This window comes from Neotamlana sedimentorum, from assembly GCF_000943565.1.
Taxonomy (GTDB): domain Bacteria; phylum Bacteroidota; class Bacteroidia; order Flavobacteriales; family Flavobacteriaceae; genus Neotamlana; species Neotamlana sedimentorum.
In genome coordinates this window covers 57,672-102,564 of record NZ_JTDW01000014.1, presented here as the reverse complement: position 1 = coordinate 102,564, position 44,893 = coordinate 57,672, and the positions used below count along the sequence as shown (strand labels likewise).

44 protein-coding genes and 1 riboswitch (1 of these 45 running past the window's edge) are annotated in these 44,893 nt (G+C 32.8%); of the genes, 20 read left to right on the top strand and 24 right to left on the bottom strand.

Annotated features, from left to right (window positions below):
- Positions 1-72: 72 nt before the first annotated feature.
- Positions 73-867, bottom strand: a complete 795-nt coding sequence (locus PW52_RS14685; RefSeq protein WP_044633731.1) for a DUF6503 family protein — start codon at positions 865-867, stop codon at positions 73-75.
- Positions 868-949: 82 nt separating this feature from the next.
- Here PW52_RS14685 and PW52_RS14680 point away from each other — a divergent pair, with 82 nt between their 5' ends.
- The 5 genes from PW52_RS14680 to PW52_RS14660 all read left to right on the top strand — a co-directional run bounded on the left by PW52_RS14680 (position 950) and on the right by PW52_RS14660 (position 7,161).
- Positions 950-1,747, top strand: coding sequence for a TrmH family RNA methyltransferase (locus PW52_RS14680; protein ID WP_044633730.1), 798 nt, complete (start codon positions 950-952; stop codon positions 1,745-1,747).
- A gap of 147 nt (positions 1,748-1,894) precedes the next feature.
- A complete protein-coding gene (locus PW52_RS14675; protein WP_044633729.1) occupies positions 1,895-3,127 on the top strand; it encodes a M48 family metallopeptidase in 1,233 nt (410 codons plus the stop codon).
- A gap of 12 nt (positions 3,128-3,139) precedes the next feature.
- Positions 3,140-4,090: an alpha/beta fold hydrolase gene (locus PW52_RS14670; RefSeq protein WP_044633728.1), complete on the top strand. Its 951-nt coding sequence runs from the start codon at positions 3,140-3,142 to the stop codon at positions 4,088-4,090.
- A gap of 298 nt (positions 4,091-4,388) precedes the next feature.
- Positions 4,389-6,149 (top strand): DEAD/DEAH box helicase, encoded by a 1,761-nt coding sequence (locus PW52_RS14665; protein ID WP_044633727.1) that lies wholly within the window; start codon positions 4,389-4,391, stop codon positions 6,147-6,149.
- Positions 6,150-6,393: 244 nt separating this feature from the next.
- Positions 6,394-7,161 (top strand): carboxypeptidase-like regulatory domain-containing protein, encoded by a 768-nt coding sequence (locus tag PW52_RS14660; protein WP_044633726.1) that lies wholly within the window; start codon positions 6,394-6,396, stop codon positions 7,159-7,161.
- Here the strand turns inward: PW52_RS14660 and PW52_RS14655 are convergent.
- On the bottom strand, positions 7,158-7,691 hold the full coding sequence (locus PW52_RS14655) for an SRPBCC family protein (RefSeq protein ID WP_044633725.1): 534 nt from the start codon (positions 7,689-7,691) through the stop codon (positions 7,158-7,160). The two genes, PW52_RS14660 and PW52_RS14655, sit on opposite strands and share 4 nt — an antisense overlap.
- Positions 7,692-7,733: 42 nt before the next feature.
- Positions 7,734-8,387 carry a TrmH family RNA methyltransferase gene (locus PW52_RS14650; RefSeq protein WP_044633724.1) on the bottom strand — a complete coding sequence of 218 codons (654 nt, stop codon included), beginning with the start codon at positions 8,385-8,387 and terminating at the stop codon, positions 7,734-7,736.
- A gap of 78 nt (positions 8,388-8,465) precedes the next feature.
- Between PW52_RS14650 and PW52_RS14645 the strand changes: the two genes are divergently transcribed.
- Positions 8,466-9,143, top strand: coding sequence for an SIR2 family NAD-dependent protein deacylase (locus PW52_RS14645; RefSeq protein ID WP_044633738.1), 678 nt, complete (start codon positions 8,466-8,468; stop codon positions 9,141-9,143).
- Here the strand turns inward: PW52_RS14645 and PW52_RS14640 are convergent.
- From PW52_RS14640 to PW52_RS14625, 4 genes are all read right to left on the bottom strand, one after another.
- Positions 9,140-9,466: a DMT family transporter gene (locus PW52_RS14640; protein ID WP_044633723.1), complete on the bottom strand. Its 327-nt coding sequence runs from the start codon at positions 9,464-9,466 to the stop codon at positions 9,140-9,142. The genes PW52_RS14645 and PW52_RS14640 overlap by 4 nt on opposite strands.
- A gap of 39 nt (positions 9,467-9,505) precedes the next feature.
- Positions 9,506-11,071 carry a serine hydrolase gene (locus PW52_RS14635; protein ID WP_044633722.1) on the bottom strand — a complete coding sequence of 522 codons (1,566 nt, stop codon included), beginning with the start codon at positions 11,069-11,071 and terminating at the stop codon, positions 9,506-9,508.
- A 66-nt stretch (positions 11,072-11,137) separates the two neighbouring features.
- Positions 11,138-12,370, bottom strand: a complete 1,233-nt coding sequence (locus PW52_RS14630; RefSeq protein WP_044633721.1) for a glycosyltransferase — start codon at positions 12,368-12,370, stop codon at positions 11,138-11,140.
- Positions 12,370-12,837 carry a heme-binding domain-containing protein gene (locus tag PW52_RS14625; RefSeq protein ID WP_316930151.1) on the bottom strand — a complete coding sequence of 156 codons (468 nt, stop codon included), beginning with the start codon at positions 12,835-12,837 and terminating at the stop codon, positions 12,370-12,372. Before PW52_RS14625 ends, PW52_RS14630 begins: the two co-directional genes overlap by 1 nt.
- Positions 12,838-12,883: 46 nt before the next feature.
- Here PW52_RS14625 and PW52_RS14620 point away from each other — a divergent pair, with 46 nt between their 5' ends.
- From PW52_RS14620 to PW52_RS14610, 3 genes are all read left to right on the top strand, one after another.
- A complete protein-coding gene (locus tag PW52_RS14620) occupies positions 12,884-13,444 on the top strand; it encodes a hypothetical protein (RefSeq protein ID WP_044633719.1) in 561 nt (186 codons plus the stop codon).
- Between the two features lie 127 nt (positions 13,445-13,571).
- Positions 13,572-14,915, top strand: coding sequence for an adenylosuccinate lyase (gene purB, locus PW52_RS14615; RefSeq protein WP_044633718.1), 1,344 nt, complete (start codon positions 13,572-13,574; stop codon positions 14,913-14,915).
- A gap of 4 nt (positions 14,916-14,919) precedes the next feature.
- Positions 14,920-15,108 carry a hypothetical protein gene (locus PW52_RS14610; protein WP_044633717.1) on the top strand — a complete coding sequence of 63 codons (189 nt, stop codon included), beginning with the start codon at positions 14,920-14,922 and terminating at the stop codon, positions 15,106-15,108.
- Positions 15,109-15,181: 73 nt separating this feature from the next.
- Here the strand turns inward: PW52_RS14610 and PW52_RS14605 are convergent, their stop codons facing one another.
- Genes PW52_RS14605 through PW52_RS14590 form a run of 4 tightly spaced genes read right to left on the bottom strand, consistent with a single transcriptional unit; the run spans position 15,182 to position 17,311 of the window.
- Positions 15,182-15,724 (bottom strand): DUF4252 domain-containing protein, encoded by a 543-nt coding sequence (locus PW52_RS14605; protein ID WP_044633716.1) that lies wholly within the window; start codon positions 15,722-15,724, stop codon positions 15,182-15,184.
- Between the two features lie 18 nt (positions 15,725-15,742).
- Complete coding sequence (locus PW52_RS14600) at positions 15,743-16,300, bottom strand: DUF4252 domain-containing protein (protein ID WP_044633715.1); 558 nt, start codon at positions 16,298-16,300, stop codon at positions 15,743-15,745.
- A 44-nt stretch (positions 16,301-16,344) separates the two neighbouring features.
- Entirely contained in the window at positions 16,345-16,815 is a 471-nt protein-coding gene (locus PW52_RS14595; protein WP_044633714.1) for a hypothetical protein, read from the bottom strand.
- Positions 16,802-17,311 (bottom strand): RNA polymerase sigma factor, encoded by a 510-nt coding sequence (locus tag PW52_RS14590; protein ID WP_044633713.1) that lies wholly within the window; start codon positions 17,309-17,311, stop codon positions 16,802-16,804. Before PW52_RS14590 ends, PW52_RS14595 begins: the two co-directional genes overlap by 14 nt.
- Positions 17,312-17,414: 103 nt before the next feature.
- Between PW52_RS14590 and PW52_RS17570 the strand changes: the two genes are divergently transcribed.
- Genes PW52_RS17570 through PW52_RS14580 form a run of 3 tightly spaced genes read left to right on the top strand, consistent with a single transcriptional unit; the run spans position 17,415 to position 19,806 of the window.
- Positions 17,415-17,591 (top strand): hypothetical protein, encoded by a 177-nt coding sequence (locus PW52_RS17570; RefSeq protein WP_165586782.1) that lies wholly within the window; start codon positions 17,415-17,417, stop codon positions 17,589-17,591.
- Between the two features lie 57 nt (positions 17,592-17,648).
- Positions 17,649-19,091 (top strand): S41 family peptidase, encoded by a 1,443-nt coding sequence (locus PW52_RS14585; protein ID WP_044633712.1) that lies wholly within the window; start codon positions 17,649-17,651, stop codon positions 19,089-19,091.
- Positions 19,092-19,098: 7 nt separating this feature from the next.
- Positions 19,099-19,806: a Dph6-related ATP pyrophosphatase gene (locus tag PW52_RS14580; RefSeq protein ID WP_044633711.1), complete on the top strand. Its 708-nt coding sequence runs from the start codon at positions 19,099-19,101 to the stop codon at positions 19,804-19,806.
- A 174-nt stretch (positions 19,807-19,980) separates the two neighbouring features.
- Here PW52_RS14580 and PW52_RS14575 read toward each other — a convergent pair whose 3' ends face one another.
- The 3 genes from PW52_RS14575 to PW52_RS14565 all read right to left on the bottom strand — a co-directional run bounded on the left by PW52_RS14575 (position 19,981) and on the right by PW52_RS14565 (position 24,175).
- A complete protein-coding gene (locus PW52_RS14575) occupies positions 19,981-21,051 on the bottom strand; it encodes a YncE family protein (protein ID WP_044633710.1) in 1,071 nt (356 codons plus the stop codon).
- A 3-nt stretch (positions 21,052-21,054) separates the two neighbouring features.
- Positions 21,055-22,926 (bottom strand): TonB-dependent receptor plug domain-containing protein, encoded by a 1,872-nt coding sequence (locus PW52_RS14570; protein WP_044633709.1) that lies wholly within the window; start codon positions 22,924-22,926, stop codon positions 21,055-21,057.
- 34 nt (positions 22,927-22,960) lie between these two features.
- Positions 22,961-23,226, bottom strand: a riboswitch (cobalamin riboswitch).
- Positions 23,227-23,239: 13 nt separating this feature from the next.
- Positions 23,240-24,175, bottom strand: a complete 936-nt coding sequence (locus tag PW52_RS14565; RefSeq protein ID WP_044633708.1) for an ABC transporter substrate-binding protein — start codon at positions 24,173-24,175, stop codon at positions 23,240-23,242.
- 86 nt (positions 24,176-24,261) lie between these two features.
- Here PW52_RS14565 and PW52_RS14560 point away from each other — a divergent pair, with 86 nt between their 5' ends.
- Genes PW52_RS14560 through PW52_RS14540 form a run of 5 tightly spaced genes read left to right on the top strand, consistent with a single transcriptional unit; the run spans position 24,262 to position 29,275 of the window.
- The gene (locus PW52_RS14560; protein ID WP_044633707.1) at positions 24,262-25,401 is read left to right on the top strand and encodes an ABC transporter substrate-binding protein; all 1,140 of its coding nucleotides are present in this window, start codon (positions 24,262-24,264) and stop codon (positions 25,399-25,401) included.
- Positions 25,402-26,433, top strand: coding sequence for a FecCD family ABC transporter permease (locus PW52_RS14555; protein ID WP_044633706.1), 1,032 nt, complete (start codon positions 25,402-25,404; stop codon positions 26,431-26,433).
- A 51-nt stretch (positions 26,434-26,484) separates the two neighbouring features.
- Positions 26,485-27,279 (top strand): ABC transporter ATP-binding protein, encoded by a 795-nt coding sequence (locus PW52_RS14550; RefSeq protein WP_044633705.1) that lies wholly within the window; start codon positions 26,485-26,487, stop codon positions 27,277-27,279.
- A gap of 59 nt (positions 27,280-27,338) precedes the next feature.
- Positions 27,339-28,724: a DNA recombination protein RmuC gene (rmuC, locus tag PW52_RS14545; RefSeq protein WP_044633704.1), complete on the top strand. Its 1,386-nt coding sequence runs from the start codon at positions 27,339-27,341 to the stop codon at positions 28,722-28,724.
- 14 nt (positions 28,725-28,738) lie between these two features.
- On the top strand, positions 28,739-29,275 hold the full coding sequence (locus tag PW52_RS14540) for an acyl-CoA thioesterase (protein WP_044633703.1): 537 nt from the start codon (positions 28,739-28,741) through the stop codon (positions 29,273-29,275).
- A gap of 112 nt (positions 29,276-29,387) precedes the next feature.
- Here the strand turns inward: PW52_RS14540 and PW52_RS14535 are convergent, their stop codons facing one another.
- From PW52_RS14535 to rpmH, 3 genes are all read right to left on the bottom strand, one after another.
- Positions 29,388-32,486, bottom strand: a complete 3,099-nt coding sequence (locus PW52_RS14535; RefSeq protein ID WP_044633702.1) for a GEVED domain-containing protein — start codon at positions 32,484-32,486, stop codon at positions 29,388-29,390.
- A 141-nt stretch (positions 32,487-32,627) separates the two neighbouring features.
- Entirely contained in the window at positions 32,628-35,480 is a 2,853-nt protein-coding gene (gene carB, locus PW52_RS14530) for a carbamoyl-phosphate synthase large subunit (protein WP_044633701.1), read from the bottom strand.
- Positions 35,481-35,594: 114 nt separating this feature from the next.
- Complete coding sequence (rpmH, locus tag PW52_RS14525) at positions 35,595-35,756, bottom strand: 50S ribosomal protein L34 (protein WP_042244185.1); 162 nt, start codon at positions 35,754-35,756, stop codon at positions 35,595-35,597.
- Positions 35,757-36,049: 293 nt separating this feature from the next.
- On the opposite strand from rpmH, the gene PW52_RS14520 reads away from it, so the two are divergent.
- Positions 36,050-36,628, top strand: a complete 579-nt coding sequence (locus PW52_RS14520) for a tetratricopeptide repeat protein (protein WP_044633700.1) — start codon at positions 36,050-36,052, stop codon at positions 36,626-36,628.
- A 54-nt stretch (positions 36,629-36,682) separates the two neighbouring features.
- On the opposite strand, the gene cls is transcribed toward PW52_RS14520, so the two are convergent.
- The 3 genes from cls to PW52_RS14505 are packed head-to-tail and all read right to left on the bottom strand — an operon-like array spanning position 36,683 to position 39,782.
- Complete coding sequence (gene cls / locus PW52_RS14515; protein WP_044633699.1) at positions 36,683-38,137, bottom strand: cardiolipin synthase; 1,455 nt, start codon at positions 38,135-38,137, stop codon at positions 36,683-36,685.
- 8 nt (positions 38,138-38,145) lie between these two features.
- Positions 38,146-39,066: a lytic transglycosylase domain-containing protein gene (locus tag PW52_RS14510; protein ID WP_044633698.1), complete on the bottom strand. Its 921-nt coding sequence runs from the start codon at positions 39,064-39,066 to the stop codon at positions 38,146-38,148.
- A 47-nt stretch (positions 39,067-39,113) separates the two neighbouring features.
- A complete protein-coding gene (locus PW52_RS14505; protein ID WP_044633697.1) occupies positions 39,114-39,782 on the bottom strand; it encodes an alpha/beta hydrolase in 669 nt (222 codons plus the stop codon).
- Positions 39,783-39,951: 169 nt separating this feature from the next.
- Between PW52_RS14505 and PW52_RS14500 the strand changes: the two genes are divergently transcribed.
- On the top strand, positions 39,952-40,248 hold the full coding sequence (locus PW52_RS14500; RefSeq protein WP_044633696.1) for a GNAT family N-acetyltransferase: 297 nt from the start codon (positions 39,952-39,954) through the stop codon (positions 40,246-40,248).
- 71 nt (positions 40,249-40,319) lie between these two features.
- On the opposite strand, the gene PW52_RS14495 is transcribed toward PW52_RS14500, so the two are convergent.
- A complete protein-coding gene (locus PW52_RS14495) occupies positions 40,320-40,721 on the bottom strand; it encodes a hypothetical protein (protein WP_044633695.1) in 402 nt (133 codons plus the stop codon).
- A gap of 91 nt (positions 40,722-40,812) precedes the next feature.
- Positions 40,813-42,141, bottom strand: coding sequence for a tRNA (N(6)-L-threonylcarbamoyladenosine(37)-C(2))-methylthiotransferase MtaB (mtaB, locus tag PW52_RS14490; protein WP_044633694.1), 1,329 nt, complete (start codon positions 42,139-42,141; stop codon positions 40,813-40,815).
- A gap of 85 nt (positions 42,142-42,226) precedes the next feature.
- Between mtaB and PW52_RS14485 the strand changes: the two genes are divergently transcribed.
- On the top strand, positions 42,227-43,849 hold the full coding sequence (locus tag PW52_RS14485) for an ABC transporter substrate-binding protein (RefSeq protein ID WP_044633693.1): 1,623 nt from the start codon (positions 42,227-42,229) through the stop codon (positions 43,847-43,849).
- Between the two features lie 2 nt (positions 43,850-43,851).
- On the opposite strand, the gene PW52_RS14480 is transcribed toward PW52_RS14485, so the two are convergent.
- A complete protein-coding gene (locus tag PW52_RS14480; RefSeq protein WP_131454010.1) occupies positions 43,852-44,550 on the bottom strand; it encodes a lysoplasmalogenase in 699 nt (232 codons plus the stop codon).
- Positions 44,551-44,567: 17 nt separating this feature from the next.
- A protein-coding gene (locus tag PW52_RS14475; protein ID WP_044633691.1) for a lysoplasmalogenase family protein crosses the window boundary here: on the bottom strand, positions 44,568-44,893 show its 3' portion. 394 nt of this gene lie beyond the right edge of the window; the window shows 326 of its 720 coding nt (coding positions 395-720); its start codon lies off the right edge, out of view; it ends in the stop codon at positions 44,568-44,570.

Here is a 44,893-nt window from a genome sequence, read left to right as displayed (position 1 = left end):
TTCTGAAACAAGTTCAGAATGACAAGGATACTTTTTAAACTGCTTCTTTTTTTATAAATTTTTAAAGAACCTCTACTCTATTATTTTGCTTCCTTCTGGAGCTTCAAAAACAGAAGCATCTAGTTTAGCTTCATCAACTTTAGTGTTGTTAAAAGTTAAGGTTTTACGTAATTCGGTTGGCTTATTGTCTTCAACTTTATACCAAGAAATGGTTTTAGGTAATTTTAATCCGTTTAGATCTTCCCAAACGCCATATTTTATAAAACTAAACTTTTCACTTTTCGTTTTAGAACGAAATGTAACCGTGTAAGCTAACCATTCCATTTGATAAGTTTCGGCGTTGTAATATAAAATATATTCGTCGTCTGGCGACTCGCCAACACCCGCCTCATACGATATTTTAATCCCCGGATATGTAACACCTTCAAAAGTTAACGGTTCCGCTTCTTCGTAGTTAATACCGTCATCAGCCAAAACAAAAGGCATTGCGTAAAAGTAAAACATAAGGTTGTAATAAAATTTTGGATTGCCTTTATATTCATCTTCAAATTTATTTTTTAACCAAACATTTTCGCCATTAAATCCAATAGTATGTTTCTGCATGTCTATTATAGATTTTCTAGTTTTTAAGTCGGTTGTATGCTTTTCTTCTCCAGCCGGTTTAGTTATTAAAAACTCTAGTGTATTCATTTTATTCCAAGTATCAATTCCACCATGAGCATCAAAAACTTTGGTAATAGTTTCAGGATAAATACTTGTAGTTACATTTAAAGTTTCTTCCTTGTAATTTGGAGTTTCTTCCGATGTTTTTTGTTTACAGGAAATAAACAATGTTACCGTTAAAGCTAATAAGAATAAATTTTTCATTAAATATTATATTGGTTAATTTTTGTTTGTCGATTTAATATAATTGAAATTACATTAATTACAGTATTTTTGCATGTATTCTATGAAAACAATTTTAAGCACCCAAAACAAATACATTAAAGAGTTAGTTTCTTTAAAAGACAAATCGCGACAGCGCAAAAAAAGCGGATTATTTTTAATTGAAGGTGTTCGCGAAGTATCTCTTGCTTTAAAGGGGAATTACACCATTAGATCTATTCTGTTTTATCCTGAACTTTTTTCGGTTGAAGCCTTAACAAACTTAATTAATAACACCAAAATAGAAGTTATAGAAATATCGAAAGAGGTTTACGAAAAACTAGCCTACAGAAGTACAACCGAAGGTATTATTGCAGTTGCAGAAACTAAAAACCATGACATTTCCAACTTAACTTTAACCACCAAAACACCATTAATTTTAGTTGCTGAAGCTCCTGAAAAACCAGGAAACATTGGCGCAATTTTACGAACCGCCGATGCTGCTAATATTGATGCTGTAATTATTGCAAACCCCAAAACCGATTTATACAACCCAAATATTATTCGCTCGAGTGTTGGCTGCGTTTTTACTAATAATATAGCCACAGGAAGCACAGAAGCTATAATTGCTTTTTTAAAGGCAAACAACATTAATATTTATTCGGCAATTTTACAAGAATCGGTCCCTTATCACACCCAAGATTTCACAAAACCAACAGCTATTGTTGTTGGCACTGAAGCCACAGGGTTAAGTGAAGATTGGCGGGTAAACGCTACTCAAAACATTATTATACCTATGCAAGGCGAAATAGATTCTATGAATGTTTCGGTTGCAGCTGGAATTCTTATTTTTGAAGCTAAAAGACAGCGACAATTTAAGTAAACCCAATGTCAGTCTGAGCGGAGTCAAAGACCTTGAAAATCTAGGTTTTTTGTTTTTAAATTTCAAATCTAAATAATATAATAAATATACACTTCAACTGCGCTCAGTGTGACTAATAATTATATTTTAGCCTTATAAATAACACCAATGACAGCAAACACCCTATTCTACATAATAATAGCCATTATAAATATTAATTTTTTAGTTGATAAAATTTTAGATGCCCTAAATGCCAAACATTTTAACGACGCCCTACCTAGTGACTTACAAGATGTTTATGATGATGCCGAATACCAAAATTCGCAAAACTACAAAGCCACTAAATATAAGTTTGGGATTTTAACCTCAACCTTTTCAGTGGTTTTAACTTTAGCTTTTCTATTTTTTGATGGGTTCGAATTTGTTGATAATCTGGCTAGAAATTATAGTGAAAATCCCATAATAATTGCTTTAATTTTCTTTGGAATTATTATGATTGGAAGCGACATTTTAACAACACCGTTTTCGTATTATAGCACTTTTATTATTGAAGAAAAATTCGGATTTAACAAAACCACAAAAAAAACATTTGTATTAGATAAACTTAAAGGTTGGTTAATGAGTGCCATTTTAGGCGGTGGTATTTTAGCCTTAATTATTTGGTTCTACCAAATTACTGGCTCCTATTTTTGGTTGTACGCTTGGGGTTTAGTGACACTATTCACGGTTTTTATGAATATGTTTTACTCCAAACTTATTGTACCTCTTTTTAACAAGCAAACACCGCTAGAAGCTGGAGAATTACGCGATAAAATTTCGGCTTACGCAAAAACAGTTGGTTTTAAATTAGATAAAATTTTTGTGATAGATGGCTCCAAACGCAGCACAAAAGCCAACGCCTATTTTTCGGGTTTTGGTAGCGAAAAACGGGTTACGCTTTACGACACTTTAATTAACGATTTAAACGATGACGAAATTGTTGCTGTTTTAGCCCACGAAGTTAGTCATTATAAAAAGAAACATATTATTTTTAACCTTGTGGCCTCGGTTTTACTTACTGGCTTAACGTTATTTATACTATCGTTATTTATATCAAACCCTGTATTATCGAACGCTTTAGGGGTTGAAAAACACAGCTTTCATATTGCCTTAATTGCTTTCGGGATGCTTTACGCTCCTATATCGGAAATTACGGGTTTAATTATGAATGTGTTTTCCAGAAAATTTGAATATCAAGCGGACGATTATGCCAAAAACACTTACAAAGGAGAACCTTTAATTACATCACTTAAAAAGCTAAATAAAAATAGCCTCAGTAATTTAACACCACATCCAGCTTATGTATTTATGCATTACTCGCATCCTACGTTGTTACAGCGCATTCAAAATTTAAAAAAGTAAACACCCCAAACTATGCTAGTTAAACTTAATAAATTAACCTTAATTTTCACGCTTATTTTAATTACCAGCTGTTCCAATAAATACGATAAATTTAAAACCACCCCCGATTATATAAATAATGCTTCAGCTACAAAATTGGCTTATTACGAAGCTTATAACAACACTTTAAAATTATGGCAAGTTCCGTACGAAGAACTTTATGTACCAACATCGTTTGGAATAGCTCACGTTATTGTTTCTGGCAAAAATAATGGTGACCCAATTGTACTTCTTCACGGTATGAACGCTAGCTCTACAATGTGGTTTCCAAATGTTGAAATGCTCTCGAAAAACCATAAAGTATTTGCTATTGATTTTATTTTAGAACCAGGAAAATCCCAACTGCTAAAGGATATCGATGCTGTTGAAAGCGTAGTTGCATGGTACAACGAAATATTTAAGGCTCTAGAAATTGGTAGGTTTCACTTAATTGGAGCTTCACGAGGTGGTTGGCTGGCTGTTAATTTAGCATTAAATAACCAGGAGCAAATTAAAAGCTTAGCACTATTGAGTCCTGCACAAACGTTTTCATGGATTAAACCCAGTACAGATTTGCTTAAAAACATAGTCTCGCTTTTTTCATCAAAAGAAAAACAACTCAATCAAATGCTAGAAAGCATGTCTAACAATCCGGCTAACATCGATAAAACATACATAAACCAATATAAATTAGGCACTCAACTAGATAACCCAAATAAATTAATTACGGCAATGACACCGTTTTCTAAAAACGAGTTAAAATCCTTAAATATGCCAGTTTTAGTTTTAATTGGCGATAACGATGTTATTAACTCTACAAAAACCATAGAAATAGCGAACTCTCTTCCTAAAGGAAAAGGTGAAATTATTAAAAATGCAGGACACTTTTTATCGATAGATCAAGCCGAAGTTGTAAACAGTAAATTGATTAATTTTTTAGATTAAGATTTGTTCGTTTTGCAACTTCATAAAAAGGCATAACCATAAAGCATGTTAAAACGCTTAAATAAAAACGAATACAACTTTAGTTTTAAAGATTATTTTAGTCTTAATCTATCAATTCAAATAAAAGTGTATCTTTGCGCCTTGAAACTCAACATTATTAGACGCCGAATAATACTTCGGAATGAGTTTCGCTAAATTCCTCAGGGTGAGGATGTGTTACTAGAAGTTTGGTTTTAAGTATGTCGATTCGCTTCTTATGTAACACTACATAACAAATCGCATACATATTTAAAACAGAATGAGCACATTCCAAGATTTAGGTCTTAATGACGACCTATTACAAGGCATTACAGATTTAGGATTCGAAAAACCTAGTGAAGTACAAGAAAAAGCAATCCCTTTATTATTAAATTCAGAAGAAGATTTAGTGGCATTAGCTCAAACAGGAACTGGTAAAACAGCTGCTTTTGGTTTCCCAATGCTACAAAAAATTAACATAGATAGCCGTACTACTCAAGGCTTAATTTTATCGCCAACCCGAGAACTTTGTTTACAAATAGCTAGCGAAATGAAGCTTTACGGTAAACACTGTAAAGGTTTAAACGTCGTGGCTGTTTACGGTGGTTCTAGCATTACCGAGCAAGCACGCGAAATAAAACGTGGCGCACAGGTTATTGTTGCTACACCGGGTAGAATGAAAGACATGATTAGTCGCCGTTTGGTTGATATTACTAAAATAGAATATGCTGTTTTAGATGAAGCCGACGAAATGCTAAACATGGGCTTTAAGGAAGATATTACAGCTATTTTATCGCATACTCCAAACGAAAAAAACACCTGGTTATTTTCTGCAACCATGCCTAAAGAAGTAGCAGCTATTGCTAAAAACTTTATGCATAACCCACAAGAAATTACTGTGGGTCGTAAAAACGAAAGTACTACAAACGTATCGCACGAGTATTATTTAGTTAATGCCAGAGACCGCTACCAAGCTTTAAAACGTTTGGCAGATGCAAACCCAGATATTTTCTCGGTTATTTTCTGTAGAACCAAGCGCGACACCCAAAAAGTAGCCGAAAAGCTTATCGAGGATGGATACAACGCAGGTGCTTTACATGGCGATTTAAGCCAAAACCAACGTGATTTGGTAATGAACGCCTTTAGAAAAAACCAAATACAAATGCTAGTTGCTACAGACGTAGCGGCGCGTGGTATTGATGTAGATGATGTTACACACGTAATTAACTACCAATTACCAGACGAAATTGAAACGTACACACACCGTTCTGGCCGTACTGGTCGTGCCGGAAAAACCGGGGTTTCAATGGTTATTGTTAGCAAAAGTGAGGTTAGAAAAATTAAAAGTATTGAGCGTATTATAAAACGACAGTTCGACAAAAAAGAAGTACCAGATGGTATGGAAATTTGTGAAGTACAACTTATGTCGCTTGCCAACAAAATACACAACACCGAAATAAACCACGAAATTGATAAATACTTAACTAGTATTAACGAACTTTTTGAAGATACAAGTAAAGATGAATTAATTAAAAAATTCTTCTCGGTTGAGTTTACACGTTTTTATAACTATTACAAAAAAGCGCAAAATTTAAATATTGCAGAAGGTAGTAGCGATAGAGACGAAGGACGCTCTTACGGTGGTAGTAAAAACTCGACACGTTACTTTATTAATGTAGGTAGTAAAGATGGATTCGATTGGATGTCGTTAAAAGATTTTTTACGTGAGCAATTAGATTTAGGTAGAGACGATTTATTTAAAGTTGAAACTAAAGATAGTTTTTCATTTTTTAATACTGAAAAAGAATTACAAGAGAAAGTTTTAGCACATTTTACAGACTTTAAGCATAACGGACGTTTTGTAAACGTAGAAGTTTCAGAAAACCGAGGTGGCGGAAGACGCGACAGAAACCGTGGAAGAAAAAAAGATTCTCGTGGTGGCGGAAGACGCAGCGAAGGAAGATCATCGGGAGGTAACAACAAGCGCGCTAAATCTGGAGCAGGTTTTGGTGCTTCACGCCCAAGACGTTCTCGTAGATAATTAAATATAAGGAAAGGCTGTTTAAAATTTATTTGTGTGTTTCATATAGCACCACAAAACACCGGAAACCATTTCAATCTAAACTAGCTTTTATGGCTAAAAAACTTTAGGTTATAAATTAGTCCGAATTTTAAACAGCCTCTTTCGATAAGATTAAACTTTTTTGTTAATTTTAAGTCAAATTAATAACTTGAACCAAACAACTCTGTTTTTCTTTAGTATTTTTACCCTATAATTAACTAAAATGAAGTCTTACTTATTACTTTTTACCTTACTATTCACATCAGTTTTTTGTTATGCTCAAGATGCTGAAAAAGTAATAGGTGTGGTTATAAATTCGGCCGATGGCACACCGCTTGAAAGTGTAAACATTGTTAACCTTAACCAAGTAAAAGGAACAACTACAAACAAAGAAGGTGAATTTACAATTTCGGCAGTAGCCAATGACACGCTCCATTTTTCTTATTTAGGTTTTAAATCCATTAAAGTTAGAGTTACTAACGACTGGTTAAAGTTTGGAAGTTCTGAAATTGCCTTAACCGAACTTGCCTTAGCTTTAGAAGAAGTGGTTGTAAACCAACTTACCTTAACAGGTTATTTGGAGGTTGATATAAAACAAGTACCTGCACCAAACGACAATTATCGATATAGTATTTCTGGCTTGTCTGGTACTGGCTATGAGTCTGGTAAAAAATCGGCAGTTTCAAAAGTGCTAGGTTCTATTTTTAATCCTGCAGACTTTTTACACCGTATGTTTGGTAAAAAACCTAATGAGCTTAGAAAGTTAAAGCAAATGAAGGAAGACGACCAAATTAGAAACCTTTTAGCCTCTCGATTCGATCGTGAAATGCTTACTGCTTTACTACAAGTTGACAAGGTAGATTTAGATGAAATTGTAAACCAATGTAACTACTCGCAAGGGTTTATACAATCGGCTAACGATTTACAAATTCTTGATGCTATAAGTGAATGCTACGAAGAGTATAAGCTTTTAAGTAGAAACCGCGGTTAATATTCGTTTTCTAATATAGCTTTTAAATCGGATAAACCTTCTTCAAAATCCTTTCCAACGGCTTTTTCAAAATTAAAAAACAACATAAAAATATTAGTAGGTGCTGGATTGCTTCCAGAAAAACCCCAAGTAACTTTAGTGTTATTATCATCAATAGCATCAACCATTAAAAAGGCATTCGATAAAGATTTCCAAGGTTTAAAAAAGCGTAGTTCGGTTTCAATTTTATAATTGTTTTCAACCTTTTTTATTTCCTGTTCTCCAATTCCAACGGCTTTATTGCCTTCCCATTTCGAAATAAAACCTACTTCACCATCGGTTCCAATAAATTTTTGTTTCATTTCGGGGTCTTTCTTTTTCCAAGGCGACCAATTATCTTGATTCTTTATCAATTTTAAATAAGCAAAAACCTCCGTTAAAGGTTTTTCTATATCAATACTTCGGCTAACGCTATACGACCTTGGCGCAATTAAGGCTAATAAAACGAAAATAATAGCAATGGTTAAAACAACATAAAGAACTAAGAACATGGTGGTTAATTTTTAGTTTAGTTCTTAAATTTAGCGAAATAGTTACGACTTATAAAAATTTTCTACGATTTGTTCGTAGCTTTTAATTGTTTTCTTACACCAATCTAAACGTTTTTCAAGCATCTCATTTTCTGTTAATTGCCAATTTACAGTGGTTTGCTTCAGTTTAGTTGTAACATGCTGTAAAATTATGGCTGCCGAAACCGATATATTTAAACTTTCGGTAAAACCAACCATGGGAATTTTTAAATAGCAATCGGCTTCATTTAAAACCTCATCTGATAAACCTTCGGTTTCTCTTCCAAAGAAAAAACACGACTTTTTAGTTACATCAAATTCATGCAAAACCGTATCGTTAGTATGTGGCGTAGTAGCTACAATTTGGTAACCGTTTTGTTTTAAACTTTTAATACAATCTTTCACCGTGTTAAATCGGTTTAAATCTACCCATTTTTGTGCACCCATAGCAATTTCACGATCAATACGTTTTGTATTTACTTCCTCTACTATATTCACCTCTTGTATACCAAACACATCGCAACTGCGTATTACAGCGCTTGTATTGTGTAATTGATACACATCTTCGGTTGCAACTGTAAAATGCTTAGTGCGCTCTGGCAAAACTTTATTAAAGCGCTCTAACCTATTCTCGGTTAAAAAAGTTTCGAAATGTTCTAGTAGTTTTATGTCTGTCATGTTAGTTAAAAACTATTTTAGTTGTTAAATTTGATGAGATTCCTATACGGTAGGAATAGCAAATATAACATGATAAACATGAAACACATAGTCGTTTTAACGGGAGCTGGAATAAGTGCCGAAAGTAGTATAAAAACCTTTAGAGATGCCGATGGTTTATGGGAAGGCCACGATGTTATGGAAGTTGCTTCGCCAGAAGGTTTTAGAGCAAATCCTGAATTAGTTTTAGATTTTTACAACCAACGCCGTCGCCAACTTTTAACCGTAAAACCTAACCAAGCTCATATAGATTTAGCCGAGCTTGAAAAAAACTTTAAGGTGTCAATTATTACCCAAAACGTTGACGATTTGCACGAACGTGCTGGCAGCACAAACGTTATTCATTTACATGGTGAGTTATTAAAAGCACGAAGCACAAAAAATATAAATGATGTTTTTGAATGTAAAACGGATATTGTTTTAGGTGATTTATGCCAAAACGGCCACCAAATACGTCCGCATATTGTTTGGTTTGGTGAAGATGTACCTATGATTGAAAAAGCGATGGAAGTTTGCCAAACGACCGATATTTTAATAATTATTGGCACTTCAATGCAAGTGTATCCTGCGGCAGGATTAATGCATTATGCTCCAGACGGTATTCCGGTGTATTTTATAGATCCAAAACCTAGTGTTGATTCTAATAAAAACCTAACTGTTATTGCCGAAAATGCGACCATTGGCGTTAAAAAAGTTATTGACCATTATTTGGTTTAATGACTCACCATTTTTAATCCGATAATTGATGTGATTAGTGTGACTAGAAAAAACAAACGCCAAAATGTTGCTGGTTCTTTAAATATAAAAATGCCAACCAAAACAGTTCCTACAGCGCCAACACCTGTCCAAACCGCATAAGCCGTTCCAATAGGTAAAACTTTGGTTACTTTAACCAATAAAATCATACTAATTGCTAAGCAAACTAAAAACCCAACAAACCAATATTTAGATTCCATACCGGTGGTAGATTTTACTTTGCCTAAACATGACGCAAAAGCAACCTCGAATAAACCTGCTATAATTAAAATTATCCAATTCATTATTTTGTTTTTAATTCTTGCAAAATTAGGTTACAAAAACTATTCTTCTACTCTTTTTAAATCTAAATCATGAAAATCGAAACTAAAATCTATGTTTGGCGAAATACCTTTCATCTTAATTTCCTGTGCTTTTCCTTCTTCATCTAAAAAAAACATTGCAAAAGCATCGGCATTCATATCTTGATATTCCCATTTTATGGCAAAGGTATTGGCTTTATAAAAAAACATTTCTCCATTTAACTTAGGAGATTTTTCACTTTTAAACCATAGCTTTTTTCCTTTTAAAAACACTTCAATTTCACCAAACCAATCATCTTTATAAATACCAGTGTATTTTTTTAAATCAACTTTTATTTTACTGTTATTACTCACGGTTTCCCATACGGCTTCAGTTACTTTATCGCCGTTTTCTTTTCTTTTATTAAAGTAATCGGCATATTTATCAATCCAACCAAAATCGTCCAACCCTAAATAACTATCTAAAATCGTATTGCCAACGGAGGAGAAAAACGCACCACCATCGTCACTCGTATTAGTTAGAATTACGAAACCAAGATTAATATCGGGAATCATTACTGTTAAAGACAGCATACCGGGCAAACCTCCAGTGTGATCAACTTTCATATTTCCTTTGACATCAGATAAAAACCATCCCAAACCGTAACCTGAAAAATGAGAGTTATATCTCGGGTTTTTATTTGTTTCCATTATAGTATGAAGTTTCCACATATTATCTTGCTGCTTTACGGAAAACAATTCGTTTTGTAAACTATCTCCATATTTACCATGATTTAAATGCACTTTTAACCATTGTGTTAAATCGTTAACATTGGAATAAATACCCCCAGCGGCACCATTAATCATCTCTTTAAAATCGGGTATTATTTTAAGCGTTCCAGAATTAGAATCGTGAGGTGACGCTAAATTACTTTTATCATCTATATTATCTAAACTAGCGTAAGATTGGTTCATACCAATAGGCTTAAAAATACGCGTAGCAATGAAATCTTCCCATGTCATTCCCGAAACTCTGGCTATAACTTCGCCCGCAATGATATACAATAAATTGTCGTAATCGAACTTTGTACGAAATGCTGAAACGGGTTCGAAATATTGGAAACTCGCTAATAAATCATCTAAAGTAAAATGACTTCCGTCTGGAAAAAACATTAAATCTCCAATACCCAAACCCAAACCGCTTCGGTGAGTTAGTAAATCTTCGATATTAAAATTTTCTGTAACATAAGGATCGTACATTTTAAATTCAGGAATATAATCCTTAACCTTATCTGTCCATTTTAGTTTTCCTTCATCTACTAAAAGTGATAGCGCTGTTGTTGTAAATGCTTTACTATTTGATGCTATAGCAAAATTTGTATTTACATTTACCGGTATGTTACTTTTTACTGAAGTTACCCCAAATCCTTTTTGGTAAACAGTTTCTCCATCTTTTACAATAGCAATAGCTGTACCCGCAACATTAAATTTGGACAATGCATAATTCACTATGGAATCGATTTGTTTCTCTGAATATTGTGCAGAAACACTTTTAAAACTTAATGACAGCAAAAAGAATAAAATTAAAGACTTTGAGTAAAGTTTCATAACATTGAGGGTTTTAAATGACAATTTAAATATAAGACTTAAAGGGACTTATAAACGCTCCCATTTTTAATTTTTATTTTTCTCTTCAATCCATCTACTCATAAATTTGGTGCTTTGCATGGTATGATGCATGAGCATTTGTCCCGTAAAATTGTGAAGTCGGTTTTCGTGAAGCTGTTCTATTGAAACTTTAATCTTCTCTAAAAAATTATTTTGAAATTGAGTTTTATTAAATCGTGTATTTATAACCTCAAATCCACTATGTTGTTTTTGGTTCCAAAGAGCTTCATTTTTGTATAACTCTATGGCTTTTTTTGCGAAATTTTCAGGGTTGTCTTCAATAAACCCGTTTGGTTCTAGGTTTTCAAACATACCTTCTGCCGCAATATGTGTCATTACACAAGGTGTTCCGTTTTGCATGGCGTCAACTAGTTTTCCTTTTAAACCAGCACCAAATCGTAAAGCTGCTAAACACACTCTGGACTTTTGCATAACCTCATGAACATCTTCAGCAAAACCTTTTATTAAAAAACCTTGTTTTTCGTTGTGTAACTGATTTACTTTTTGTGATGCATAAGCACCATAAATATGCATTTCTGCCTTTGGCAATTCCTTTTTTATAAGTGGCCAAATGCTTTCTTTTAAATATAAAGCGCCATTGTAATTGGGTTCGTGTAAAAAATTACCAATGGTTATAAAATGCTGTCTGTTGCTAAACTTGGGCAATTTTTCTAAAGCATCTGCTTCAATAGGATTCAATAAAAATGGTAGATAACATAATATAGCTTCTGGAACTTTAAATTGCGTTTTTAAAATTTCCATCTCTAATTCAGAAATAATTAAACTTAAATCGCAACGGTAAATACTGGCTATTTCACGTTTAGCAACATCGTTAAATAAATAAGTTTCATTAAATATTGCATTTGCTTTTAAGGCTTGCTGTCTTCCTTTTCGCAAAGCATGTAAATCTTCGGTATCTAAAATCCGTAATGCATTTGGACAATTTTCTGCAACACGCCAACCAAATTGTTCTTCGGTTACAAACCTATCGAACATAACCACATCGGGTTTCAGGTTCAATATAAAATCGTCAAAACTAGAATCGTTAAGTTTTATTTGCTGTTCTGTAACTCCTAATTCTTCTAAAGCAAATGCATTATCTGTTTTTGAGGTTGTAGTTGCAAACGTAATGTTATAATTGGCTTGTAAAAAGACATCAACCAACTGCATCATTCGGCTACCTGCCGCAGAACTTTTAGGCTCAGGCCAAACAGAACCAATTATTAATAAATTTGGCATTAATATTCGGGTAAAGCTTCAATACCATACGATACGCGAACCATTTTTGCCCACGTTGTAACCGCTTCTATTTGGCTTTCGCTTAATTTGGCATCTTTATGAATTAAAGTATAAGATTCTAAAGGCATTTTGTGTTCTTCAATTTCCTCAATCAATTCATCCATTTTATGGTCTTTTCGTTTTACTGAGTTACCAACCCAATTCGAGAAATTTAAGTGCTTTTTTCCGTCTTCAATATGTTCGGCTAACCAATAATTTACTGGTGTTATTTTGCTATACCAAGGGTAATTTGTCGTATCGCTATGACAATCAAAACAAGCTGTTTTTAAAATGGTTTTTACTTCTTCCGATGGTTTTGTTTCATTATAAAATGGCTCAACCGAAGCTAAACTACCCTCGTTTTTTTCTGGTTGAAAAAATTGTGCAACGATTAAAGCTATAACAATTAGGTAAAATATTTTTTTCATCGTTTTTATTATTGGTTAAATTAGATTCCTAAAATATAAAAAAAGAATGACCACCCCACAACTTTACGAAGAATTAAACTATGTGAACCATTCTCGCGAAAAACGATTGTATTACGCCAATTTAGTTTTAGCAAACCCAAATTTATTTACTAATTTGCTGGATATTCTTTTTAAAACAGACGATAAAATATCGTGTAAAGCTGCTTGGGTATTAGAGTTTACTTGTAAAGAAAATTTATATTTAATTATTCCGCATCTCGACTATTTTACAAAAAACATGCACAAAGTTCACCTTGATCCGGCCGTGAGACCTGTTGCTAAAATATGTGAATACTTAGCGAACGCCTTTTACAGCAAAGAAAATAACGAAGTAAAACATGCCTTAACCTTAACGCATAGAGAAAAAATTATTGAGTTGTGTTTTGATTATATGATTAGCGACCAAAAAGTAGCAGCTAAAGCATACAGCATGCACACTTTATTTTTATTTGGTAAAGATTCCGATTGGATTTACCCGGAATTAAAAACCATTTTACAACGCGATTTTCATCACCAAAGTGCCGCTTTTAAAGCCCGTGCAAAACGCATTCTAAAAAAACTAAAATAGAATTGCCTTTTACACAATTTATATTCAGTTTTAAACGCTTATTTTTTTTAAAAAATTTGGAAATCAAGCCCTAACGTTTATCGCTTAAAAAAACTATATTTGCCCTTTTAAAACAACACACATAAATATGTCACTTTCAACATTAAATGCCATCTCACCAATTGATGGTCGTTATAGAAATAAAGCAAACGCTTTAGCCCCTTATTTTTCTGAAGAAGCCTTAATTAAATACCGCGTTTTAGTAGAAATAGAATACTTTATCGCACTTTGTGAAATTCCGTTACCGCAATTAGATAATGTGGATTCGGCTATTTTTGAAGATTTAAGAGCTATTTACAAAAATTTTACAGCTGAAGACGCTACAGCAATTAAAGACATAGAAAAAGTAACCAACCACGATGTTAAAGCGGTTGAATATTTTATTAAAGAAAAATTTGACGCTTTAGGTTTATCTGAATTTAAAGAATTTATTCACTTCGGATTAACTTCTCAAGACATTAATAACACAGCAATTCCATTAAGTATTAAAGAAGCCATGAACGATGTTTATGTGCCAGAATACTTAACTGTTTTAAATAGACTAAAAGAATTAGTAACCGAGTGGGCTAGCGTTTCTATGTTAGCACGTACACACGGGCAACCAGCATCGCCAACACGTTTAGGTAAAGAAATTGACGTTTTTGTAGTACGCTTACAAGAGCAATTTAATTTACTTAACGATATACCAAGTGCTGCTAAATTTGGTGGTGCAACAGGTAACTTTAATGCGCACCACGTCGCTTACCCAAATATTGACTGGAAAGCCTTCGGATCTAAATTTGTACAAGAAAAATTAGGATTACAACACTCCTTCCCTACTACGCAAATTGAGCATTACGACCACATGGCAGCTTTATTTGATACTTTAAAACGTATTAACACCATTATTATCGATTTAGATCGTGATGTTTGGACATACGTTGCCATGGATTACTTTAAACAAAAAATTAAAAAAGGTGAAGTTGGTAGTAGCGCCATGCCACACAAAGTAAACCCAATAGATTTTGAAAACTCTGAAGGAAATTTAGGCATTGCCAACGCTATTTTCGAGCATTTAGCTGCTAAATTACCTATTTCTCGTTTACAACGCGATTTAACAGACAGTACCGTTTTACGTAATGTTGGTGTACCTTTTGGGCATACATTAATTGGTTTTAAATCCACTTTAAAAGGATTAAACAAACTACTTTTAAACGAAAGTAAATTTGCCGAAGATTTAGAAAACAATTGGGCTGTTGTTGCCGAAGCCATACAAACTATTTTACGTCGCGAAGGTTACCCAAACCCGTACGAAGCCTTAAAAGGTTTAACCAGAACAAACGAAAAAATAAACCAAAATTCTATTTCAAATTTTATTGATACCTTAGAGGTTTCAAACGAAATTAAAACAGAATTAAAAGCAATTACACCAAGTAATTATACTGGTATTTAAAATTATGATGTTAAACAACCAACAAACTTTAGTCGTTTCAGGAATTTTAGCCTGCGGTTTTTTCGTTTGTGGTTTATTAGATATACTTGATAATTTTATAGTTTTAACCGTGTTAACCTTATTATTTTTTGCAATAGTAATTAACGTTTTTCGCTCCGGATTTAAAAACCAAAATGAAAATTTAGAAGAATAATTTTCAGAATTTATTATAATTAAAAAAGCTTCCTTTTTAGGAAGCTTTTTTAATATCAACATTTAACTATAAATTATTTAAAGAAACTTATAATATTTTCAATTTGTTTTTCATCAATATTAGCCTTCTGAAACGCATTTATTAAGGTCATCATTTTTTCTGGGCTCATATCGTTTCCTAAAACTCGTACGAGTCCAAAACCTGTTTCCTTCGAACTCCCAAAAACAATTACCTCATCGGCTTCATCTTCTTTACCTAAATATTTCACAACAACTTTATTACCTCGATCGCTAAACTCCATTAAATCGTTGTATTTTTCGTTTGCTAAAATGGTTTTCACTTTCGCAATTTCTTCGTTATACATTTCTGCATTTGTTGCATTGGATTTAAATCCTAAAAAATTCAACTTTTTAACCGACTCGTAAGCTTCCATCTGTTCTTCGGTAAAATCGGTTTTATCAATTTCTATCATCGATAATGGAAAATCTTGACTTATAAAATTTACCGATTCTTGATGGTTTACATAATACTGCTGTAAGCTCGGTTCGTTACCGCAACTTGTTAAAAAAACGGCGGTAATTACAACTAATAAAAGGTTTCTGATTGTTCGTTTCATGATTGATGGTTTGTTTTCTTATTTTTTATCTAAATGCTCGCCTCCAGGAATATTCATTTTAGAAGTAAGTTTCGATATTTCGTTTAAATCGATATCGCCAGTTAAAGACACAACAACAGTTTCAATTTTGCGTTGCTTACCATTAATTTCAATTTTGTCTTCCATAACCTTATCAATGCCATTAACAAAAATTAAAAGTTCCTTAACGTGGTCGGCATCTTTTCCTTCTTTTACATAAAAATTTACTGTTGTACCATCGTCTTTAACTTCCATAAGTTCTTCTAGAGCACTAGCGCGCGAACCTACCCATTTCGATACATCGGCAGCAATTGTGGCATTATCGGTTACAATGGTTTTAAAACTGGTAATGCTTTTAACCATATCCATATAAGCCTGAGCTTCCGGATCGTCTACATCAATATTAATTTTTGCTAACATCTGAAACATTTTAGGCTTAATGTTTACATAGGTTACATTCGCGTTATCGCTATACTTCTCAAAAATATCTTTTTGCGCCATACCTGTTAATGGTAATAACATTACGGCTAATACAAATACTATTAATTTATTTTTCATTGTTCTTGTTTTTTACTGTTTTTAATGTTTTTTTATACTTATTATTATTTAAAAATAATGCTGGTTGAATTTTCAATTTCATTCAAGTAATTTAAGGTAGAAGCACCTTTATTTACCTCATTTAAATATCCAACCGTTGCTGTGCCTTTATTAAAGCTTTTACTAATCATTTCTAACGATTTTGCCACCTCATTATAGGCCAATTGTGGGTCTTGGTAAGTACCCAACTCATCTTTACTCGCTGTTGTACCAAAATAAAACCCTAACATAAGAACCGCTACCGCTGCGACCGAAATCCATTTATAATTAAATTTTCTAGTAGTTTTTAATGGAACGTCTTTAGTAAATTGTTCTTGTTGGTTTACCAAAAAATACGCAAACATAGGTTTATACATTTCTAAATGCGGAGCCACATTGTCGCTTGTAAAATAGTTTTTTAACAATTGCTCTTCCTTTAAGCTAGTTTCGCCGTTATCGTACTTTTCTAGTAATTTTTCTATATTATTTAATACCATAATTATGTGTATTAGTTAATTTTTCTCGTATTGTTTTTCGCGCTCTCGATAAGTTTACACGCACTGCCGTATTATTCATTTCCAGCATTTTTGCAATCTCATCCAAATCGTATTCTTCTATATCTCTTAGTTGCACAATTAAACGTTGTTGTTCTGGCAATTCTTCAATAATTTTAGCCACCCAATTAACGCTATCGTTAAGTTCAACCTGTTTTTGCAAAGGCGTATTCCCATCTTCGTAATTGCTGTGTACAATTTTAAGATTCTGTGCCTGTTTCGATTTTAATTTGTCGAAACAAAAATTCTTTGTCATCGTCATAGAAAAAGCCTCAATATTTTTATACTCCTGCATTTTCTTTTTGTTTTTCCACAACTTTAACAGAATCTCTTGGGTTGCATCTTCAGCCTCTTCCGTACTTATAAGTAAGCGTTTCGCCACCCTAAACACTTTATCCTTAAAAGGCATTACAATATTTAAAAACTCTGTTTGAGTCATTTTTGGTTTGGTTTCATTAAAAGCAGCTGGTTTATTTCTGCTATTTGTAATTACGACGACGCAGTATTTATTTTGTTACATCCAATCTAAAAAAAAATAAAATATGGGCGTAACCACGCATTTGGGCGTGGTCAGGCTTTACGCTAAATCTTTTTCTTGTACCTCAAAAAAGGATGCCGCTTCAATCCCTTACGCAGTTGCTAGCCAAAGTTTTCGTTTAAATGGTTTATATTTTAACATTCCAAAGTCCGGTGCTTCATTTTCATTAAATAAATTTTAAATTACACAATATTGTAAATACTTTTAAAGTTTACAGACTAATACGAAAAATAATAGCATGAAACACTTAAAATCTACCCTACTTTTATTTGCCATCTTAATTTTAGCAACAAGCTGTTTCGAAGATGGAGACGATATCACAAATCCTGAAGCCGTTTCTGTAGAAGTAAAAGATTTTGTTTGGAGTGGCATGAATATATTTTATCTGTATAAAGAAAATATTCCAGACCTTGCAGACGATCGTTTCGCAAGTAATACAGAATACAGCGATTATTTAAGCAGCTACAACTCGCCAGAAGCTTTATTTGAAAGTTTAATTTACGATTCCGAAAACACCGATCGTTTTAGCTGGATAACCGACGATTATATTGCCTTAGAAGCACAATTTAGTGGCGTTTATACAACAAATGGTGTAGAGTACAGCTTATATTTAGCTCCTAACAGCACCAGTAATCTTGTTGGTGTGGTACGCTTAATTTTACCAAATACCGATGCTAGTGTAAGCGGTGTAAAACGAGGCGATATATTTTATGCCATAGACGATGAAACATTAACCGTAAATAATTACACCCAACTACTAAGCCAATCAACTTACACCCTAAGTTTTGCAGATTATAATGATAATGGCACAACCGATACTACCGACGACACCATAGTTGCAAACGGAACAACAGCGAGTTTAACAAAATCAACGTATACCGAAAATCCTGTACACACAACTAACATACTAACCGTTGGTGGGCAAAATGTAGGCTACATACTTTACAACAGTTTTACATCAGGATCTGAAAACGAACTAAATAGCATTTTTGCAAATTTTAAAGCAAACAACGTCAACCATTTAGTTCTAGATTTACGTTACAACCCAGGAGGAAGCGTATCTACAGAAACCTATTTAGCAAGTATGATAACCGGACAACATACAGGACAAATTTTCACAAAACTGGTTAGAAACGATAACTTCGAAGAAAGCGACTATCTTTTTACCAACCAAATAGAAGAAGGTGGCAGTATAAACAGTTTAAACCTAGAAAAGGTTTACGTTTTAGCAACCGATAAATCGGCATCGGCAAGCGAAGGTCTAATTAACGGATTACGTCCATATATTAACGTCGTGCATATTGGCGAAAATACCATTGGAAAAACCCAAGCTTCTGTAACGCTTTACGATTCTCCTAATTTTGGCAGAACAGGTGCAAACCAAAATCATACTTACGCTATGCAACCGCTTGTTGCAAATGGTGTAAATAAAAATAACGAGCAAGTACCAAGTACAGGGTTAACACCAAGCGTTGGTTTCGAGTATACAGAAAGCCCAACCAATCTAGGTGTTTTAGGCGACGAGAACGAACCTATGCTTGCATTAGCTTTGGAAGACATTGAAAATTCTACAGGAAAATCGGCTGCAACAAAACCGGAAACCAACTTTAATTCATCTTTAATTTTTATTAAAGATAGTAATGACTTTAATCCGTTAGATGGCGGCATGAGAATAGACTAACACACTAATGCATAAAACATACTTTAACTGGAGTTCTGGTAAAGACTCTGCTTTGGCTTTATATTATTTATTACAAGACAAAAATTACAGTGTCGAGAAATTAATAACCACAGTAAACAGCCATTTCAACCGTGTTTCTATGCATGGCCTTAGAACCGAACTTTTAATACAGCAAACCAAAGCCTTAGGTATTCCTTTAAATTTAATTGAACTACCCGAAATGCCTAGTATGGAAATTTATGAGCAAAAAATTACAGCATCTTTAAACACATTAAAGAATAATGGTTTTACTCATAGCGCTTTTGGTGATATTTTTTTAGAAGATTTAAGAGATTACCGCGAAAACCAATTAGCAAAACTAAATTTTAAGGCCGTTTTTCCAATTTGGAAACGGGATACTAAAACACTTTTAAACAAATTTTTAGATTTAGGTTTTAAAACCATTATAGTTTGTGCTAACTCTAAGTTTTTTAATGAGGATTTTGTAGGCACGGTTATAGATAAACATTTTATAGATAATTTACCCAACGGTGTAGATCCTTGTGGAGAAAATGGTGAATTTCACACGTTTTGTTTCGATGGACCTATTTTTAAAAATCCGGTACATTTTACTATTGGAGAAAAAGTATACCGAGAATACAAACAACCAAAAACCAACGATGCCATTTGTAACACCGAAAATTATGGTGTTTGGTATTGCGATTTAATACCATAAAAAAAAGGCCACCCTCGGGCGGCCTTTGGAGTTTAACTTTGTCTCTCACCTAAAGTTAAACACATACTGATTTTTGTACAAAACAACTTAGCATAGTAATATTATTAGTTACCACAGTATTTATTTTAAAAAGAATGTTTCATCATTTTAAAACAAAATTTCGTGATTCTAATTTTAATTAAAATAAATTTTTGAAGCCCCTAGTGCAACAGATTGTGTTGAAACTTGCTCAGACGTTTCTAAACTGTAAACATTTAAAGTACTTAAATCTGAAAAGTTTGCATTTAGCAAATAAATATTATCATCTTCTACTTCCATTCCATACAAATATCCTTCTGCCGTAAAAATTGAGGTGCTTGATAACGCTGTGTCAGTTACACCTATTTCGTAAATACTTCCGCTTAAAGCGTAGTAAATAGTTTCATTATCAATAACCATTAATGATGGATGATCGCCTTCTGCAAAAACCACTTCTTGATCTACCGCTAAACTACTAGTATCGATTGTAGAAATACTTGCCAAAGTATGGCCTATAACATTCCAATTAGCATCATAAATTGTTCTTCCTTCAGACAGAACAACTAAATCTCCCGAACTGTTAAAAGCAAGTTCGTCTGGGTTGTCTTTTACTTCTATTTCGGTAACACTATCATCTTCAATATTAATAACCGAAATAATATTATTAGTAGTATAAGCACCTTTATGAGAAACGTATAGCTTACCGTTACTTTCAACAATTCGTTCTGGCCCGTTACCCACGCTAATTGTTTTTTCAACGGTATACGTAGCTAAATCTATTACAGCTACAAAATCATCTGTATCATCCGAAGTACTTCCCCAGTTGGTTATATAACCTTTATTATCTGCAACTACCATAAATCTTGGTAATTCTAAATCGGTAGATATTTCACCTTTATATTCAAAAGTATATCTATCTACAACAGTAACTGTATTGGCGTTATCTACAACTAAATAAGCATTGTCATCATCAAAAGCCATCGATTGTAAAAAGGTACCAAGTTCTACATTATTAACGGTTTTATAAATTAAGTTTTCGGCAACCGTAAAATCGTTAGACACGAAAGACACAGAACCTGTTCCTGTACTAGGGCTTCCTTCGCCGCTAATTAAAATACCGTTTTCGTAATCGCCTCTTGGCTCAGAATCTGTATCGTCTTCACTACAAGACGTGAAGCATAAAATGCTTAAAATAAAAATTGAAGTTAGTAATTTATTAATTTTCATAATTTAAAATGTATAGTTAACGTTTATATTAAAATTTCTGTTTGGCATTGGTCGCCTGGGTTGTATTACGTAATATTTGTTAAACAGGTTATTTACTTTAACTCCCAACTGTAATGTGTTTACTTTGGTGTGTAATACTTTAAAATTTATTCCTGCATTGGCTATAGCATAATCTGGAACAATAAAATCTTCGGAATTACTCGCGGTAGTGTAAACTTTACCATTATATAACTGCTGATAAAAACCTGAAAAACGTTTGTAATTGTAGGATAAATTAAAATTCAACAAGTGTTTTGGTGTGTAAATAGTTTGCTTATCTGTTGAAGCATCTATAGCTTCGGTATAACTGTAATTAAAGTTAAATTGAAGCTTATGATTGTGAAATGTTTCGTTATAACTTAAAGCTAATTCTGCGCCTTTATTATTTACTTCAGATAGATTTATGGGCACCCAAACACCTGGCCTGTCTTCATCGCCATTTGGTGTCCAAACTATTTTATCTTTTGTAGCAATATAAAACACTCCTAAATCGGCAGAAAATTTATTGTTTTTAAAACCTAAGCCTAATTCACCTTGTGCAGCGGTTTCGGGAATTAAATCTAGATTACCTTGTCCTGGCCAATACAAATCGTTATAAGTTGGCACCCTGTAATTCTTTGATCCATTAACTCTTAAATACCATGATGAATGGACTTTGTAATTTATTCCCAAAGCATAAGTAAATGGCACTGAATAATCGGTATTAAAATCTTTTCTAATTTTAGCTTCAAAAGCTATTTTTTGTTGAAGATTTTGATTGTAAACTACAGATTGTGAAAACTGCCTACGGTTTTGTACGGAAATTAAATCGGTACTTCCATAAATATTTTCAAACTCTGAAAACGACGTTATACTTGCTCTTATTTTATTAAAACTATACTTTAAATTATAGTTTACCAACATGCGTTTAGACTTACCAAAATTAAAGTTACTGGAGTTTTTATCGTCAAAATAGCGATACTCTTGTGTTAAGTAAGCTAGTTTTGCTTCATGATTAAATGCAACACCTTTGTTGGTGTAAACTAGTAAATTTCTATTACTAAAATCTTGATACTTGTCGTTTGCCGCAGTTGGATTGGGTAATTCGCTAGAAAAAAAACGTTCGCCATTATAATTTGCTGTATAAAAATTAAGTTGCGATTGTTTATTTAAATAAAATGAACCACTAAAATTTAAAGCTAAATTACTATAAGCACCGTTTGTATTTTTATAATCGGTGTTTAACCAAGGATAATCGTTATTTGAACTATTGTACGATACTCCTGCGTTTATTGCTATTTTTTTATTAGAAAACTTTAGTTTGTGTAACCCTTGGTAAGTATTGTAACTTCCAACCGAAAATAAGGTGTGGTTTTTAAACCTTGTATTTTGGGTAAACTTTAAATTATCGTTTAAGTGAATAGTGCCACCAATAGCTCCCGAGCCGTACTCAATGCTTCCGCCACCGCTTCTTACATCTACACCATCAAACAAAGTAACCGTTAAACTGTTAAAACCTGTTTGCCCACTATTTACAGAATTTATATTTATACCATTCCAAATTACAGCAGTGTTTGATGAACTTGTGCCCCTAAAACTTGCCGAACTAGTGCCTCCCGAACCGTATTCACGCAAATAAATTGGCATATTAAACCTAAGTAAATTGGTAAACGACTCAGTATTTTTTAAAATTACAGAATCGTTTAAGCGCTCTACTTTGTAACCAACAGAGTGAACCTGCAATTTTGTATCGGCAGTAACCACAACTTCCTCCAAACGATTAACCAAACTATCGTTTTGAGCAAAACTTAGGGTGCTAAAAATACTTGCAACTAAAAAGAGTGCTTTGTGTTTCATAAAATTACTAAACTTTTATCCCGAAAGTTTTATTAATTAATTATGAAATTTGGCAGGTCTCCTGACTTATTTTATGCTATTTGACCTTCCCAGTAAAAAAACCAGTGGTTTGAAGTAAATAACACCCTCTTGGTGAGGCACCAACACTCCCCTTCGACTGGGCTCAGGGTGACATTGGCATAAACTTACAGTTGCGGGAACAGCTCTGGATTTTCACCAGATTCCCTTTTAATCGACGTAGTCGTCCCAAACTTGTTTTGGGATCTCATACTATGTCGAACCAAAATTCGGCACAAATGTATTGTATTTTTTATTATTTATAAGATTTTAATGCATTATAATTACAAAATTTCGAAGCTAAATGTTGTGGTGCTTCAAAATGTTCTGGATGAATCATAGCTGCTAAACATTCTATACCATTTACCAATGTTCCTGCTGAAGACTGCGTAAACATATCGAAATCGGCAATATAAACTTGTTTATTTTTAACAGCTCTTAAGTTTTCCCATTCCGGATGTTTTTCTAAAAAGTGCATATCTTGTAAAGTACGCGCTGTAGTGTAACCACAAGGCGCTATTACTATAACTTCTGGATTGTATTTTACAATTTTATCAAAAGGAATAACAATACTATCGCCCGACGGATGCGATAACAAATCTATACCGCCTGCGTAACCAATTTGGTGCGGAATCCAATGCCCGCAATTAAAAATAGGATCTATCCATTCTAATAAAGCCACACTTTTAGATTGTATTTTGAGCGCTCTTTGCTTATCAACTATATTGTAAATACGCTGTTTTAAACCTTCTACATATTTTAACCCAACAGCTTCGTTATTCATGGCTTTGGCAATGGTTAAAGCATTATCAAAAACATCATTTAAACTATTTGGAGTAATAGAAATTAGCTCAGGAATTTTAGGTAATTTGTATGCCGAAGCCGCCACACATGCGGTGTCTATTTGGCAAACATCACAAACATCTTGTGTAAAAATAATGTCTGGCGATATGGTTTCTAATACAGCTTCATCAACATAGTATAAAGTTTCTCCAGCTGCTTTAGTTTCAGAAAAAATGATATTTATTTCTTCGCTTGTTAATGTTTTTCCTTCTAATTTATATCGTACAGCCACTTGCTTTTCTTGCAATGCTTCTGCAGGACACTCAAAAGTAACACCTTGTAAATCATCTTGTAAACCCATATCATAAATCATTTGGGTAACCGCAGGCATAAACGAAGACACTTTCATATTCTATAGTTTTAATAGCGAAAATACGCAGTTTTAAAGTAGTAATTAAAAAAAATTAAAGACCTTTGATTTTCGAAACGAGAGTTATGCGATTATATTTTTTAACGCTTTTAAGCACATTTATGTTATTTTCCTGTAAAGAAAACAGCACAAAAACGAATGCGCAAAAAGTAAAATTAGAACAAACCCAAAACGTAACTTACGCCAAAGGTTTTACTATTGAAAATCACGACACTTATAAAACGCTTACTGTTACATCGCCTTGGCCAAATAGCAATAAAACATTTACTTATTATTTGGTAAATAAAAATAAAACCATTCCTGAAGCTTTAAAAAACAAAACGGTTATAAAAACACCTATTAACAAACTAGTTGTAACATCTACCACTAATGTTCCTGCTTTAGAATTTCTGGAAGTTGAAGACAAATTAGTAGGTTTCCCGAACACTAATTTTATTTCTTCAAAAAAAACCAGAACCCGCATTGAACAGGGCCTTGTAAAAGATTTAAACAGTGAAGCAGACATTAACACGGAATTGCTTCTAGCCTTACAACCCGATTTAGTTATTGGGCACTCCGTTAACGGAAACAATAAAAGTTTAAACCAAATTGAGCGCTTTAATATTCCGGTTGTAATTGATGGCGCTTGGACCGAAAATCATCCTCTTGGCAGAGCAGAATGGATAAAATTTATCGCAGCATTTTTTAATAAAGACGACGAAGCACAAACTATATTTGAAGCTATTGAAGCCAATTATTTAAAGGTGAAACAACTCGCTGCTAAAACCATGAAACAACCAACAGTTTTCTCTGGGTCGATGTTTAAAGACATTTGGAATGTTCCTGGAGGACAAAGTTTTATGGCTAAATTTTTAGAAGATGCCAACACAAATTATATTTGGAAAAACAACACCTCTACTGGTAGTTTACAACTTAACTTAGAAAACGTACTTGAAAAAGCAAAAACGGCTAATTTATGGATTGGAGCTGGCCTTTTTAACAATAAAACAGAAATGGAAAGCCAATACAATGGTTATACTTTTTTTAATGCTTACAAAAACAATAACATTTATAGCTACACAAAACAAATAAGTGAAACCGGTGGCTTAATATATTTTGAACTTGGACCACTTCGTCCAGATTTAGTTTTAAAAGATATTATTAAAATTGCACACCCAGAAGTTTTACCAAACTACGAACTTTACTTTTTTAAACCGTTAAATTAATTGCAACAGCACGCAGCATATAAAACCCCATTTTTAGTACTTACGCTAGTACTTATTCTTTGCTTTATTATAAATATTAGTTTGGGTTCGGTTTTAATTCCTTTAAAATCCATTTTTGGTATTGTAATGGAGCAAGTTCCAGAAAATTCTTCTTGGAATTTTATCGTAATCAACTACCGTCTACCTAAAGCACTAACAGCTATAATAGTTGGTTCAGGTTTAGGTATTTCGGGCTTACTTATGCAGACCTTATTTAAAAATCCTTTAGCTGGCCCATTTGTATTAGGCATAACTTCTGGAGCAAGTTTAGGCGTAGCTCTAGCTATAATGGGCGCTTCGTTTTTTGGAGGTGTTATGGCAGGTGTTTTAATATCGAAATGGAGCATTGTTATTGCTGCTAGTTTGGGTAGTTTTTTAGTATTGCTTACCGTTTTAATTGTTTCAACTAAAGTAAGAGACACTATGGCTTTATTAATTATCGGGCTTATGTTTGGAAGTATAACTGCCGCTATAATTAGTGTACTCACCTATTTCTCTAGCGCCGAAGAACTGCAACAATTTGTGTTTTGGCGATTTGGCTCACTAGGTAATTTGTCGTGGCATGAATTAGTGATTTTTTCAATAATATATAGTATTGGGTTACTTTTAAGTTTGGCTTCAATTAAAGCTTTAAACACTTTATTATTAGGTGATAATTATGCAAAAAGCTTAGGGATAAACCTAAAAAAAACAAGATTAACTATAATAATTGCCACAAGTTTATTAGCTGGAACTATTACCGCTTTTGCAGGCCCAATTGCTTTTGTTGGTTTAGCTATTCCGCATATAACACGACAAATATTCACCACCTCAAACCACAAAATATTATTACCTGCTGTATTTTTATTAGGCAGCATAATTATGCTTATTTGCGATACTATCGCTCAACTACCAGGTTTAGAATACACTTTACCTATTAATGCTATAACTTGCCTAGTTGGAGCACCTGTTGTAATTTGGTTACTCGTAAGAAAACAAAAAATGGTGTTTTGAAAACTAAAGCTTAAAACATAAATTTAAAAGCGATAATGTGACATTTAATAGATGAAAGAAGATCATAAACATACCATTCTTAAAACTGAAAACCTTTCTGTTGGTTACAAAACCAAAAAAGATCAGGTTTGTGTTGCTAAAAACATCAATATTCAGCTTGAAAAAGGACAACTTATTGGTTTAGTTGGTGCTAATGGTATTGGAAAATCTACATTATTAAAAACATTAACTAAAAATATTCCGGTTTTAAACGGAAGCATTTTTATTGAAAATAAAAACTTAAATAAATGTTCTAATTTAGAACTATCAAAATTACTAAGCGTTGTTTTAACCGAACCTTTAGCCGCTAAAAATCTATCCGTTTTCGAGTTAATAACTCTTGGTAGGCAACCTTACACAAATTGGGTTGGTAACTTAACACAGCAAGATTTAGAAACAGTTAACCACGCCATAAACATTATTAATATTGAAGAGCTAAAACACAAAAAATGTTTTGAACTTAGCGACGGACAACTACAAAAAGTAATGATTGCCCGCGCTTTAGCACAAGATACAAGCCTTATAATTTTAGATGAACCAACCACACATCTCGACATGTATCACAAAGCTTATATTTTAAAATTGCTTCAAAAATTAGCAACAACTACCAACAAAACCATTCTTTTTTCTTCTCACGAAATAGATTTAGCTATCCAATTATGTGATAAAATGATTGTAATGAATACTAACAAAATTAATTTTGATTCACCTTGTAATTTAATTGAACAAGGTGTATTCAACACACTTTTCCCTGATGATTTAATTGCTTTTGATGAAATTACAGGTAGTTTTAAAGTGAAGAAATAGAACTTTACTTAAGGACATTTCTTCATAAAAAATTATATTTGATAAAATCTAAATTTTAAATGAACGACAGCTTAATTCTTATTCTAGCTATTTTAGTTTCTGCCTTAGTTGGTGGGTATATTGGTGTAACCATTGCTAAACTTAAAAGTAAAACCGAAAAAAGCACTTTAGAAGAGCGTAATAGTAACTTACAGCTTCAAATTGAAGACTTAAAAACATTGCATGCCACCGAAAACGAAAAGCAAAACATCAATTTTGAACAAAAAATAAACGAGTTAAAAGAAACCCTAACCAAAATTGAAAAAGAACGCGAAGATATTAGGCGTGAAAAAGATTTTTTAAACACCGAACTGGCTAGAAGAAATTCGGAGTTTGAAAACCTACAACAACAAAACCTTAAACGTGATAAAGAACTTGAAGAACGCCAAGAACAACTACGTAAGGATTTTGAACTTTTAGCTACTAAAATTCTAGATGAAAAATCTGAAAAATTCACTATTCAGAATAAAGAAAACATAAAAAATATTTTAAGTCCGTTACAAGAAAAAATAAAAACGTTTGAAGAAAAGGTTGATTTAACACAAAAGGAAAGCATTAGTATGCATTCGGCTTTAAAAGAACAATTATTAGGTTTAAAAGACCTAAACCAGCAAATGACTAAAGAGGCTACCAACCTTACCCGTGCACTAAAAGGCGATAGCAAAATGCAAGGAAATTGGGGCGAATTAGTTTTAGAGCGTGTTTTAGAAAAATCTGGTTTAGAAAAAGACCGCGAATATTTTGTACAACAAAGTTTTACCCGAGAAGATAATTCGCGCGTAATGCCCGATGTGGTTTTGCATTTACCCGATGGCAAAAAAATGATAATTGACAGTAAAGTTTCTTTAACCGATTACGAACGCTTTGTAAATGCCGATGATGACGACAAGTTATCCTTTTTAAAAGCGCATGTAAATTCGGTAAAACGCCACGTAGATCAACTTTCTGAAAAAAACTACCAGGATTTATACAACATGGAATCGCCCGATTTTGTGTTAATGTTTATACCTATAGAACCCGCTTTTGCTGTAGTTGTAAACGAAGACAACACTATTTACAACAAAGCTTTCGAAAAAAATATTGTTATTGTAACTCCGTCTACATTACTTGCTACATTAAGAACCATTGATAGCATGTGGACCAACGAAAAGCAACAACAAAACGCCATTGAAATTGCTAGACAAGCTGGTGCACTTTACGATAAATTTGAAGGCCTTGTAAAAGATTTAACTGGGGTTGGTAAAAAAATTGATGCTGCCAAAACCGATTATTCTGCGGCCATGAATAAATTAGTTGAAGGCCGTGGAAACCTAATTACCAGCGTAGAAAAACTTAAAAAAATGGGAGCAAAAGCCAAAAAAGCACTTCCAGAAGCTATTATAAAACGTGCTCAAGACGAGGACTAAAAAACCATTTATATATGTTTAAAAACATTGAAGACTCCCAAGTATCTATAACAGAATTAATGTTACCCTCTCACTCTAATTTTAGTGGTAAAATTCATGGTGGGCATATTTTAAATTTAATGGATCAAATTGCTTTTGCTTGTGCCTCAAAACATTCTGGCCATTACTGTGTAACGGCATCGGTAAATCGTGTAGATTTTTTAAACCCTATTGAAGTTGGAGAACTTGTAACTTTGAAGGCCTCCGTAAATTACACAGGAAACACCTCAATGGTAGTTGGTTTACGTGTAGAATCTGAGAACATACAAAGTGGAGAGAAAAAACATTGTAACTCTTCTTATTTCACTATGGTTGCTAAAGATGCCAACGGTAATAACGCTAAAGTTCCAGGTATAATTTTAAACACTGTAGATAGCGTTAGGCGTTTTGCTAGAAGTATTGCTAGACAAGAACAGTCTAAACATCGAACATCAAAATATAATTCTTCTCAATTTAAAATTGCAGATTATCTAGATGTTGTAAAACAGCATAATGTTATGATAGATTTATAATAAACAGTCTATACCTCCTTTTTAGTTCATACTAGATATAAAAAAAATATGTTGTTCTAAAATCAATCAGAACAACATATTTTATCTTTTTATAACAGAATTGGAAGCTTCTCTATTCTTTTAAAAATTTACTCACGTAATCTTTAGTTTCGGTTTTTACTTTTATAAAATAAAACCCTGTTTGCAATTTACTTATGTTAATTTGCTCGCTTCGCTGTAATTCGTTTTCCCAAACTGTTTTTCCGAAAACATCGTAAATTTTAAAAGATGTAATTTTTTCAGAATTACTTAAAAACACATTTAAATAATTGTTAGCCGGATTTGGATAAATTTTAAAACGATTCTCTTCCGAAAGAACTTCAGCTACATTTAAGGCATTAGATACTGTAACACCATAATCGTCGCCTCGTAAAACAAAACCATTACCACAAACAACCGGAGATCGGTTATGATCGGTTACTACACGCATTTTTAAAAGTGTATTTAAAGTTGCTGTAGTGGGAACGGTAACACTTGTACTTACCGTATTTGTTGAGTTTGAGCCAATATTATCGATTAAAACTTGCTCGTTACTTCCATTAGAATTTGATGTTTCGAATTCGCCATTACTATCCCAATCTATCCAGACTTCTAAATACGCAGAGCCATCGATTCTAGATTTATAAGTTACATCAAGCTGGTAGCTATTTCCTGCAATTATAGTTGTATTATTTGAGCAAATAAAATCGTTAAGCGCACCATCTGGAATATAAGTTGATGTTGTATTATCAATTGTATTAAAAGTTAAATTTGTAACACCACAACCAAAATTACCTCCATCGTTAGTACTGCTTACTTCGCAATTGGCTTCAGTTTTACTATTAATTATTTCAATACTTTCTGTATCGGCACACCCGTTTGCATCGGTTACAGTTACCGCATAAATTCCAGGTTCGGTAACCGATATACTGGCATTTGTACCTAAACCATTATCCCAAACATAACTTACACCTCCCGATGCAGTTAAGTTTATAGATGCAATATCGCAATTAAATGCTGTTTGTCCGTCTTCGGCAGTAATTTCAGCAGTTGGCATAGGTTTGTTTTCTGTAATTACAATACTTTCGGTTTCTGTACACCCATCAAACGATGTAACGATAACAGTATAAGTTCCAGGCTCAGTAACCGAAATAGTTGCATCAATGCCTTTATTATTATCCCAACTATAACTCGCGCCACCAGTAGCTGTTAAACTAATAGACGGCTCTGTACAAGTTAAAACAGTTGTTGAGGAATTATTAGTAATTCCTGCAGTAGGCGCTGTACACGCCGGTTTAACATACACACCGTAATCATCGGCACGTAATACATAGCCATTGCCGCAAGTTACAGGACTTCTGTCTACATCTGTAACAACACGCATACGAAGCAACGTATTTAAAGTAGCTGAAATTGGAGGTGTAACACTCGCCGTTGCTGTTCCTGTGTAGCTAGGAATAATATTATCGGAAAGCACCATTTCACTATCACCTTGAGAGTTAATAGCATCGAACGAGCCATTATTATCCCAATCAATCCAGACCTCTAAATATTGATTAAATTGAGATCTTGATTTGTAATCTACTTCTAAATCATAAGATTCACCTAAAAATACTGAGGTATTATAATCGCAAGTAAAATCATTTAAAGCACCTTCGGGAATTGCAGTAGTTGTACTATTATTTATAGTATTAAAAATTATGTTTGTAACACCAACACTAAAATTAGAACCGTCGTTAGCACTTGATATTTCACAGGTAGCTGCCACACCAGAAGTTACTGCAATATAACTTGTTTTTGTTAAACTTGTTGTGCCTTCCGGGTTGGTTACCTCCAAAGTTACATCGTAAACTCCCGAATTTGTAAATGTTATAGAAGGATTCTGTAAGGTTGATGTATAAGGAGTATCCACACCGTTATCGAAAGTCCATGAAAAACTTACGTTATCGTAACCATTATTTGTATATGTATTTGGAGTACAACTAGATTCATCTGTAAAAGTGACACTTTCTCCCAAACAAGCAGTTGAAGCTGAAGCTGAGAAAAACACAGTAGCCGTATTAGCTGGTGTTAATGCTGGACTTGATAAATACGAAGCCCTTGTTGTGGTTAAAGCATTTGTTACTACAGTACGTTGCCCACCGGTAAACTCGGAAGAACACCCCGTATAATCCATATAATTATGCATATGATCTTGATGCGTTCCTGAATTTCTAACAAACCCTGTATCTGGATTTATAGTTTCGTTAAACGAAGGGTCGCAAGAATTAACATCTGTAGTTTCGCAATCGTAATAAATTGAAGGACTAATTGAAGAAGTTCTAATATGGCTAGGTGTATCAAAAATACCATCGTCTCCACATTGGTCTCCAACACCATCGCCATTTGCATCATCGCCATCGAAAGTATGTGGTAAGTTAAAAGCATGCCCCATTTCGTGTGCCCAAGTTGATGAAGCTTCATTTAAAAATGAGCAGGTTAAAACCACAGAACCGTCGTAGCCTTCGCCATGAGCTCCTGCAAAATAAGCATATCCGGCAGTATAAGTACCACCGCTGTAACAATTTGCATTATCAATTTCGTCGACAAGCCAAACATTATAATAGTTATTAGGATTCCAATTTCCATATTCTTTTAACGAATTAATTGCGCTGTCACCACTATAATCGGCTAATCCATCGGAGTTTGATCTATTCACTCCGTTAGCAACATAAGAAGCAACTCCGCTCATATCTACACGGTTTATACCGTTGGTACAATTTCCATTCTCATCTTGTACGGCTAGTGCAAATTCTATTTTCATATCGACACCATCACCATCGCCATAAGTACCAGATACTTTTCTCCAATAGTTATTTAAATATCGTAAACCACGCTTAACATCGGCATCCGAAATATTTGTTCCACTACCAATTTCTTCTCCTTTATGCATTACATGGACCACAACAGGTACTTGTAAAATACCATTAGCCGTTTTGGCATTGCTTGCAGAAACTTTATTAAAAGTTCCCATCGCTCTTTGGTGATTTAACCTGTAAGTCTCGTCGGTTTCCAATTTATGCTTATGAAATAAGTCCGATCCGCATTGTCCATTATTAATTTGTTCTTGGGTTAAAACTTGTCCGTTTGTAAGTTTTCCAAATAGAAAACAAAGCGATAAAATGCACGCAAATCGATATTGGCTGGTAAACATTTAAATAAAATTTAGGTTAAATAGTTATTGAATTAAAAAATTATTCTGATTGCAATTTAGGCTAAATTTTGATAATCAGCACACTATAAAACATAAAAAAAGTCGCTAAAAAGCGACTTTTTTCCGTTAAATAACATATTTTTATTTACTCAAGTACATTTTACGTCTTGAATATAAATCGTAAAACTCATCATCTTTTAAGCTATCAATAAATAAGATACTTTCTCCCGTACTCTTCATTTCTGGACCTAATGTTTTATCTACATTCGGGAATTTATTGAATGAGAATACCGGTTGTTTAATAGCATAACCTTCCAATTGTGGGTTAAACGTAAAATCTTTTACCTTTTTCTCACCCAACATTAACTTAGTAGCATAATTCACATAAGGCTCTCCATAAGCTTTAGCTATAAAAGGAACAGTTCTAGATGCACGTGGGTTAGCCTCAATAATATAAACTGTATCATCTTTAACGGCAAACTGAATATTTATTAAACCAACTGTATTTAGTGCTAAAGCAATTTTTTTAGTATGGTCTTTAATTTGCTGCATTACAAATTCGCCTAGATTAAATGGTGGTAAAGTAGAATTACTATCTCCTGAATGAATACCACAAGGCTCAATATGTTCCATTATACCAATAATATAAACCTCTTCACCATCACAAATCGCATCGGCTTCAGCTTCAATAGCGCCTTCTAAATAATGGTCTAAAAGTAACTTGTTGTTTGGTATACTCTGTAATAAACTTACAACATGTTTTTCAAGTTCTTGTTCGTTAATTACAATTTTCATACCTTGACCTCCTAATACATAAGATGGTCTTACAAGAATTGGAAAATCTAATTCTTTGGCAACTGCTAAAGCTTCATCGGCCGTTTCGGCAGTATCAAACTTAGGGTAAGGAATGTTGTTTTCTTTTAATAAAGTAGAGAAACTCCCTCTATCTTCAGCTAAATCTAACGACTCGTAACTTGTTCCAATAATTTTAATATTATATCTATCTAATTTTTCAGCCAATTTTAAGGCAGTTTGTCCACCCAATTGAACAATAACACCTTCGGGCTTTTCATGCTTAATAATGTCATAAATATGCTCCCAGAATACTGGCTCAAAATATAACTTATCGGCAGTATCAAAATCGGTTGAAACGGTTTCTGGGTTACAGTTAATCATAATGGTTTCATAACCACATTCGGCAGCTGCCAACACTCCGTGAACACAACAATAATCGAACTCGATACCTTGACCAATACGGTTTGGTCCAGAACCTAAAACAATAATTTTCTTTTTATCTGAAACTACACTTTCATTATGAGCAAAACGGTTACCATCAGCGGTTTCCATATCACTTTCAAAAGTTGAATAATAATAAGGTGTTTTTGCTTCAAACTCTGCCGCACAGGTATCAACCAACTTATAAACACGGTTAATACCTAATTCTTCACGTTTTGTATATACTGCACTTTCTAAACAACCAAGCATGTGTGCTATTTGGCGATCGCCATAACCTTTTTGCTTCGCTTCAAGAAGTAATTCTTTTTCAATGGTATCAATGTTAAAAGTAGAAATTTCTCTCTCTAAGAAATATAGCTCTTCGTATTGCTTTAAGAACCACATATCTATTTTAGTAATTTCGTAAATTCTGCTTAACGGAATTCCCATTTTTATTGCATCATAAATAGTAAATACACGATCCCATGATGCATATGTAAGCTTTTCTATAATTTGTTCGTAATTGGTGTTTTCTTTGCCATCTGCACCCAAACCATTACGTTTAATTTCTAGAGATTGCGTCGCTTTATGAAGCGCTTCTTGAAACGATCTCCCAATACCCATAACCTCACCAACAGCCTTCATTTGAAGTCCTAAAGTACGATCTGAACCTTCAAACTTGTCAAAATTCCAACGTGGTATTTTCACAATTACATAATCTAGAGTTGGCTCAAATAAGGCCGAAGTAGATTTTGTAATTTGATTACTTAATTCATCTAAATGATAACCTAAAGCTAATTTAGCTGCAATTTTTGCAATAGGATAACCAGTAGCTTTACTTGCCAATGCTGAAGAACGTGAAACTCGTGGGTTAATTTCAATGGCAATAATATCTTCCTTTTCATCTGGCGAAACGGCAAATTGTACATTACATCCACCAGCAAAATCACCTATACTACGCATCATATGAATTGCCATATCTCGCATACGTTGGTAAGTTCTATCGCTTAAAGTCATTGCTGGGGCTACGGTTATTGAATCTCCAGTATGAATTCCCATAGGATCCATATTTTCAATAGAACAAATAATAACAACATTATCATTTGAATCTCTAAGTAACTCTAATTCATACTCTTTCCATCCAAGTAATGCCTTATCAATCATTACTTCATGGATTGGAGAAATTTCTAAGCCATTACGTAAAAGTTTATCAAAATCTTTCTCTTCGTAAACAATTGCAGCACCTGCACCGCCTAAAGTAAATGAGGAACGAATGCATAATGGGAAACCAAATTTTTGAGCTATTTCTTTACCTTTTAAAAATGATGTAGCAGTAGCTTGTGGTGCCATTGGAACGCCAATTCTCCCCATGAGCTCTCTAAACTGCTCTCTATCTTCTGTAATATTAATAGCATCGATATTAACACCTATTAATTCTACTCCAAAATCTTCCCAAATACCTTTTTCATCTGCTTCAATAGCCAAATTTAATGCGGTCTGTCCACCCATTGTTGGTAAAACAGCATCAATTTGAGGATGTTCTTTTAATATTTTAATTATCGATTTTGTATTCAGCGGCAAAAGATAAACATGATCGGCCATTGAAGGATCGGTCATAATTGTTGCCGGGTTGGAGTTAATTAAAATCGTTTCAATTCCATCTTCACGTAATGATCTTAAAGCTTGTGATCCTGAATAATCAAATTCACAGGCTTGTCCAATAATAATTGGCCCAGACCCAATAATTAGTATCGACTTTAGTTTTGAATTCTTTGGCATTTTTTTTATTTATACAGAGTTAATACGTTTTATGCAAAAATAATAATCAGTAGGTATAAAAAAAGGCGTTACACTTAAGCAACACCTTTAATTTATAAACAATTGTTAATCATATTATTTCTTATGTCTAGTTTCAGAAGACACAGATAATCTTTTTCTACCTTTAGCTCTTCTACGAGCTAATACTTTTCTACCATTAGCAGAAGCCATTCTTTCTCTAAAACCGTGTTTATTTCTTCTCTTTCTTTTAGAAGGCTGAAATGTTCTCTTACTCATTATCTTATATCTTTAAATTCTGAAAAATTTTAATCTAATTGGCTTCCTTAAAAACCGAGGGCAAATATACAAACCCTTTATTACTTTGCAAATCATTTTTAGAAAAATTTTAATTATTTTTTTGAAGTATAAAAAACGACGCCTTTTCCTTTATTTATAGACTTTAAACCTTATTTAAACCCAAAGGCATTATACTTTTTCTCATAAATTTTAGTTTATTTGCAAACTAAAACAACCAAAAACACGCTAAATTCGATTATTTTTGGGCTTTTTCAACCTTAAATCAAACTATTATGTACAATAAAAATATTAAGTTAATAATTGCAGCTGGAATTCTAGCCTATGCCATTTATCAATTTACAGAAGGATACATTGGTAACGGTATTATGCTTATACTTTTGGCTTCTATTTTTGTTTTTCTTTATTTTAAAAATGAATTTATTTTATTAGCGTTTTTACGATTAAGAAAACAAGATTTTGATGGTGCAAAAAAATGGCTTAGCAAAATTAAAAATCCTGAAGCTGCCCTAGTTAAAAAACAACAAGGGTATTACAACTATTTGCATGGTATTATGGTTTCACAAAGTAATATGACCGAAGCTGAAAAATACTTTAAAAAAGCTATTTCTTTAGGTTTATCGATGGATCATGATTTAGCTATGGCAAAATTAAATTTAGCTGGTATTGCTTTTTCTAAACGCAGAAAGCAAGAAGCTCAAAAATTACTTAACGAAGCTAGTAAGCTTGATAAACAAGGCATGCTAACCGACCAAATTAAAATGATGAAACAAAATATGAAACGCTCTTCTGGACCTAACCAACAGTTTGGAGCTGGAGGCTCACTCAGATCTCAAAAAAGAAGGTCGCGATAATACTTGATTTTACAACTTAAAAAGCTTCAAAATTTAAATTTTTGAAGCTTTTTTTTATATTAAAGGAGACCAAAGCCTACAATACGATTCTTTTAACTTATCGAATTTAGAACGATTTATATAAACCTCTGGGTTTACTAATTTGCTATCTTCTAAATCTTGTAAAAAATGAGATTTTAATTCCTTAGCATTTACTTTATCGTAAATTACTGAGTTAATTTCAAAATTAATATTGAAACTTCGGTAATCCATATTAGAGGTGCCAACCATAGCAAAAATATCATCAACCACCATAGTTTTTGCGTGTATAAAACCTTTTTGATATTTGTATACATTTATTCCAGCTTTAAACAAGCCTTCTAAATAAGAATTTGACGCATGTTTTACAACCCAAGAGTCAGACTTTTCTGGAATTAACAAGTTAACATCTACCCCACTTTTTGATGCAATTTGTAATGCTTTAATCATTTCATCATTAGGCACAAAATATGGTGTAGTAATATAAACGTAATTAGTTGCTGTTATTATAGCTGTTAGGGTTAACTCCATAATATTAGCCCAGTCTGTATCTGGCCCACTGGCTGCTATTTGCAAGCCTACATTTGCATTTTCAATTTTTAGTTCGGGGAAAAATAATTTATAATTTTTTATAGCCTCACTTGACACAAAATGCCATGTAGATAAGAAATGAATTTGTAAAGATTTTACAGCTTCCCCTTGTATTCTTAAATGGGTATCGCGCCAAAACGTTTTATTATTGGTATTTACGTATTCATCACCAATATTTATACCTCCAACATAACCAATTTTACCATCTATAATTGCTATTTTTCGATGATTCCTATAATTCATCTTTCCTGTAAATTTAGGTAACAACACAGGCATAAAAGCATGGTGCTGTATGCCGAAATGTGCAAGTTTAGATTTCATTTTATTAGAAATTTTACTTCCAACATCATCATAACTCATTCTAACAATTACACCTTCTTTAGACTTTTCGCATAACAAATTAAGTAGTTTTGAACCTATGACATCATCTTTAATTATGTAATATTCAATGTTTATATGATGTTTTGCTTGTTTTATATCGGCAAATAGTTTCTCGAACTTATCATCACCATTTTTTAATATATCAATTTTATTACTTAAAGTTAATGGCTCGTTTTGGTTGCTATGAAGCAACTTTACTAATTTCACTTTTTCATCCAAATAATTGTTAACTTTTTGTAGTTCTTGCTTATTAAAAGCTTGTTCTTTTTTTACTGCTTTTATTACGGTTTTATTTAGAACATATTTTCGGTTAAAAATTTTATTTTTTCGGTATTCTTGACCAAAAAGGTAATAAACCAAAGGCCCTAAAAAAGGAAAAAACACTAATACAACAATGTATGATAGTGTTTTTGTAGGGTTTAAATTTTTTAAAATTACCGTTATTACAGCAGAAACAGCAATAATATAATTAAGTATAATTAAAAAAAGCCAAATATTATTTCCTAAGAATTTAAGCATATCAATTGTTATTGATAATAGCCTTCTTTAGGAATTTCGATATGATATAATTTTCTTGATTTATTATTTAAATGAGGTTCGCGCAACCAAGGATTATGCAATTTTAATATTTTGTAATTAATATTAAAATCTTGTGCAAATGTAGAAAAATCAGCAACAGCTGTATCAACTTCTACTTTATAAGTTGGAATATTTTGATACAAATCTTTATCTCTAAAGTTGAAACCATATTTTGCAGGATGAGATAAAATTTCTTTTAACGCTACAATTCTAAACATATAACGCCCCGTTTCTTCACCTAATAATAAATCATAATAGTCGCTAACGTTTTGTTCTCTTAATCGTCTAGCAATTCCTGCATTTCCTGCATTATAAGCAGCTGCAGCTAGGGTCCAAGATCCTAAACGCTCTTTCGATTTTTTTAAATATTTACAAGCTACTTCTGTAGCCTTTTCTAAATGGTATCGTTCATCTACATTATCATTAATTTCTAGGCCATTCTCACGACCAGTAGTTTTCATAATTTGCCAAACACCACGAGCACCAGCAGGAGAAACCGCATTTGTTAATCCACTTTCTATTACTGCTAAATATTTAAAATCATCTGGAATACCATGTTTAGCCAAAATTGGTTCTATAATAGGAAAATATTTTTTAGCTCGTTTAAACATTAACAACCCGTTAGATTGCCAATAGGTATTTACCAATAATTCTCTATCCATACGTTCATAAATATCTGGATTATTTAAAGGCATTGCTTCGCCTGCAAAATCTAAATAATCTGGAATTTGTAATGCATAAACGTTATAGTCATTAATTAATTTTTTCTCAAAGTTTTCGTCGGTAGGTGCATCTTGTAAGGCAAAAATAAAAAGGCCACATAAACTTAATAATCCCACAAACGCTAAGGCATTCTTTACTATCTTCATGTTTAAAAAGTTTTGATAAAATTAATGAAAAATATCGAGATATGATATTAGTCCTTCAAAATAATATATGGTAAATGTTTGTTAAACCAACGATACTTATTTAAAATCATAACGTGAGTTCCGCCTTTTATTACCGTACAATTTTGAATATTTTTGATAGGAAAAACCGTATCAGCATCGCCATGAATATGAACTAATTTAGACTGTGGCTCTACTTGATTCCAGCATACCATATTTTCGATAGCCCAATTTAAATAACGCTCGTCGTTAACCGACAGGTATTTTTTATAGAGTTCAATACGTTTATTAACCTGTTTCCCAAATGCATACTTAGATAGTTTTTCTATATTTCCTGCTAATTTAGTTGGTGCGAGCTTGTAAATTTTAGTATTTCTAGCAAATTTCATGCGTTTTGGTAGTTCGTTTTTAGACTTAACGCTAGAAACAATAATAAGTTTTTTAAGCTTTATTATTTTACTTAATTCTTGCACAATTACGCCTCCAAACGAGACTCCTAAAAGTACTATATTTTCGTGTTTAATATGTGCTGCTAAACGAGAAGCATAACTTGTAAGTGATTCGTTTTCAGAAGGACTTATCCATTCAAGCAAATGAATTTGAAACTGGTTTTTAGGCAAACTTATGTTCTCAAATATTTTAGAACTAGCTGCCATGCCAGGCATAAAATAAACATGAATTATTGGCGTATTATCCATTTTACAAGTCAAATTTTTTACTGAACAATTTAGTTAAAACTTTATAAACGAATAGATTAACTAAACTTTTAACAAAAAATAAGCAAATTTTTCGTATATTTGCAACGCAAACATATAAAATAGTCTTCACTATTTTTCCCTATTCCACATAATTTAAAAATTTTATAACATGGTTGAGACTGCTGAACTAATTGACAACGACTTTTTACGCCAATTTGAGTTAAAGGTTGATAATGAATTAGCTACGATTGAATACTCTTTGCAAGAAAGAAAAATATTTTTAACCAAACTTGTTATTCCGAGCAATAGCAACAACGAAACATTTAAGAAAGAATTTTTAGAAATTGTTTTTGAACAAATTAGAGAACGAAATTTAAGTATGGTTCCTACAAGCCCTGAAATTGCTAAATTTGTAAGAAGTAATCGTAAATATAAACGTATGCTTCCTGTTGGAGTTAGAATTTAATCTTGTTATTGAAACAAACTAAATAGGTTGTTTTAAAGTGTTATTATTAAACATTTTAAAGCAACTTTTTTTTATTCTCCTAAATACAGGCTATAATCTTGGGAAATTTTTATTAACACTAAATTTTCATTGGTCTTAGAAATTAGCTTATTTCCAGAATTTAGCACATAGCTTCCCGAAGTAGTAGAGTCTTCAACTACAATAACATCATTAATTTTATTCCAAATAAGCTCGTTAAAACTAGAAGTTACTTCGCCAGTACTAGACTCTAAACGAACAATTTCACCTGCCAAATCATTTGGCCCTAAAACAAGTTGAAAGATATATGTTGTGCCATCAACTTCATCTTCATTTTCATATTCCCAAACACCTAATAAATAGTCGCTTGTTAAATCGTCGTCGCTATCTTTATGGCAAGACGATAAACAAATAAAACAGGTAATAATTAAAAATAATTTAGAAAAGGAGCTCATTTATAATAGGTTAAAACACCTCAAATGTAATATGTGAAATAAACACCTGTGAATTAAATCGACTAAAGGTAATAAAACAAGATTAGTAGATTTAATTTCCAGCAAAAGTCTCAACAAAATCGAACCTTACCAATCCATCTTCATCAATTTTAGTAAGCTTTACTTTATTAAGCGTGTTTACAAGTTCGGGATTCCAAGGTGCTTTTACTTTTACATAATTTTCGGTAAATCCATATATGTAACCTTCTTTATTTTCACTTTCAAAAAGCACGGTTCTTGAAGTCCCAATTTGACTTTCGTAAAATGCACGACGCTTTTTAACCGATAATCCTCGTAACATTTTGCTACGTTTTGTTCTTATGTTTTTAGGCACAACCCCGTCCATTTCGGCTGCCTCAGTATTATCGCGCTCAGAATATGTAAACACATGCAAGTACGATATATCTAATTCGTTTAAAAAATTATAAGTATCCAAAAAATGCTCGTCGGTTTCTCCAGGAAAACCAACAATTACATCTACACCAATACAGGCGTGTGGCATGACTTCTTTTATTTTTTTAACACGATCTAGATACAGCTCTCGCATATAGCGACGCTTCATTTTTTTAAGAATAGTGTTACTACCAGATTGTAATGGCACATGAAAATGTGGTACAAAAGCTCTGGATTTCGAAACCAAATCAATGGTTTCATTCTTTAACAAGTTTGGCTCAATCGATGAAATTCTTAAACGTTCAATACCTTCTACTTTGTCTAGTTCGGTAACCAAATCTAAAAAAGTATGCTCGTGTTTTTTATTACCAAACTCACCTTTACCATAATCGCCTATATTAACTCCTGTTAATACAATTTCTTTTATGTTTTTTTCTGATATTTCTCTGGCATTCTTTAACACATTATCCATGGTATCGCTACGCGAAATACCTCTAGCCAAAGGAATAGTACAATAGGTACATTTGTAATCGCAGCCATCTTGCACTTTTAAAAATGCACGAGTTCTGTCTCCTATAGAATAGCTTCCCACATAAAAATCGGCATCCTCAATTTCGCAGGAATGCACTTCGCCGTAATCGTTTTTAGATAAGTCGTTTATGTAGTCGGTAATTTTAAATTTTTCTGTTGCACCAAGAACTAAATCTACACCATGCACATCAGCTAGTTCTTGTGGTTTTAATTGCGCATAACACCCAACAGCTGCTACAAATGCATCAGGGTTTACCTTTTGCGCTTGCTTTACAATGGTTTTAAAACGCTTATCTGCATTTTCGGTTACAGAACAAGTGTTTATAACATAAATATCAGCTTTTTCAGAAAAATCTACACGATTAAAACCCTCATCTTTAAAGGTTCTAGCTATGGTAGAGGTTTCAGAAAAATTTAATTTACAACCTAAAGTATAAAATGCAACGTTCTTTTTCATTAGCTTTCATTTCCGCAACGGCAAAAATCTCATTATATTTACCTTTATCATTTAAAAGAGTGCAAATTTACAATTAATTACCCACATGATAAAACCCTTAACCAAACAATTAAACCTTTACTTATCAATTAGTTGCGTGGTAATTTTATTTTTTTCTTGTTCAAATAAATCTAATACAAATAAAGAGCACCTTGTTTTTCGTTATAACGAGCACACCAATATTAACACTTTAGATCCGGCATTTGCACGAACTTTACAAGATATTCGAATGGCCAATCAACTTTTTAACGGCCTTGTACAAACGGATAGCGCTTTAAACATTGTGCCCTGTATTGCTAAAAATTGGACCATTTCTGATGATGCCACCACATACACATTTAACCTTAGAAACGATGTGTTTTTCCATAAACATGCTGCTTTTGGTAAAGATTCTACTCGAGCTGTAGTAGCTTCAGATTTTGAATTTAGCTTAAACCGTTTACGCGACAAAAAAGTAGCTGCTCCTGGTAGTTGGGTTTTAAATAAAGTTGATGATTTTAAAGCTTTAAACGATAGCATCTTTGAAATTACATTAACACAACCATTCCCAGCCTTTATTGGTTTATTAAGCATGAAATACTGCTCGGTTGTGCCTAGAGAAATTGTAGAACATTATGGTGTAGATTTTCGATCGAACCCGGTAGGAACTGGCCCTTTTAAATTTAAACGTTGGAAAGAAAATGTAAAACTGGTTTTTAGAAAAAACAAGCACTATTTTGAAACCGATAAACATGGAAAACAACTTCCCTACCTTGAGGCTGTATCTATAACTTTTTTACCCGATAAACAAAGTGAGTTTTTGCAATTTATTCAAGGTAATATCGACTTTTTAAACAGTTTAGATGTATCGTATAAAGATGAATTATTAACCAGTAACGGCAAACTAAGAGAGCAATATTCTGAAAGTGTTAATATGATTCGTGGGCCATATTTAAACACAGAATATTTAGGGTTTTATTTAGATTCTAAAATACCAGAAATACAATCGGCGCTTATTAGAAAGGCCGTTAACTACGGATTCGATCGTAAAAAAATGATTCTTTATTTGCGCAATGGCATTGGTAATCCTGCAAATGGCGGATTTATTCCATTGGGCCTTCCAGGACACAGTACATCGGTTGGTTTTACTTATCAGCCTAAAAAAGCTAAAGCCTTAGTCGACCAATTTAAAAAAGAAACCGGAATTAGTAATCCGGAAATAACATTAAATACAACCAGTAATTACCTAAGTTTTTGCGAATTTATACAACGTGAACTAGAAAAGGCAGGATTAAAAATAAATGTTGATGTCATGCCCGAGTCTACGTTAAGAACGGCACGATCGAACGGAAAAGTAGATTTGTTTAGAAGTTCATGGATTGCCGATTATTTAGATGCTGAAAACTATTTGTCTATTTTTTACAGTGAAAATTTTGCTCCAAAAGGTTCAAATTATTTTCATTATAAAAATGATATGTTCGACAGTTTGTACAACAAAGCATTCTCTATTAACGATATCGAAAAACGCAAACATTTATACACCAAAATGGATTCGCTAGCCATGGATGCTGCACTTATTGTACCTCTTTATTACGATGAAGTTATTCGTTTTACCAGAAAAAACATAAAAGGTTTAGGTATAAATCCTGTAGATATGCTGGATTTAAGATATGTTAAAAAAACAAAGTAGCATTAATCTAAATTTTCAGCCGGCTTAATTTTTTCTGTGACTAAACCATATACAATTAAGTACTGCGAGACAGCATAACATGAAACTACTGTAATTCTGTTATACAAAAAATCATCTTCATAAAATTTCGACAAAAGAGCAATTGTATTATAGCTTATCGAAAAAAGCACACCAATAACAACTATTATAAAACTTTTAAAATCCACTTCAACCCTTCTTAAAAAAGCAAATAAAAACTCTATGGAAACAAACAACAAATAGATTAAAACTGGTATTAAATATTCGCCTAAATTTTTGAAAACAATATTGAAAATTGCAACAATGTAAAAAAAACAGAAGGCTAAAACAGGATATAAATGAGTAATTTTAAAATCTCTTTCGCCTGAAAAACGAAATATGTAAAATATTTTAGCAATCATAAAAAATAACATTGCAACTAAAAAAAATATCGGATTGTTTTTAAATACTATTAATACATCTCCAACCAAGGATGCTATCAAAGCCAAATTTAAAAATTTAAACTTGTTAGATCTTATATCTACTGAATTTACCCAAATAAATATCAATAGAGCAACCATTAAAAAGGGTTTCACGAATACTCTTATGTAATTCTCATTTGTATTAAATTTCACATAAAGATATAATATTAATATACTGAAATATAAAACAGAAAATAGAAGCTTATCTTTAAACAATCGCATAGTTAACAACTTAATTTTTACAACCAACTTTTACAACTTTTTTTAAAAACACATGTATTTTTATCTTCTAAAATACCTATCACAATAAAAAACTGTGACAAACCATAAAAAACCATAATCGCTGAATCAGAAAAAGGAATAACTATTTCAGAAAATGACGACAATGCCGTTATAGTGTCTGAGAAAAATGAGAAAAACACGCCTAACAACACTAAATTATAACTTAAAGGTACTACTGCATTTTTACGTAATATAGCAAATAAAAAAACTTTTAACGCTGCAAAAAAATACAGAAAAACCATAAAAAAACTAGTTTCACACAATCCGTTAAATATAAAATTAT

Excerpts from the sequence above, each read along its gene's own strand:
- PW52_RS14580 (WP_044633711.1), top strand. The coding sequence starts at position 19,099 with ATGCATAAAACATACTTTAACTGGAGTTCTGGTAAAGACTCTGCTTTG.
- mtaB (WP_044633694.1), bottom strand. The coding sequence starts at position 42,141 with ATGAAAAAGAACGTTGCATTTTATACTTTAGGTTGTAAATTAAATTTT.
- PW52_RS14575 (WP_044633710.1), bottom strand. The coding sequence starts at position 21,051 with ATGAAAATTAATAAATTACTAACTTCAATTTTTATTTTAAGCATTTTA.
- PW52_RS14485 (WP_044633693.1), top strand. The coding sequence starts at position 42,227 with ATGATAAAACCCTTAACCAAACAATTAAACCTTTACTTATCAATTAGT.
- PW52_RS14640 (WP_044633723.1), bottom strand. The coding sequence starts at position 9,466 with ATGAATTGGATAATTTTAATTATAGCAGGTTTATTCGAGGTTGCTTTT.
- PW52_RS14620 (WP_044633719.1), top strand. The coding sequence starts at position 12,884 with ATGACCACCCCACAACTTTACGAAGAATTAAACTATGTGAACCATTCT.
- PW52_RS14655 (WP_044633725.1), bottom strand. The coding sequence starts at position 7,691 with ATGTTCTTAGTTCTTTATGTTGTTTTAACCATTGCTATTATTTTCGTT.
- PW52_RS14560 (WP_044633707.1), top strand. The coding sequence starts at position 24,262 with ATGCGATTATATTTTTTAACGCTTTTAAGCACATTTATGTTATTTTCC.
- PW52_RS14630 (WP_044633721.1), bottom strand. The coding sequence starts at position 12,370 with ATGCCAAATTTATTAATAATTGGTTCTGTTTGGCCTGAGCCTAAAAGT.
- PW52_RS14570 (WP_044633709.1), bottom strand. The coding sequence starts at position 22,926 with ATGAAACACAAAGCACTCTTTTTAGTTGCAAGTATTTTTAGCACCCTA.
- PW52_RS14510 (WP_044633698.1), bottom strand. The coding sequence starts at position 39,066 with ATGAAGATAGTAAAGAATGCCTTAGCGTTTGTGGGATTATTAAGTTTA.
- rmuC (WP_044633704.1), top strand. The coding sequence starts at position 27,339 with ATGAACGACAGCTTAATTCTTATTCTAGCTATTTTAGTTTCTGCCTTA.
- PW52_RS14635 (WP_044633722.1), bottom strand. The coding sequence starts at position 11,071 with ATGAAACTTTACTCAAAGTCTTTAATTTTATTCTTTTTGCTGTCATTA.
- PW52_RS14670 (WP_044633728.1), top strand. The coding sequence starts at position 3,140 with ATGCTAGTTAAACTTAATAAATTAACCTTAATTTTCACGCTTATTTTA.
- PW52_RS14590 (WP_044633713.1), bottom strand. The coding sequence starts at position 17,311 with ATGACTCAAACAGAGTTTTTAAATATTGTAATGCCTTTTAAGGATAAA.
- PW52_RS14565 (WP_044633708.1), bottom strand. The coding sequence starts at position 24,175 with ATGAAAGTGTCTTCGTTTATGCCTGCGGTTACCCAAATGATTTATGAT.
- PW52_RS17570 (WP_165586782.1), top strand. The coding sequence starts at position 17,415 with ATGGGCGTAACCACGCATTTGGGCGTGGTCAGGCTTTACGCTAAATCT.
- PW52_RS14600 (WP_044633715.1), bottom strand. The coding sequence starts at position 16,300 with ATGAAAAATAAATTAATAGTATTTGTATTAGCCGTAATGTTATTACCA.
- PW52_RS14595 (WP_044633714.1), bottom strand. The coding sequence starts at position 16,815 with ATGGTATTAAATAATATAGAAAAATTACTAGAAAAGTACGATAACGGC.
- PW52_RS14605 (WP_044633716.1), bottom strand. The coding sequence starts at position 15,724 with ATGAAACGAACAATCAGAAACCTTTTATTAGTTGTAATTACCGCCGTT.
- PW52_RS14680 (WP_044633730.1), top strand. The coding sequence starts at position 950 with ATGAAAACAATTTTAAGCACCCAAAACAAATACATTAAAGAGTTAGTT.
- PW52_RS14665 (WP_044633727.1), top strand. The coding sequence starts at position 4,389 with ATGAGCACATTCCAAGATTTAGGTCTTAATGACGACCTATTACAAGGC.
- PW52_RS14610 (WP_044633717.1), top strand. The coding sequence starts at position 14,920 with ATGATGTTAAACAACCAACAAACTTTAGTCGTTTCAGGAATTTTAGCC.
- PW52_RS14650 (WP_044633724.1), bottom strand. The coding sequence starts at position 8,387 with ATGACAGACATAAAACTACTAGAACATTTCGAAACTTTTTTAACCGAG.
- PW52_RS14625 (WP_316930151.1), bottom strand. The coding sequence starts at position 12,837 with ATGAAAAAAATATTTTACCTAATTGTTATAGCTTTAATCGTTGCACAA.
- PW52_RS14685 (WP_044633731.1), bottom strand. The coding sequence starts at position 867 with ATGAAAAATTTATTCTTATTAGCTTTAACGGTAACATTGTTTATTTCC.
- PW52_RS14500 (WP_044633696.1), top strand. The coding sequence starts at position 39,952 with ATGGTTGAGACTGCTGAACTAATTGACAACGACTTTTTACGCCAATTT.
- PW52_RS14585 (WP_044633712.1), top strand. The coding sequence starts at position 17,649 with ATGAAACACTTAAAATCTACCCTACTTTTATTTGCCATCTTAATTTTA.
- PW52_RS14540 (WP_044633703.1), top strand. The coding sequence starts at position 28,739 with ATGTTTAAAAACATTGAAGACTCCCAAGTATCTATAACAGAATTAATG.
- PW52_RS14675 (WP_044633729.1), top strand. The coding sequence starts at position 1,895 with ATGACAGCAAACACCCTATTCTACATAATAATAGCCATTATAAATATT.
- rpmH (WP_042244185.1), bottom strand. The coding sequence starts at position 35,756 with ATGAGTAAGAGAACATTTCAGCCTTCTAAAAGAAAGAGAAGAAATAAA.
- purB (WP_044633718.1), top strand. The coding sequence starts at position 13,572 with ATGTCACTTTCAACATTAAATGCCATCTCACCAATTGATGGTCGTTAT.
- PW52_RS14495 (WP_044633695.1), bottom strand. The coding sequence starts at position 40,721 with ATGAGCTCCTTTTCTAAATTATTTTTAATTATTACCTGTTTTATTTGT.
- cls (WP_044633699.1), bottom strand. The coding sequence starts at position 38,137 with ATGCTTAAATTCTTAGGAAATAATATTTGGCTTTTTTTAATTATACTT.
- PW52_RS14505 (WP_044633697.1), bottom strand. The coding sequence starts at position 39,782 with ATGGATAATACGCCAATAATTCATGTTTATTTTATGCCTGGCATGGCA.
- PW52_RS14480 (WP_131454010.1), bottom strand. The coding sequence starts at position 44,550 with ATGCGATTGTTTAAAGATAAGCTTCTATTTTCTGTTTTATATTTCAGT.
- PW52_RS14660 (WP_044633726.1), top strand. The coding sequence starts at position 6,394 with ATGAAGTCTTACTTATTACTTTTTACCTTACTATTCACATCAGTTTTT.
- PW52_RS14535 (WP_044633702.1), bottom strand. The coding sequence starts at position 32,486 with ATGTTTACCAGCCAATATCGATTTGCGTGCATTTTATCGCTTTGTTTT.
- PW52_RS14550 (WP_044633705.1), top strand. The coding sequence starts at position 26,485 with ATGAAAGAAGATCATAAACATACCATTCTTAAAACTGAAAACCTTTCT.
- carB (WP_044633701.1), bottom strand. The coding sequence starts at position 35,480 with ATGCCAAAGAATTCAAAACTAAAGTCGATACTAATTATTGGGTCTGGG.
- PW52_RS14645 (WP_044633738.1), top strand. The coding sequence starts at position 8,466 with ATGAAACACATAGTCGTTTTAACGGGAGCTGGAATAAGTGCCGAAAGT.
- PW52_RS14520 (WP_044633700.1), top strand. The coding sequence starts at position 36,050 with ATGTACAATAAAAATATTAAGTTAATAATTGCAGCTGGAATTCTAGCC.